The organism is Pseudomonas ficuserectae (assembly GCF_024584585.1).
Lineage (GTDB): Bacteria > Pseudomonadota > Gammaproteobacteria > Pseudomonadales > Pseudomonadaceae > Aquipseudomonas > Aquipseudomonas amygdali.
This window is the reverse complement of the sequence record NZ_CP085684.1, coordinates 1-57,671: the sequence shown is the minus strand read 5'-3', so window position 1 is coordinate 57,671 and position 57,671 is coordinate 1. Positions and strand designations below refer to the sequence as shown.

47 protein-coding genes, 1 tRNA gene and 3 pseudogenes (1 of these 51 running past the window's edge) are annotated in these 57,671 nt (G+C 57.7%); 20 read left to right on the top strand and 31 right to left on the bottom strand.

Annotation, left to right across the window (positions count from 1 at the left end; genetic code table 11):
* The 3 genes from gabT (LJU29_RS00250) to LJU29_RS00240 form a co-directional block, all read left to right on the top strand.
* Nucleotides 1-296: the final stretch of a 4-aminobutyrate--2-oxoglutarate transaminase gene (gabT, locus tag LJU29_RS00250; RefSeq protein ID WP_257111505.1), read on the top strand. The gene continues 1,009 nt to the left of window position 1, outside the view; only the last 296 of its 1,305 coding nucleotides appear in the window; the start codon falls outside the window, past its left edge; it ends in the stop codon at nucleotides 294-296.
* 81 nt (nucleotides 297-377) lie between these two features.
* Nucleotides 378-1,034, top strand: a complete 657-nt coding sequence (locus LJU29_RS00245) for an HAD family hydrolase (RefSeq protein WP_257112901.1) — start codon at nucleotides 378-380, stop codon at nucleotides 1,032-1,034.
* A gap of 47 nt (nucleotides 1,035-1,081) precedes the next feature.
* Nucleotides 1,082-1,570 carry an Lrp/AsnC family transcriptional regulator gene (locus LJU29_RS00240; protein ID WP_002555947.1) on the top strand — a complete coding sequence of 163 codons (489 nt, stop codon included), beginning with the start codon at nucleotides 1,082-1,084 and terminating at the stop codon, nucleotides 1,568-1,570.
* A 37-nt stretch (nucleotides 1,571-1,607) separates the two neighbouring features.
* On the opposite strand, the gene LJU29_RS00235 is transcribed toward LJU29_RS00240, so the two are convergent.
* Nucleotides 1,608-2,066, bottom strand: coding sequence for an REP-associated tyrosine transposase (locus tag LJU29_RS00235; protein ID WP_257111504.1), 459 nt, complete (start codon nucleotides 2,064-2,066; stop codon nucleotides 1,608-1,610).
* Nucleotides 2,067-2,575: 509 nt separating this feature from the next.
* On the opposite strand from LJU29_RS00235, the gene LJU29_RS00230 reads away from it, so the two are divergent.
* Nucleotides 2,576-4,072: a methyl-accepting chemotaxis protein gene (locus tag LJU29_RS00230; RefSeq protein ID WP_257111503.1), complete on the top strand. Its 1,497-nt coding sequence runs from the start codon at nucleotides 2,576-2,578 to the stop codon at nucleotides 4,070-4,072.
* Between the two features lie 15 nt (nucleotides 4,073-4,087).
* On the opposite strand, the gene LJU29_RS00225 is transcribed toward LJU29_RS00230, so the two are convergent.
* The 9 genes from LJU29_RS00225 to LJU29_RS00185 form a co-directional block, all read right to left on the bottom strand.
* Complete coding sequence (locus LJU29_RS00225) at nucleotides 4,088-5,671, bottom strand: ABC transporter ATP-binding protein (protein ID WP_257111502.1); 1,584 nt, start codon at nucleotides 5,669-5,671, stop codon at nucleotides 4,088-4,090.
* A 1-nt stretch (nucleotide 5,672) separates the two neighbouring features.
* Nucleotides 5,673-6,695, bottom strand: a complete 1,023-nt coding sequence (locus LJU29_RS00220) for an ABC transporter permease (RefSeq protein WP_004663151.1) — start codon at nucleotides 6,693-6,695, stop codon at nucleotides 5,673-5,675.
* Nucleotides 6,695-7,762: a microcin C ABC transporter permease YejB gene (locus LJU29_RS00215; RefSeq protein WP_257111501.1), complete on the bottom strand. Its 1,068-nt coding sequence runs from the start codon at nucleotides 7,760-7,762 to the stop codon at nucleotides 6,695-6,697. Before LJU29_RS00215 ends, LJU29_RS00220 begins: the two co-directional genes overlap by 1 nt.
* Nucleotide 7,763: 1 nt before the next feature.
* Nucleotides 7,764-9,647 (bottom strand): extracellular solute-binding protein, encoded by a 1,884-nt coding sequence (locus LJU29_RS00210; RefSeq protein WP_257111500.1) that lies wholly within the window; start codon nucleotides 9,645-9,647, stop codon nucleotides 7,764-7,766.
* A gap of 144 nt (nucleotides 9,648-9,791) precedes the next feature.
* The gene (locus LJU29_RS00205) at nucleotides 9,792-12,617 is read right to left on the bottom strand and encodes a TonB-dependent receptor (RefSeq protein ID WP_057453871.1); all 2,826 of its coding nucleotides are present in this window, start codon (nucleotides 12,615-12,617) and stop codon (nucleotides 9,792-9,794) included.
* Between the two features lie 100 nt (nucleotides 12,618-12,717).
* The gene (locus LJU29_RS00200) at nucleotides 12,718-13,119 is read right to left on the bottom strand and encodes an ExbD/TolR family protein (RefSeq protein ID WP_002555939.1); all 402 of its coding nucleotides are present in this window, start codon (nucleotides 13,117-13,119) and stop codon (nucleotides 12,718-12,720) included.
* The gene (locus LJU29_RS00195; RefSeq protein WP_005758987.1) at nucleotides 13,119-13,805 is read right to left on the bottom strand and encodes a MotA/TolQ/ExbB proton channel family protein; all 687 of its coding nucleotides are present in this window, start codon (nucleotides 13,803-13,805) and stop codon (nucleotides 13,119-13,121) included. Before LJU29_RS00195 ends, LJU29_RS00200 begins: the two co-directional genes overlap by 1 nt.
* Before the next feature lie 74 nt (nucleotides 13,806-13,879).
* Nucleotides 13,880-14,692, bottom strand: a complete 813-nt coding sequence (locus tag LJU29_RS00190) for an energy transducer TonB (RefSeq protein ID WP_011169869.1) — start codon at nucleotides 14,690-14,692, stop codon at nucleotides 13,880-13,882.
* A gap of 1,177 nt (nucleotides 14,693-15,869) precedes the next feature.
* Nucleotides 15,870-17,024, bottom strand: coding sequence for a cysteine desulfurase family protein (locus tag LJU29_RS00185; RefSeq protein WP_257111499.1), 1,155 nt, complete (start codon nucleotides 17,022-17,024; stop codon nucleotides 15,870-15,872).
* A gap of 434 nt (nucleotides 17,025-17,458) precedes the next feature.
* Here LJU29_RS00185 and LJU29_RS00180 point away from each other — a divergent pair, with 434 nt between their 5' ends.
* A complete protein-coding gene (locus tag LJU29_RS00180; protein ID WP_003435089.1) occupies nucleotides 17,459-17,929 on the top strand; it encodes an Lrp/AsnC family transcriptional regulator in 471 nt (156 codons plus the stop codon).
* A gap of 83 nt (nucleotides 17,930-18,012) precedes the next feature.
* Complete coding sequence (locus LJU29_RS00175; RefSeq protein WP_004659555.1) at nucleotides 18,013-18,267, top strand: hypothetical protein; 255 nt, start codon at nucleotides 18,013-18,015, stop codon at nucleotides 18,265-18,267.
* On the opposite strand, the gene LJU29_RS00170 is transcribed toward LJU29_RS00175, so the two are convergent.
* Nucleotides 18,264-18,752 (bottom strand): DUF4411 family protein, encoded by a 489-nt coding sequence (locus tag LJU29_RS00170; RefSeq protein WP_257112900.1) that lies wholly within the window; start codon nucleotides 18,750-18,752, stop codon nucleotides 18,264-18,266. The genes LJU29_RS00175 and LJU29_RS00170 overlap by 4 nt on opposite strands.
* A pseudogene (locus tag LJU29_RS00165) lies at nucleotides 18,752-19,174 on the bottom strand (ImmA/IrrE family metallo-endopeptidase); the annotation flags it as partial. The pseudogene LJU29_RS00165 and the gene LJU29_RS00170, both read right to left, overlap by 1 nt.
* Nucleotides 19,175-19,237: 63 nt before the next feature.
* Between LJU29_RS00165 and LJU29_RS00160 the strand changes: the two are divergent.
* A protein-coding gene (locus tag LJU29_RS00160; protein ID WP_122320854.1) for an IS3 family transposase occupies nucleotides 19,238-20,400 on the top strand; the annotation gives its coding sequence in 2 pieces (ribosomal slippage) (nucleotides 19,238-19,493 and nucleotides 19,493-20,400; 1,164 coding nt in all).
* A gap of 97 nt (nucleotides 20,401-20,497) precedes the next feature.
* Nucleotides 20,498-21,514 carry a hypothetical protein gene (locus LJU29_RS00155; protein ID WP_257111498.1) on the top strand — a complete coding sequence of 339 codons (1,017 nt, stop codon included), beginning with the start codon at nucleotides 20,498-20,500 and terminating at the stop codon, nucleotides 21,512-21,514.
* A gap of 342 nt (nucleotides 21,515-21,856) precedes the next feature.
* Here LJU29_RS00155 and drt3b read toward each other — a convergent pair whose 3' ends face one another.
* From drt3b to LJU29_RS00095, 12 genes and pseudogenes are all read right to left on the bottom strand, one after another.
* Nucleotides 21,857-23,830 (bottom strand): antiviral reverse transcriptase Drt3b, encoded by a 1,974-nt coding sequence (gene drt3b, locus LJU29_RS00150; protein WP_257111497.1) that lies wholly within the window; start codon nucleotides 23,828-23,830, stop codon nucleotides 21,857-21,859.
* Nucleotides 23,827-24,999, bottom strand: a complete 1,173-nt coding sequence (gene drt3a, locus LJU29_RS00145; protein ID WP_306459408.1) for an antiviral reverse transcriptase Drt3a — start codon at nucleotides 24,997-24,999, stop codon at nucleotides 23,827-23,829. Before drt3a ends, drt3b begins: the two co-directional genes overlap by 4 nt.
* 575 nt (nucleotides 25,000-25,574) lie before the next feature.
* Nucleotides 25,575-25,940, bottom strand: a complete 366-nt coding sequence (locus tag LJU29_RS00140) for a histone-like nucleoid-structuring protein, MvaT/MvaU family (protein ID WP_257112898.1) — start codon at nucleotides 25,938-25,940, stop codon at nucleotides 25,575-25,577.
* Nucleotides 25,941-26,208: 268 nt separating this feature from the next.
* Complete coding sequence (locus LJU29_RS00135; protein WP_257111495.1) at nucleotides 26,209-27,099, bottom strand: coiled-coil domain-containing protein; 891 nt, start codon at nucleotides 27,097-27,099, stop codon at nucleotides 26,209-26,211.
* A 92-nt stretch (nucleotides 27,100-27,191) separates the two neighbouring features.
* Entirely contained in the window at nucleotides 27,192-30,044 is a 2,853-nt protein-coding gene (locus tag LJU29_RS00130; RefSeq protein WP_257111494.1) for a DUF927 domain-containing protein, read from the bottom strand.
* Complete coding sequence (locus LJU29_RS00125; protein WP_257111493.1) at nucleotides 30,041-30,322, bottom strand: DUF3077 domain-containing protein; 282 nt, start codon at nucleotides 30,320-30,322, stop codon at nucleotides 30,041-30,043. Before LJU29_RS00125 ends, LJU29_RS00130 begins: the two co-directional genes overlap by 4 nt.
* A complete protein-coding gene (locus LJU29_RS00120; RefSeq protein ID WP_257111492.1) occupies nucleotides 30,319-30,600 on the bottom strand; it encodes a hypothetical protein in 282 nt (93 codons plus the stop codon). The genes LJU29_RS00125 and LJU29_RS00120 overlap by 4 nt, the downstream gene beginning before the upstream one ends.
* Nucleotides 30,601-31,209: 609 nt before the next feature.
* The gene (locus LJU29_RS00115; protein WP_257111491.1) at nucleotides 31,210-31,818 is read right to left on the bottom strand and encodes a hypothetical protein; all 609 of its coding nucleotides are present in this window, start codon (nucleotides 31,816-31,818) and stop codon (nucleotides 31,210-31,212) included.
* Nucleotides 31,815-32,081, bottom strand: coding sequence for a helix-turn-helix transcriptional regulator (locus tag LJU29_RS00110; RefSeq protein ID WP_096134086.1), 267 nt, complete (start codon nucleotides 32,079-32,081; stop codon nucleotides 31,815-31,817). The genes LJU29_RS00115 and LJU29_RS00110 overlap by 4 nt, the downstream gene beginning before the upstream one ends.
* Before the next feature lie 78 nt (nucleotides 32,082-32,159).
* Nucleotides 32,160-33,089: a hypothetical protein gene (locus LJU29_RS00105; protein ID WP_257111490.1), complete on the bottom strand. Its 930-nt coding sequence runs from the start codon at nucleotides 33,087-33,089 to the stop codon at nucleotides 32,160-32,162.
* Nucleotides 33,090-33,332: 243 nt separating this feature from the next.
* A pseudogene (locus LJU29_RS00100) lies at nucleotides 33,333-34,567 on the bottom strand (tyrosine-type recombinase/integrase).
* Between the two features lie 167 nt (nucleotides 34,568-34,734).
* A tRNA-Arg gene (locus tag LJU29_RS00095) sits at nucleotides 34,735-34,811 on the bottom strand.
* Between the two features lie 169 nt (nucleotides 34,812-34,980).
* On the opposite strand from LJU29_RS00095, the gene LJU29_RS00090 reads away from it, so the two are divergent.
* The 5 genes and pseudogenes from LJU29_RS00090 to LJU29_RS00075 all read left to right on the top strand — a co-directional run bounded on the left by LJU29_RS00090 (nucleotide 34,981) and on the right by LJU29_RS00075 (nucleotide 41,185).
* On the top strand, nucleotides 34,981-36,249 hold the full coding sequence (locus LJU29_RS00090; RefSeq protein WP_257112897.1) for an FAD-dependent monooxygenase: 1,269 nt from the start codon (nucleotides 34,981-34,983) through the stop codon (nucleotides 36,247-36,249).
* Nucleotides 36,250-36,294: 45 nt separating this feature from the next.
* Nucleotides 36,295-36,375, top strand: a pseudogene (locus tag LJU29_RS29495) (LysE family translocator); the annotation flags it as partial.
* Between the two features lie 328 nt (nucleotides 36,376-36,703).
* Nucleotides 36,704-38,146 carry an NADP-dependent succinate-semialdehyde dehydrogenase gene (gene gabD, locus LJU29_RS00085; protein WP_257111489.1) on the top strand — a complete coding sequence of 481 codons (1,443 nt, stop codon included), beginning with the start codon at nucleotides 36,704-36,706 and terminating at the stop codon, nucleotides 38,144-38,146.
* 207 nt (nucleotides 38,147-38,353) lie between these two features.
* Entirely contained in the window at nucleotides 38,354-39,634 is a 1,281-nt protein-coding gene (gabT, locus tag LJU29_RS00080) for a 4-aminobutyrate--2-oxoglutarate transaminase (protein WP_005732800.1), read from the top strand.
* Nucleotides 39,635-39,790: 156 nt separating this feature from the next.
* Nucleotides 39,791-41,185, top strand: coding sequence for a response regulator (locus LJU29_RS00075; protein ID WP_257111488.1), 1,395 nt, complete (start codon nucleotides 39,791-39,793; stop codon nucleotides 41,183-41,185).
* Nucleotides 41,186-41,455: 270 nt separating this feature from the next.
* Here LJU29_RS00075 and LJU29_RS00070 read toward each other — a convergent pair whose 3' ends face one another.
* Together LJU29_RS00070 and desA are read right to left on the bottom strand one after the other, a co-directional pair.
* Nucleotides 41,456-42,454 carry a GGDEF domain-containing protein gene (locus tag LJU29_RS00070; protein WP_257111487.1) on the bottom strand — a complete coding sequence of 333 codons (999 nt, stop codon included), beginning with the start codon at nucleotides 42,452-42,454 and terminating at the stop codon, nucleotides 41,456-41,458.
* Between the two features lie 129 nt (nucleotides 42,455-42,583).
* On the bottom strand, nucleotides 42,584-43,768 hold the full coding sequence (gene desA / locus LJU29_RS00065; RefSeq protein ID WP_004660010.1) for a delta-9 fatty acid desaturase DesA: 1,185 nt from the start codon (nucleotides 43,766-43,768) through the stop codon (nucleotides 42,584-42,586).
* 155 nt (nucleotides 43,769-43,923) lie between these two features.
* On the opposite strand from desA, the gene dibA reads away from it, so the two are divergent.
* From dibA to LJU29_RS00035, 6 genes are all read left to right on the top strand, one after another.
* Nucleotides 43,924-45,852 (top strand): phosphodiesterase DibA, encoded by a 1,929-nt coding sequence (dibA, locus tag LJU29_RS00060; RefSeq protein ID WP_257111486.1) that lies wholly within the window; start codon nucleotides 43,924-43,926, stop codon nucleotides 45,850-45,852.
* A 196-nt stretch (nucleotides 45,853-46,048) separates the two neighbouring features.
* Nucleotides 46,049-46,231, top strand: a complete 183-nt coding sequence (gene oscA / locus LJU29_RS00055; RefSeq protein ID WP_002551397.1) for a sulfur starvation response protein OscA — start codon at nucleotides 46,049-46,051, stop codon at nucleotides 46,229-46,231.
* Between the two features lie 150 nt (nucleotides 46,232-46,381).
* Nucleotides 46,382-47,392: a sulfate ABC transporter substrate-binding protein gene (locus tag LJU29_RS00050; RefSeq protein ID WP_002551396.1), complete on the top strand. Its 1,011-nt coding sequence runs from the start codon at nucleotides 46,382-46,384 to the stop codon at nucleotides 47,390-47,392.
* Between the two features lie 94 nt (nucleotides 47,393-47,486).
* Nucleotides 47,487-48,308, top strand: coding sequence for a sulfate ABC transporter permease subunit CysT (gene cysT, locus LJU29_RS00045; RefSeq protein ID WP_002551395.1), 822 nt, complete (start codon nucleotides 47,487-47,489; stop codon nucleotides 48,306-48,308).
* A gap of 13 nt (nucleotides 48,309-48,321) precedes the next feature.
* Nucleotides 48,322-49,194 (top strand): sulfate ABC transporter permease subunit CysW, encoded by an 873-nt coding sequence (gene cysW, locus LJU29_RS00040; RefSeq protein WP_004662918.1) that lies wholly within the window; start codon nucleotides 48,322-48,324, stop codon nucleotides 49,192-49,194.
* 2 nt (nucleotides 49,195-49,196) lie between these two features.
* Nucleotides 49,197-50,177, top strand: a complete 981-nt coding sequence (locus LJU29_RS00035) for a sulfate/molybdate ABC transporter ATP-binding protein (protein WP_002551393.1) — start codon at nucleotides 49,197-49,199, stop codon at nucleotides 50,175-50,177.
* Nucleotides 50,178-50,297: 120 nt separating this feature from the next.
* On the opposite strand, the gene LJU29_RS00030 is transcribed toward LJU29_RS00035, so the two are convergent.
* Genes LJU29_RS00030 through LJU29_RS00020 form a run of 3 tightly spaced genes read right to left on the bottom strand, consistent with a single transcriptional unit; the run spans nucleotide 50,298 to nucleotide 53,268 of the window.
* A complete protein-coding gene (locus tag LJU29_RS00030; RefSeq protein WP_257111484.1) occupies nucleotides 50,298-51,110 on the bottom strand; it encodes a sulfite exporter TauE/SafE family protein in 813 nt (270 codons plus the stop codon).
* On the bottom strand, nucleotides 51,103-52,356 hold the full coding sequence (locus tag LJU29_RS00025; protein ID WP_257111483.1) for an NAD(P)/FAD-dependent oxidoreductase: 1,254 nt from the start codon (nucleotides 52,354-52,356) through the stop codon (nucleotides 51,103-51,105). Before LJU29_RS00025 ends, LJU29_RS00030 begins: the two co-directional genes overlap by 8 nt.
* Nucleotides 52,357-52,383: 27 nt before the next feature.
* Nucleotides 52,384-53,268 (bottom strand): MBL fold metallo-hydrolase, encoded by an 885-nt coding sequence (locus tag LJU29_RS00020; RefSeq protein WP_257111482.1) that lies wholly within the window; start codon nucleotides 53,266-53,268, stop codon nucleotides 52,384-52,386.
* 266 nt (nucleotides 53,269-53,534) lie between these two features.
* Between LJU29_RS00020 and LJU29_RS00015 the strand changes: the two genes are divergently transcribed.
* A complete protein-coding gene (locus LJU29_RS00015) occupies nucleotides 53,535-54,857 on the top strand; it encodes a sigma-54 interaction domain-containing protein (protein WP_057454367.1) in 1,323 nt (440 codons plus the stop codon).
* Between the two features lie 181 nt (nucleotides 54,858-55,038).
* On the opposite strand, the gene LJU29_RS00010 is transcribed toward LJU29_RS00015, so the two are convergent.
* Both LJU29_RS00010 and rep read right to left on the bottom strand, forming a co-directional pair.
* The gene (locus LJU29_RS00010) at nucleotides 55,039-55,608 is read right to left on the bottom strand and encodes a xanthine phosphoribosyltransferase (RefSeq protein ID WP_002551388.1); all 570 of its coding nucleotides are present in this window, start codon (nucleotides 55,606-55,608) and stop codon (nucleotides 55,039-55,041) included.
* Nucleotides 55,609-55,661: 53 nt separating this feature from the next.
* Nucleotides 55,662-57,671 carry a DNA helicase Rep gene (rep, locus tag LJU29_RS00005; protein ID WP_005756366.1) on the bottom strand — a complete coding sequence of 670 codons (2,010 nt, stop codon included), beginning with the start codon at nucleotides 57,669-57,671 and terminating at the stop codon, nucleotides 55,662-55,664.

Genomic DNA, 57,671 nt, shown 5'->3' with positions numbered 1-57,671 from the left:
TGCGTGCCGGTCTGCTCAAGCTCAAGGACCGTTACACCTGCATCGGCGACGTGCGCGGCACCGGCTTCATGCTCGCCATGGAACTGGTCAAGAACGACGCCGCACGTAGCCCGGACGCTGATCTCAATCAGAAGATCATTGATCAGGCACGCATTGGCGGCCTGTTGGTGATCAAGTGTGGTGTGTACCGCAACGTGTTGCGTTTCCTCGCACCGCTGGTCACCACAGAGCAGCAGATCGATGAAGCACTGACCATTCTCGATGCCGCCTTGGCACGAGTATTGAAGTCCAGCTGAGCGTAGACGTGGTCGCGGTTGTCGCGAGACGCTGCGACCACCAGCGCTGGGGATCATTGTTGAATGGAGACGTTGCCTGCCATGGGGCTTATTGATTACCGCGCACTGCTGATCGATTGTGATGAGGTTCTGGTGGACCGTGATTCGGGTGTCTGGGGGGCGTTGCAGCCGTTGCTGGAAAACGGTCTGAACACACCGGATAAAGACTCGGTCCTGACCGAATTCGATGATGTTGTGCGCACGCTCTATCCGCGCTTCGACGAACTGGGTTTCAGCGGCCTGCTGTGCTTCGCGCACCGGCAACTGGCCGAGCGCCTTGGCATCAAGGCCAGTTGGGAAGAAGGTATGACCTTCGCCCGTTCCGTGCCGAACTGGACGCTGTTCGAGGATGCACCCGGCGCGATGCTCTACCTGCGCAAGTTCTATCGGCTGCTGGTGTACGCCGACCGGGACCTGCAGGATCGCGGCATCCTGTGCGAACGGCTGGGGCTTGAACCTGACAGCCTGCTGTCCCTGACCACTCACCCGCTGGACAATCCGGACTGGCTCGCCGGGATGGATCTGGAGCCACGTGAAACGCTTCTTGTGTCTCGCCCGCCCGCCTCGGCGCTTGGCACAGGTGGGCTGTGTCTGATCCGCCGCAGCCGCGAACAGCACCGTCAGCCATGCACTGCCGACCTGTGTATCAACAGCATGGCCGATCTCGTCGCTCAGCATCAGCTGTCTTTACGGCGCTGATTTTGCTAGAAGGTAGGCACCGTGAATGGCAATACAAGAGGTAGGTAATGGAAGGCTTGGTCAAACTGGATCGGATTGATATCAATATCCTGGTAGAACTCCAGAAAGACGGGCGCATGACCAACGTCAGCCTGGCCGACGCCGTCGGGCTTTCCGCAAGCCCTTGCCTGCAGCGCGTCAAACGTCTTGAGTCGGCAGGTTACATTTCCAGTTACAAGGCGCACCTTAATCTGGCAAAAATCACCGAATCGGTAACCGTGTTCACGGAAATCTCCCTCAGCGACCACAAGCGCGAAGACTTCGCCAAATTCGAAGCCAACATCCGTCACGTTGACGAAGTCCTGGAGTGCCACCTGATCAGCGGCGGCTACGACTACCTGGTGCGCTTCATGACCCGCAGCATTCAGCACTACCAGGAAGTGATCGAAGAGCTGCTGGACAAGAACATCGGCATCTCCAAGTATTTCAGCTACATCGTCATCAAATCCCCGGTCATGAAAGACGGCGTGCCACTGCGCAAACTGTTGCGCCATTGAAACGGCGTAAAGAAATTTCACGGCGTGGATGTGTGGTTCAAACCCATACCGCATCCCACAGTGGATAATCTCCTATCTTCTTGACCAGTCCTGCGCATAGCGGGTTTGCGACGATATAGCGAGCCAGACCGACCATGGCCTGTTCGTTGCGCACAGCCTGGTCGTGATACCCGGACTGCCATAAGGTGTCGGGATGTGCTCTGATTTTTCCGATGGCTATTGAACTGCGTGCTTTAAGTTGTTGAATCAACATGGGCAGATCATTCTTTTTGAGCTCAAAAAGCCAGTGAAAGTGGTCAGGCATTACGACCCAGGCAAGCGACTTGACCAGTTCCTGCTCTTCGCATCGTCTCAGCTCTCGAACCAGCAAACGCCCGAGACGAACATCGGCGAATACCGGTTCGCGTCCTCGTGTCACTGAAGTCACCATATATATCTGGCCTATTGCGGAATATCGGCCTGTACGTAAACGTTTTGACGCAGAGTACACGTGCATTCCCTTGCTCCTAAAATCACTTCACCGGTGAACTTTAGTGTGTGGCACGTGGAGCAGCTGAGTAATGCTTTACAGCATGTAATTTCAATGAGTCATTCGGTGTTTGATGATCAGCCTTCGTGGACAAGTCCACTCCCACAGGAGTGCATGGGTGCATGGTCACAGGATTACAGGAGTGCATGGTCACAGGGTCACAGGGTTACAGGAGTGCAGGAGTCCAGGAGTGCATGAGTGCATGAGTGCATGAGTGCATGGTCACAGAATCACAGGAGTGCAGGACCAGGATCACCGATTGATGTGGTGGGAGCGGACTTGTCCGCGAAGAGGTCCGGCCTGCTAACAACGGACGCCCGCTCCATCATCGCGCCTCAACACCGGGTAAATAATCTATTTCTGAATTTATGGCACAAGGCCACCACCCAGACAGCACGTTGGCCGGGGTTTTGTTCGTGCATATCTGAAAACCGACGGGGCCCCCTGTCGCCATGGATTTCAAAAGGATGTGTTCGATGCCCGTAGCCCCTCGTTTCCTGGACCATTACCGCAAGGCCGACCGGATCATGCTGGGCCTGATCTGGCTGTTGTTCATCTACGCGCTCGGGTTGGCGTTCTGGTTTGATACGTTCACCCAGGCAGTCGTGGTCGGTGGCGGCACTGCGCTGGTGCTGACCGGGCTGTATCGTGCCATCGGCGGCACCCGATTGATGCGCTGCTGTGTGGGTGTAGGCCTGATGGTCATGGCCGCGCTGCATATCAATCAGGCGCACGGGCTGATCGAAATACATTTCGGCATCTTCGTCTTCCTCGCCGTGCTGACCTTCTACCGCGACTGGCTGCCGATTCTGGTCGCTGCCGTCACCATTGCCATCCACCATGTCGGTTTCCACGCCCTGCAGCATGCGGGCTTCCCGGTTTACGTCATGCACCACGGCGGCGGCTGGAGCATGGTGATGGTGCATGCGGTGTACGTCGTTGTAGAGAGCGCGATTCTGGTCTATCTGGCCGTGCAGAATCAGGCTGAAGCGGTCGAGAATCATGACATGCTCGATCGAATGCTGGCCGCCACCAATCAGTTTTCGCCCAATAGCCAGGCCAGCGAGCACTCGGCCAAACGCGTGCCGCTGGCGCAACGTTTCGAGCAGTTTCTGGCGCAGATCACCAGCCTTGTCGACGGAGTAGTGCGCGACACACGCGGGCTTGGCGAACTGGGTCATGACCTTGCCAAGGCCAGCGGTACGCTGGAAACCGGGGCGCAGCATCAACTCAGCGAGATCGCCCGCATGACCGGCGCGATGCAGCGCATGGGTGATGCCATGAACGATATCTCCAGCCATGTTGCGCAAGCCGTGCAGCGTGCCGGTGATACAAGCGATCAGGTGGCTCACGGACGCGACAGCGTCGACCGTGCGCAGAGCGAAATCACTCAGCTTGCCGCGCGCATCAACACCACCGATGAAACCGTGCAGGCACTCGCCAACCAGTCAGAGCAGATCGGCAAGGTGCTGGACGTGATCGGCAGTATTGCCGAGCAGACCAACCTGCTGGCGCTGAACGCAGCGATTGAAGCTGCACGAGCCGGAGAGCAGGGCCGGGGCTTTGCAGTGGTGGCCGACGAGGTGCGCAATCTGGCGCAACGCACAGCGTCGTCGACCAAGGAAATCCAGACCATCATCGAGGACCTGCAAAGGGGCAGCCGTCAGGCCGCTACAGCCATGAACGACAGCCTGCAAGGCGTCGGGCGTTGTGTGGAAAACAGCCAGCGCGCGTCGGAATCCCTGCGCGCAGTCGGTGAAGGTATCGGGCATATCACCCAGCTTAACGGCCTGATTGCCACGACCACTGAACAGCAGTCCACCGCCAGCCGGGAAATCGCCGATCAATTACGTTCGGTGCAGACCATCGCCGAGCACACCGCCGCAAATATCGGTGTGCTGGCGACCAGCAGCCAGAGCCTTTCGCCGCTGGCCATACGCCTGGAGGCACTGGGCCAGAGCTTTCACGCGTAACGTTTAAGGCCAGGCTCAGGCAAACACCAGCCCGGAAGAACGCAGCAGTTCCTGAGTATAGGCCTGCTGCGGCGCGGCGAAGATTTCGCGAGACGGGCCTTGTTCGACTACCTTGCCGTCCTTGATCACAATCAGGTCATGCGCCAGAGCGTGAACCACCGCCAGGTCATGGCTGATGAACAGGTACGTCAGGCCATGACGGATTTGCAGGTCACGCAGCAGGGCGACGATCTGTTTCTGCACCGTACGGTCGAGCGCTGACGTCGGCTCATCGAGCAGGATCAGATCCGGCTCAAGCACCAGCGCCCGGGCGATGGAAATGCGCTGGCGTTGCCCGCCGGAAAACTCGTGCGGGTAACGATGCCGGGTTGCCGGGTCTAGCCCGACTTCCTGCAACACGCGGATCACCGTCTGCTCACGCTCTTTCGGCGTGCCGATATTGTGCGTCACCAACCCCTCGGCGATGATCTGCTCCACGGTCATGCGCGGGCTGAGGCTGCCGAACGGGTCCTGAAACACCACCTGCAACTGACGACGCAACGGGCGCATCAGGTGCTGACTGTGCAGGCTCAGCTCCTTGGTGCCGAAACGGATGCTGCCCTCTGAATCGACAAGACGCAAAATCGCCTGGCCCAGGGTTGATTTGCCCGAGCCGGACTCGCCGACAATCCCGAGTGTCTTGCCCTTGAGCAGCTCGAAACTCACCCCATCCACCGCCTTCACATACTGCGGCTCGCGCTTGAACCAGGCTTTGCCCAGCGGAAACCAGACTTTCAGGTCCTGCACCGACAACAGCGTGTTGCTGTGCGTGGACGGCACCGGCTCGCCGTCTGGTTCGGCGTTGATCAGCAAGCGGCTGTAAGGATGCTGCGGATTGTCGAACAGCGTCTGGCAATCGGCCTGCTCGACGATTTCGCCCTCACGCATCACGCAGACCCGCTGAGCGATGCGCCGCACCAGATTGAGGTCGTGGCTGATCAGCAACAACGACATGTTGAGCCGCTGCTGCAAGGATTTGAGCAACTCCAGAATCTTCACCTGCACGGTCACGTCCAGCGCGGTGGTCGGCTCGTCGGCGATCAGCAAGTCGGGCTCGTTAGCCAGTGCCATAGCAATCATGATGCGCTGGCGCTGCCCACCCGACAGTTGATGCGGATACGCCTTGAGACGTGACCGCGGGTCACGAATGCCGACCAGTTCCAGCAACTCCAGCGTGCGGCTCAGCGCGGCCTTGCCTTTGAGGCCCTTGTGAGTGACGAGAATTTCGCCGATCTGCTTTTCGACCGTGTGCAGCGGGTTCAGCGAGCTCATGGGCTCCTGAAAAATCATCGCCACACGGTTGCCACGCAGGCTGCGCAATTGCTTGTCGCTGGCGTGGACCAGATCAAGGCCGTCATAGCGAATCGAGCCCTGGGTGCTGACCGTTTTCGCCGGCAACAGACGCAGAATCGAATGCGCAGTGACCGACTTGCCAGAGCCGGATTCGCCGACCAGCGCCAGGCATTCTCCACGGCGGATGTCGAGGCTGACGCCATGCACCACTTCATGGCCGTTGAAGGCGACCCGCAGGTCGCGAATTTCAATCAGGTTGTCTTGCATGTCAGCTCCGAGGATCAAACGCGTCGCGGCAGGCTTCGCCGATGAACACCAACAGAGAAAGGATCAGCGCCAGCGCGACGAACGCGGTCAGCCCCAGCCAGGGCGCTTGCAGGTTGCGCTTGGCCTCGCCGATCAGTTCGCCCAGCGAAGCGCTGCCAGCGGGCATGCCGAAGCCGAGAAAATCCAGCGCGGTGAGCGTGGCGATGGCGCCAGTGATGATGAACGGCAGGTACGTCAGGGTGCTGGTCATCGCGTTGGGCAGGATGTGTCGCCACATCAACGCGGCATCGGTCAGGCCCAGTGCGCGGGCGGCTTTCACGTATTCAAGATTACGCCCGCGCAAAAACTCGGCACGCACCACGTCCACCAGCGACAGCCAGGAGAACAGCGCCATGATGCCCAGCAACCACCAGAAACTCGGTGACACAAAGCCGGACAGAATGATCAGCAGATACAGCACCGGCAAACCCGACCATATTTCCTGAATGCGCTGGCCGATCAGGTCGGTCATGCCGCCGTAGTAACCTTGAATCGCCCCGGCGCAGACACCGATCACCGTGCTGATCGCGGTCAGCAGCAGCGCGAACAGGATGGAAATCCGCGCGCCGAACAGCACACGTGCCAGCACGTCACGGGCCTGCTCGTCAGTGCCCAGCCAGTTAGTGCCGTCGGGCGGGCTGGGCGAGGGCGCATCCAGGTCGTAGTTGATGGTGTCGTAGCTGAACGGGATCGGTGCGAACAGCATCCAGCCGTCTTTGGCGGCGATCAGCTTGCGCACGTAGTCGCTTGAATAGTCCGGTTCGAAGGGCAGTTCGCCGCCGAAATCTGTTTCCATGTAGGTGCGCAACACCGGGTAATACATCTGCCCGTCGTAGCTGACCAGCAGCGGCTTGTCGTTGGCGATCAGCTCGCCGCACAGGCAGACCAGCATCAGGCCGATGAAGATCCACAGCGACCACCAGCCACGCCGGTTGGCCTTGAACAGGTCGAAGCGGCGCCGGGTCTGGGGAGAGAACTCAAACATCAGGTGCTCCTCGCGGAAAAGTCGATGCGTGGGTCGACCAGCGTGTAACACAGGTCGCCGATCAGCTTGATCAGCAGGCCGAACAGCGTGAACAGGAACAGCGTGCCGAACACGATGGGGTAGTCCCGCGAGACCGCCGCCTCGTAACTCATGCGCCCCAGCCCATCGAGGCCGAAGATGGTTTCGATCAGCAGCGAGCCGGCGAAAAACACTTCGATCAACGCCTGCGGAATGCCCGCGATGACCAGCAGCATGGCGTTGCGAAACACATGGCCGTACAGCACGCGATGCTCGGTCAGGCCCTTGGCGCGGGCCGTGACCACATACTGGCGGCTGATTTCGTTGAGGAAGCTGTTCTTGGTGAGGATGGTCAGCGTGGCGAACCCGCCGATTACCAGCGAGCTGACCGGCAACACCAGGTGCCACAGATAGTCTTTCACCTTGCCCCAGGTGCTCAGGCTGTCGAAGTTCTCCGAGAACAAACCCTGCGCCGGAAACCAGCTCAGGTAGCTGCCTCCGGCGAACACCACAATCAGCAGAATGGCGAACAGAAACGCGGGCGTGGCGTAGCCGATGATCACCAGCGTGCTGCTCCAGACGTCAAACGCACTGCCATGCCGCACCGCTTTGCGAATGCCGAGCGGGATGGAAATCAGGTAGGTGATCAGCGTCGCCCAAAGCCCGAGGGACAGCGACACCGGGAGCTTTTGTGCAATCAGTTCGGTGACCGGCGCGCCGCGGAAGAAGCTGGTGCCGAAGTCCAGCTGTGCGTAATTCTTGAGCATCAGCCAGAGTCGTTCGTGCATCGGTTTGTCGAAACCGTAATGCTCCTTGATCTGCTCGATCAGCGCCGGGTCGAGCCCACGGGTGCTGCGGCTGGCGGTGCCGCTTGCGGCTACTTCGCCACCGCCGCCACCAACACCATTGGGGCTGAAACCCTGAATGCGCGCGATGGCCTGCTCGACCGGGCCACCCGGGGCGGCCTGCACGATCAAGAAGTTGACAATCAAAATGGCCAGCAGCGTGGGAATGATCAGCAGCAGGCGTCGAATCACATAAGCCAGCATTTCAATACTCCTTGGCAGCGGCGGGCTTGCCGGTCAATGCAGCAGCCTGAGCGTTGGTCAGCGGGGTCGGGCTGATCTGCCACCAGGTTTCCAGACCAACGTCATAGGTCGGTGCCACATCAGGCATGCCGAAACGGTTGGCGAACACCAGTGGCGTGCCCTTGGAGTAGTAGTTGGGAATCATGTAGTAGCCCCATTGCAGGACCCGGTCCAGCGCCCGCGCGTAGAGCACCATATCGTTACGCGTATTGGCGCTCACCAGCCCGTCGATCAGCGTGTCCACCGCAGGATTGCGCAGCACCATGGCGTTGGAGCTGCCCACTTCGGTGGCGCTTTGCGAGCCGTACAGGTTGTACAGCTCACGGCCAGGGGAAATGATCGGATTACCGTTTTTCGGCAGGTTGACCACGATCATGTCGTAGTCCCGCGCATTGAGCCGGTTGATGTACTGCGCCGAATCGATGCGCAGGAAATCCAGGGTGATGCCGATCTGCGCCAGCGTGCGCTTGAAGGGCAGAATCAGGCGATCGAAACCACCCTGACCATCGAGAAAGCTGAACACCATCGGCTCGCCAGCGGCGTTCACCAGCTTGTTGTTCTTCGGGTGCCAGCCCGCCTCGGCGAGCAGCTTGAGGGCCTGCAACTGTTTGTCACGGATATAACCGCTGCCGTCGGTTTTCGGCGGCTGATACACCGTGGTGAACACCTCGTCCGGCACCTGACCGCGCAAGGGTCCGAGAATCTTCAGCTCGGCCGGGGTCGGCAGCTCGGTGGCGGCCATGTCGCTCTTTGGAAAGTAGCTTTGTTCGCGCACGTAGAAATTGCGCATGACTCGACGGTTGATCCAGTCGAAATCCCACAGCAATGACAGCGCCTCGCGCACGCGGCGGTCCTTGAAGATCGGGTTGTCCAGATTGAACACAAAACCTTGCGCGGCGACCGGGCGTTGCCGGGCGAGAATGCGCTTTTGCAGACGCCCATCGTCAATCGCCGGGCCGCTGTAGCCGACCACAAAGCCGGAAGATGAGAACTCGCGGTTGTAGTCGAACATCCCGGCCTGCAGCAGCTGGCGAGCGATTTCGGTGTCGCCGTAGTAGTTCACGGTGAGCGTGTCGAAGTTATACAGACCACGGCTGACCGGCAGGTCCTTGCCCCACCAGTCCTTGACCCTTTCAAAGACCACGCTGCGCCCGGCATCGACCTTGGCGACCCGGTAGGGCCCGTTGCCCAGCGGTGGCTCGAAACCGCCGCCGTTGGCGAAGTCGCGGGTCTTCCACCAGTGCTCGGGCAGAATGTGCAGGCTGGCAATATCCAGCGCCAGCATGCGGTTGAGGTTGTTCTTGAAGTCGAAGCGAATCTGTAGCGGCCCCTCGATGGTCACCTGTTTGACGTCGGCGAACATGGGGCGATAGCTGAAGCTGGCCTTGGTGGTCATCAGCTCGAAGGTGTAGCGCACGTCTTCTGCGGTGACGGGCTTGCCGTCCTCGAAGCGCGCCTTGGGGTTGAGGAAAAAACGAATCCACAGACCGTTCGGGTCCATCTCCATCTTTTCCGCGATCAATCCATAAACGGTGTACGGCTCATCCAGCGAGCGATAGGCCAATGGTGAGTAAACCCAGGTATCGACCTGCACCACATTGATACCCTGATCGACATAAGGGTTGAGGTAGTTGAACTGGCCGATTTCTTCCGCCGAACGGGTCAGTGAACCGCCTTTGGGGGCGTTCGGGTTGACGTAGTCAAAGTGCTGGAAGCCAGCCGGGTATTTCGGTGCCTCGCCATAGACGGTCAAGGCGTGAGTCGGGGCGGCCTGAGCGACCTGCCAGCAACTGCACAGCGCAACACCCAGAATCAGGCGCCGCAGAAAACGGGTATGACGCAACATGATGGGGCTTTCCTCGTACGCACTGAATGACGATGAGTCGCGAAAAAGCCCCCGGCCGGGGAAGGTGGATGAAACCTGGGCCGGAGGGGGCGAGCTCGCAATCTGACGTGGCCCAAGGAGCGTGTATGGGCCACGTCGTCACACTCAGAAGTGGTAAGTCGCGCGTGCGAACAGGGTGCGGCCCAGCGGGTCAGCGTAACGAGGGTCATAGCCGGACTGGAAGTTGTAGGCCTGGTTGGAGAACGGCGGGTTGCGGTCGAACATGTTGCGCACACCCGCGTCGATATCCAGCACCTTGTCGAAGGTATGACCCACCGACATGTCCCACAGCGCATACGACGCGACGCGCGCATTGGTGGTGCGGTCGTAGTCGTTGTAGCCGCTGGTGAAGCGGTTGGTGATGGAAGCGCGGGTATCGCCCAGTGCCCAGGTGCCGGTCAGAACGTGTTTCCAGCGCGAGATCACGCCGTCGCCCTGGAAGTCGCCGACCTTGTCGGTGTACGGGCCGTCGATGATGTTCTGGAAGTCATAACGGGTCACATAGGTGCCGGTCATGCCCAGACCGAACTGACCATAAGGTGTGTTCGGAAAGCGATAGTCGAGCGTTACGTCGACGCCGCTGGTCTTGACGATACCCAGGTTGGCGTTGCCGGTAACGATATTTGCAATCGAACCATCAGCAGCGCGCACGTAGCGGTCGGCGTAGGTGTTCGGATCATCAAACACAGTCGACTCGGGGAACGCCTGGATCTGGTTGGAAATGTGAATCCACCAGAAATCCAGGCCCATGGAAAGGTTGTTGACCGGCTGATAGACGAAGCCCAGCGTCATGTTGCGGGCTTTTTCCGGGGCCAGCTCGGTGTTGCCTCCACCATTGTTGAGGAACTGCTGCTGGCAATCACGACCGGCGTTACCACCCGGCTGAACGACGCCACCGGCACACAGAACCGGGTCGTTGTAATAGCCCTGAGTGAAAGTGGTACTGCGCGGGGCATACAGCTCGTAAAGCGACGGCGCGCGGAAACCTTCGCTGTAGGCACCACGGACCACCAGTTGCTTGAACGGCTGGTAGCGGAACGAGTATTTCGGATTGGTGGTGCTGCCGAAGTCGCTGTATTTGTCATGACGAACGGCGGCGGTCAGTTCAAGGCTGTCCAGCACGGGGACATTCAGTTCGGCGTATTGCGCCTTGACGCTCCTGTCACCTTCGACGCTACCGGCGGCATCTGCGCCCAGGCTGCTGATGTCGTTGACGTAGGCTTCGTACTGCTGATGCATTTTCTCTTTGCGATATTCGCCGCCCAACGCCAGACCCGCAGGGCCTGCACCGAACCAGTCACCGATTTCCCGGCTGATGCGCGCATCGAGCCCGGCCACCCGGCCCACAGCGCTGGAGTACTGGCCGTGATATTCGCTGGCATCGATCAGCGCCTGACCGGCAGCGGTTTGCGGGCCGAACGGGTTAAGGGTGCCATTGGCCAGGCCGTTGAGCATTGCAGCGTCACTGACATACCCGTTGGTGAGCGATGACAGGACTTTGTTCTGGTTGTAAGAAGCACCTACGTTGTAGTCCCAGCCGCCCACCAGGCCGTCGAAGTTCAGCAGAAAACGCTGGCTGGTGTTCTGGTCGCTGGACCCGCGTGGCCCGGCCGCCGTTTCTCGCCAGGCTGTGCTGATCGGTTGGGTCGGGTCGAGAGTAAAGTCGGTCGGTGCCGGAGTGATGCCGTTGCCGGGATAAAAAGGCGACGATGAGTCCAGAGACAGGCCGGTGAGAGGCGCTGGCCCGATATCGGTATGGTTGTTGTTACGGGCCCAGAAGTATTCGAGGCTGACGTTATGATCGTCTGCCAGCTTGCCGGTGGCCTTGCCAAAAAACGAGGTCTTTTCGGTTTGCGGGATCAGGTCGATGTATTCACGGGTGCTGAACCGGCAGATGCCGTTGCTGGCGATCAGGTTAGGGCCGCCGCAGTTTCTGCCCAGCGGGTTGGCAGAGTTGTCACCCTGGAAGTAATTGCCGGGATAGGCCGTACCGGAGGTCTGATTGAGCCCGCGTCCTGGCACGTAATCTCTGGCAAACGAGCGGTCGTTGGCGTCCAGGTTTTGCTGCTTGTTGTAGTTGAAGACACCCATGACGTTGAAGCGGTCTTGCTCCAGATCACCAAAGCCCCAACTGGCGCTCATGTCCTTGGTGGCACCGCCGCCGCTGGCGGTCGGGGTTTCTCCACCCAGGGTCAGGCTGCCGTCGGTCAGGGATTTTTTGGTGATGAAGTTGATCACACCGCCAATGGCGTCAGTGCCGTATAGCGCCGAGGCGCCGTCACGCAATACTTCCACACGGTCGATGGCGGCAAAAGGGATCATGTTCAGGTCGATGGCGCTGCCGTTAGGCGTGCCCACACCCGACAGTGCGTTATTGGCCAGACGGCGGCCGTTGAGCAGCACCAGCGTCTTGTTGGCGCCGATGCCGCGCATATCGGCAAACGAGGCACCTCCTGTTCCTGCACCGACCGAGCCTGCACTGTTGTTGATCGACTGGCTGCCGGTGATGCGCTGGACCATTTCCTGGGTGGTGGTCACGCCCTGTTTCTTCAGGTCGTCAGCGCGCAGGATGGTAATTGGCACTGCGGTTTCGGCATCGACCCGGCGGATCGCCGAACCGGTCACTTCTACACGTTGCAACTGGGTCGTGGCAGGCACAACCGCTGCGCTGGTGGTCACGGCCGAGCCGCTTGTGTCCGCGTCGACGGCGTCTGCCGCCTGAGCACCGCTCATGCCCATGGCCAATGCACAAAGCAGGGCACGTGGATGACGCCGGACCGCGAGGGCCAGTGGTTTGAGGGTGCAACCGGGAAGATTCATCAGCATGGTTAGTTCCGACTTGGTCCAGACGTTATTGAAATGGCCTTGTGAGCCCTCTGTTCCCGACGCGGTTGTGCCGAGCGGGAGTTCCACTTCTTCTTTTTCCAGCAAGCCGCTCCCCTCCAGAGGCTTTTCAGCCCACGGACAACCGCATTTACGGGGGGTCGGGTCAGACGGCTTCGCGCGGCGAAGCCGTCAAATCACCTGAGGGTCATTTCGCCGTCATGACGGATATCTTCGTAATGCCCGAACGCTCGATGGACGCCATGGCCTTGGCCACCTGGCCATAATTCACGGCGGTATCGGCCTGCAACTGGACGCGGATTTCCGGGTCCTTGGCCTTTTCGTCCTGCAGGCTTTTTTCCAGCAGTTCCGGGGCGATTTCCGATTTGGCGAGGTAGAACTTGCCGTCCTGATCAACGCTGACCACCACCGGGTTTTTCTTCTCGGCAGGGGCGACCGCATCAGTCTTGGGCAGGTTGACCTTGATCGCGTTGGTCATCAGCGGCGTGGTGACGATGAACACCACCAGCAGTACGAGCATCACATCCACCAACGGCGTGACGTTCATTTCGCTGAGTACTTCATCGCTGTCCTGAGTGGAGAAAGACATTAGCTGGCCTCCCGAACGGCATGGCCATTTTTGTTGGCGATGGGCTGACGGGTGACCGCGAAGGCGCTGCGCTGGGCAAGGGCGTCGAAGTCGTGGGCGAAGTCATCCATGTCGGCCACGGCGAGCTTGAGGCGGCGCAGGAAGAAGTTGTAGATCAGTACTGCTGGCACGGCTACGGCGATACCCACACCGGTGGCGACCAGCGCATGGCCGATAGGGCCGGCGACCGCTTCCAGGCTGGCCGAGCCGGTCACGCCGATGCTTTGCAGTGCTTCCATGATCCCCCAGACCGTACCGAATAGGCCGATGAACGGCGCGGTGCTACCGATACTGGCGAGAATTGCCTGACCACTTTCCAGTGCGCGGCGCTCTTTTTGTATCTGCTGGCGCAGGTTGCGCTCCAGGCGGTCCGAACGGTTGATGGTGTGCGCCAGTTGTTGCGTAGTACGCGGCGACTCATCGACCGCCATGGCTTCGAAGCCGCTGTTGGCGATACGCGCCAGCGCTCCAGGATATTGTGCAGAGTGCTCGGCGGCGGTCAGCAGGTCCGGCGCGCTCCAGAACGCCTTGGTGAACTGTTTGTTCTGCGATTTCTGACGCACGTACTGCGCCGACTTGATCAGCAACAGTGCCCAACTCAATACGGAAAACAGAATCAATGCCCAGAGCACGGCCGGGACAATCATGGAAGAGAGCGATGCGTTCATGGTTTAAACCTCACCAGCTTTAATAATTGAAGTGTCGGTTGTCAGGTGCCGGATCATTCCGGCAACTTGAAGTCGATGGTCTGCGTCGCGAAGCCTTCTATCGGCGTGTCACCCCGTTTGGCCGGAATGAACTTCCAGTTGCGCACGGCCTCAACGGCGGCTTCGTCCAATACCGGTTTGCCGCTGGATTTGGTCACCTCGACAGCGCCAGCGCGGCCGTTTGGCAGCACCTTGATGCGCAGAATCACGCGACCTTCCCAACTGCGGCGCAAGGCCAGCCCCGGGTATTCCGGCGGCGGGTTGCCCAGGCTGGCGAGCCCGGATACGGCAGCGCTTTCCTTGACCGGAGCCGGTGGCGCGGCAGGTGCCGGAGGTGCGGGCGCAGGTGCTGGCGGCGCAGGCGGGCTGGGCGCGGCAGCAGGCGTTGGCGCAGGTGGCGTCGGCTTTTTCACCGGCTCGACTTTCTTGACCGGCTTGGGCTTCTCGACCTTTGGCTTCTCCACCGGTTTTGGCGGCGGCTCTACCGCGTCCGGGTCCTCGACCGGTTGTTCCGGCTCGGGTGGTGGCGGCGGAGGTGGCGGCTCGGGCGGCGGCGGTTCCGGGGCGGGAGGTGTCGGGCTGGTCAGCTCAATAGTCATTTCCGGAACTTGTGGTGCAACTTCCGGCAGGTCTGGCTGGGCAGTTTGCATGTACCACCAGATCACACCATGGATAAGTACTGACGCAGCAATCAACACCATTACTTGTGGCTTGTTAAGGCCACCCGGTCGTGACGTATTGGCGCTGAAAGGAATGCCCTGCCACGCCGTCGAAGTGTCATCGGGCGAGGGAGAGGGAACCGCTTTCATTATCACCGCATCATTCATTAACGCTCCCTCGGGTAGTTAAAGGGCAATAAAAATCCGTTCGAATATTTTTGTGAATATTCGACTGAGGGCGGCCTGCACACTGTTTATATGCAGCGCACCGCGGTACCTGCGCACGGCAGGCTTAAACAGGGAAAAGCGGTTTACATCAGGGCGCTGGCATTGCTGATCCTTGCTTCTTATCGTCATGTACGGGGACGTACAGCGATGTTCCTGAATGCTTACATTGCAACCGCTGTGCCAGAAAGCCCACGCAGGGACCGTTGATTCAGAGCGGGTGTCGCATTCATGTAACTATTTATCGAATCCCGATTTCATGGACTTCGAAGGCATTCGAATGAAGGACTCCTTAAACAAAACAGCAGACAAATTCGTACCCTCTGCTGTGCCAGACGCGTTCGAAACTCGTGACCTGCTAGTCACTTTCCTGAATGCACCAATACTGTGTAACGAGGATCAAGTTGGTGCGCTAGTTACTCAAGAACTCATAAAGGACTGCTCCATGTGGGTCCGTGTTTATATGATCAGTAACCGTTGAAGAAACAAAAGCCATCGCACGAATGACGGCCAAATGAAACCACCTCAAATAAAGTGTCGGACAATCTTTATATGTGGGTTGCCCGTTAATTAAAAACAGGGGGTTTATCCTTATTGCGCGCACAGTTCTGCAAGGCCCTGATTAATCGTCAGAACATTCAAGGGCACACGCAAAATGACTTACGTCCAGACGTGCAGAGCCGTCGAAAAACAACATGCAGATCTGGATAACGCGAAGGCGACCGGGCAGGCACCGTTCAAGGCAGGCAATGCCTCAGGGGTAAGCAGCCAGCGTAACGGTGGTCTGACACAAGACTGATAGAGCACGGCTAGATTCCTTTCCTGGCGAGGAGAAAGACTTGTGGTCTGCCCTCCTGCACTGTTTGGGGACGCTCTGGCGTCCGTTAACTGCACTTTGGTGCGTGTAGGCACCCCTTGAATGCAGCGTGCACCAACGGTTTATGGCACGACCGTTCCACTTGAAAGAACTGTGCCAATTTGTGTCTTTTTGTATCTGGAGGGGTACATTTTATTTAGCGGCACGCTGCAAGTGGCGAGCTACAAGGCAGCAGCTTTGGCGGGAAGGGAAGAAATGGCAGCAAGCCGCCCGCTGAAAGGGCGGCTTGAGAGGCGTTGCAAATTACCAGAACGCAGCAGGTGCGCTGAGCGCCTTGCTGAATACCTCAATGGCACGCTCGACGTCTGCCTGCGTGGTGTAGCGGCCAAGGCTGACACGCACGCTGGCCAGAGCCTTGGCTGAATCCATCCCCAGAGCGAGCAGCACATGCGAGGGTGCATTGCTGGCCGAGTTGCATGCGGAGGTAGAAGACAACGCCAGGCTGTGGGATAGCTGCGAGCTGGTGAAGCCCCTGCGGGTGATGCACAGGTTCAGGGTGTGCGGGATGCGTTGTTGCGGACAGCCGTTGAGCTGCACATCCGGCAGGCTCAGCAGGCCTTCGCGCAGGTGGCGACTCAGCTCTTCGATACGGCGGTTTTCAGTGTCGGCCTGGCTGATCGCCAACGCAAAGGCCGTCCCCATGCCGACGATCTGATGGGTGGCCAAGGTGCCCGAACGAAAGCCGCCTTCATGTCCGCCGCCGTGGATCTGCGCTTTCAGCAACGAATGCGCGCGTGGGCCCACGTACAGCGCGCCAATACCCTTGGGGCCGTAGGCCTTGTGTGCCGAGAACGACATCAGGTCGACGGCCAGACTCGCCAGATCGACCTTCACCTTGCCGACTCCCTGCGCAGCGTCCACATGAAACAGCGCGCCGTGCTCGCGCACCAAGGCGCCAATGCTGGCGATATCGGTCAGCGTGCCCAGCTCGTTGTTCACCTGCATCAGTGATACCAGCAGCGTGTCTTCGCGCAGGGCAGCCTGAACCGCCTGCGGCTGGATCAGGCCCTGGGCGTCCGGTTTCAGCCAGGTGACGGGAAAGCCCTGACGCTCCAGCGTGCTGACGGTATCGAGCACTGCTTTGTGCTCCAGAACACTGGTAATGATGTGCCGACGCTGCGCGCTGTTGTCATGGGCGATGCCCTTGATCGCCAGGTTGTTGGACTCCGTGGCACCGGAGGTCCAGACGATAGTGTCGGCAGGCGCACCCACCGCATCGGCCACCTGCGCGCGTGCCTGTTCAACGGCCTGCCGCGCCACCTGCCCATAACCGTGCCCGCTGGATGCCGGATTACCGAAATGACCTTCGCGCCCCATGCAGGCAACCATAGCTTCGATGACCTGTTCATCAACAGGCGTGGTGGCGGCGTAATCCAGATAGAGCGCAGAAGTGGTCATGGGCAATTCGCTTTGTAATCGAGTCAAAATCAAGGGCTGGCATTACCAGACCGACTGCTTGAAAGATTACTGATCCGCACGAGAAATTTTTTTGATATTTGCACGTATACCAGCAGCCAAAGCGAAAAATTATTCGCTTTAGCTTGGATTTTTACGATTAAAAATTCTAGGATGCTGCTTCAGGCGCAGAATCGCAGTCATACACCATCGTTCCTCACGCTCCGCGTGGGAATGCAGTTCTGGACGCTCCGCGTCCAATCCGGGGATGCAAGGGGCTGCAAGGGGCTGCACCGTTGGGTGACGCAGAGCGTCACGAAATGCATGCCAACGCGGAGCATTGGCACGATAGTCATGCTGTGTGAGGCGCAGAATTGGAGTCAGACACCCATCGTTCCTCACGATCAGTGTAGAGCGACTAACGCAGGAAACCGCTAATGGACAAATTCGACCGGGCAATTCTCGACATCCTGCAAACCGACTGCACCCGCGCGGTGGCGGACATCGCCGAGCGCATCGGCCTGGGCAGCACCGCGTGCTGGCGACGCATCCAGAAGCTGGAAGAGGCCGGCATCATCGACCGCCGGGTTGCCCTGCTCAATCCGCAACGTCTGAACGTGTCGGTCAGCGTCTTTGCAGCCATCCGCACCAACCAGCACAACGCCGCCTGGCTCGAACAGTTTCACGCCGCCGTCGGCGAGCTGCCTGAAGTAGTCGAGTGCTACCGCATGGCAGGCGACACCGACTACATGCTGCGCATCGTCGTAGCCGACATCGCAGGGTACGACGCGGTGTACAAACAACTGATCAGCATCCCCGGGATCAGCGACGTAAGCTCCAGCTTCGCCATGGAGCAGATCAAATTCACCACCGGCCTGCCCTTGCAATACGCATCGTTTGGCGGCTGAGCACCGCCACGCTCATCGATTGAATCGAACCCTCAGCCCAATGCCACGTCCACTTTCTTTGGCAAACGAAAAAGGTGGCTGACATGACAACCGATCACATACTCACAAACAGCGTGCCCAAAGAAGACCCCGCCAGCCCGGAACTCGGCCAATACGACCGCGAAGCCGACCCGGTACTCGCCATGAACTCAAACAAGCCCGGCGTCGGTTCTGCCAAAGGCGATGAAGTGAAGAAGCGTACGGAAAATGACGAGGCCTACGAAGACGATGAGCCGGAAGTCTATTCGGATGACCCGGATATCGTGGCAGATGAAGGTGGTGGTGTTTCGCCGGGTTAAGGAAGTACAAACCTAGCGTTGAGGTGGTGTAACAGCTCAAACGTGTTCATGTAAGGGACGTTGAGCTGCTCACACAGGTTGGGGATGATGAACTTTCGCTTTGCGTCCAGATTACGCACCTCATGCGTAACTACGGTTGCTCCGGATGTCAGGGCCTTGGCGATCAGCCATGGATCGGCCCCATTAAGAAACTCCTCCATTGCTCCAGTCTTCATGCCTTGCGCTTGTGCTACCAACGTAGCGACTTTCACAAATTCGGCCTGAGTCTTTTCATCCGAAATGCTTTGGAAAAAAGTCGAATTATTTTTTGCCCAGTCAGCCAGCTCATCATGGCCTTTGGTAAGTTCGTCTTTAACAGGACCGATACTGGCCAAGAAAAATGTCTGGTTTTGAAGCAGCAACCATTGCCAATAAGCCGGACAAATCGTCATACCGTAATAGCGATTCTTGGCTTCAATCAGGGTGTTGGAGTCCATCAGAAACATCACCGGGCCAGTGTCTCCGCCAGCGTTCTTAACTTGGCTGGCTGTACACCGAGAAGACTACCTGCCTCACGCAACAGCATCCGCCCACTCAGGGTTTCGGTCAGTACAGCCTTACTCAGCCGCGTACTGTTTTTGGCCGTTGCATTGCGGTAGTAATCCCCGGCACCGCCTTTCTCTTCCCGGAATGCCTTTAGGACCTTCTGGTAATAGAGGCCGTACTGCTCTTGCGTAACGTAGCCCAGGTCCATCGCGCGTCGACCAATAACAAGCTTGCTGACATGAAACCTCGTAGCGAGAGAGGCCAGATTACTTTCCCATTCAATACCAGCGTTCCATACAGCTCGAAAAAGCTCTTCGGGTACAAGAAACTCACCCGCCACGGCGTTGCAGAATCGCTCTTCCTCTCGACCATTCGCAGTACCTGTAGTGGTCTAATGGTTCCGGACACTCATTTAGGCGAGAATATCGCCAGATAGAGGTGTCTGATGACCAAACAACGCCGTACCTTTTCCGTTGAATTCAAACGCGAGGCCGCAGGCCTCGTGCTCGATCAAGGCTATAGCCATATCGAAGCCTCCCGCTCGCTTGGGGTGGTCGAATCTGCGCTGCGTCGCTGGGTCAACCAGCTTCAACAAGAGCGCAACGGTGTCACTCCACAGAGCAAAGCCCTCACGCCCGAGCAGCAAAAAATCCAGGAGCTCGAAGCCCGGATCGCCCGTCTTGAGCGGGAGAAATCCATTTTAAAAAAGGCCACCGCGCTCTTGATGTCGGAAGAGCACGAGCGCATGCGCTGATTGATCAGCTCAGTGTCCATGAGCCAATCGAATTGCTGTGCGAAGTGTTCGAGGTACCTCGCTCGTGCTACTACAACCATTGCCTGCGGCGTCGGTCTCCAGACGCCGAGCGGGTTCGTTTACTTAGCCGAGTCAATGAGCTGTTCGGGCAAAGTCGAGGCGCTGCCGGCAGCCGCAGTATCGTGTCGATGATGCAGGCGGATGGCGAGCAAATCGGTCGGTTCAAGGTGCGTAGCTTGATGCGGGAGCTGGGATTAATCAGCAAGCAACCAGGCTCGCATGCTTATAAAAAAGCAACAGTGGAGCGGCCTGACATTCCGAACATTTTGAATCGGGAGTTCGATGTACCCGCGCCCAATCAGGTCTGGTGTGGCGACATCACCTACATCTGGGCGCAAGGAAAATGGCATTACCTGGCGGTGGTTATGGATCTTTACGCGCGTCGGGTGGTGGGCTGGGCGTTTTCGAACAAACCGGATACGGACTTGGTGATCAAGGCGCTGGACATGGCTTATGAGCAACGCGGCAAGCCTCAGGGCCTGCTGTTTCATTCCGACCAGGGCGTCCAATACGGGAGCCGACAGTTTCGCCAGCGGCTTTGGCGATACCGCATACGCCAGAGCATGAGCCGCCGGGGTAATTGCTACGACAACTCGCCGATGGAGCGTGTGTTCCGCAGCTTGAAAACTGAGTGGATACCGACCGTGGGCTACATGACGGTCCAAGAGGCTCAGCGGGATATCAGTCATTACCTGATGCATCGTTACAACTGGATTCGGCCACACCAGTTCAATGATGGAATGGCGCCCGCTCAGTACGAGAAAAACCTTAACGTCGTGTCCGGGATCAGTTGACCACTACAAAGCGTTGCCTAGACGATTCGAGTTTTGGGGCAGCCTCGGACAGTACGCCCAGAAGTTTGTATGCAACCCCAGCGTTCGCGACCGGTATATGCCCTACATTGGGCATAATGATCTGGACTGGACAGATCCAGACGTAGCACTACCGCTTATCCAAAATCTTGCACAAGGCGCTCCGTTTTTAGGAGGACAGATACGTTGTAGCGATGCGTTCAAAGCTGGTACCGCTATCGGGACACTCATCATAGCTTTAAGAAATGCAGCGGCCAGCGAAGCTGCGGCGTTGAAACTAGAACCGTTCGTTTGCTGGTCTCTATACGAAGCGCTTCGCTACGCGATTGAAATGCAGCAGATCAGTGTCGGAACTTATGATATTGAGGAACCCATTCCTACCCTTACGAATAATCCTCAGCAAAGGCTGCAGGCTGCGGAGGCGATGAGGTTCTGGATTTTCTCCCACCTCCTCGGGGATGACCATCCTTTCCATCAGCATTGTTTTGAACTCGGATGCAGTGGACCATTTCTGTTTGGTGACTTGGCACTACGATTTGGCTACCAGCTTCCCAAAGAGCCCCGAGGACACATGCTTCGTGGGCTGCGTGAAATCATGAAGCAAGCGATCCCGAAGGTTGCGGCCAGCGTGGCGTACCAAGTCCGCAGTGAAGCGTACAAGGCGTTTGCTGACTACCTATGCCCCTATCTTGATATTGGGTCTTGTCATGACGAAACGTCGGTGGGGAGCGCAATCGATGCGATGCCTGATGATGAGCTGATTGCTCAGTTTCCCAAGCAGATTTTAAAAGGTATCGACAGCATTATTCCCATGGTTTTTCACCAGGCAAAAGCGGTTGCGGTCTCTGGAGTCGACTGGGATTGGCTCAAGGCAGGGATTCGAGCTTTGTACGATGCTGGTAACTACCACGGAGCCGTCATCCGTCAACTGGATGGGACCATTGGGACTGGATGCGTCGAAATAGGCATGACCGGTTTCCTAGCCCCCATTTCAGACCCAAACGAGGAAGTGTACTTTTATGACAATCTCGCAGGGCACGCTTTCATGGCGAAAATTACGTGGCAGAAGTTGATTGAAACAGTTACTTCCGATTAACGTGTTGATCCCTTTTGAGCCGAGCAGCGACCCGCGCATTTCAACAGACGACGGGCGGGATCGGGCCATCAGCGGTCGTTCGCGTTTGATCGCAATGGGGCGAAATCCACCGCTTCTGAGGAATGATCACCCTAGATTATGCGCCGTTGGCTCCCATCTGGGCACGGCTTGGTAGAGGGACAAGCGCAAAGTAAGAAACACGATGGGTGTAGTGTGTGCGGTTGCCCGCCGTCCCTGAGAAAGCGAACGAGGCCTAATCTATCCGATGCGAGCACCCAATGTCATAGGCAGCCACCTTGCGGTGTAAAGCCCACCGTGTTTCTTGGTGACTAGGCTAACGAATCAATAGCCGCTCAGCAATTCTTTTTTCTCCAAAATAGTTAGTAAATCAAAGCTATGCCAATTTACAAACCAAATATTGTTATCAAAGTACTCCATCAGCGCTTTTGTTTTTACCTTACCAGGCTTTGCACCTATAACAGATTCATACAACTGCGAAGCAGTTGCTGAACGGAATTCGCGATCAACATAAGGGCAGGTTAATATATCCATTAAAAGATGAAACTTGTGCGAGTTTATTCGTGCATCATCAATTCGATTTAAATGTTGACGAATGCTCAGTGTCACTTTTTCTCGAGCTTCTCGATAAGAAGGTTCATTTCCGATGTAGTAAAGGAGGGTAATCACTTCAAAATAACTAAGTGGTTCGATGCTATCAAGCTTAGCTATACCCTGAAGCGCCTCCTTTGGCAAAAGGTATCGAGGGCCTAGCTCTTTGCAGAGTACCAAAACGTTCATTGCTTCGAGAAGACTGACATTAGAGTTTTTTGACAATATGCCTAAATAACCGCTGCTGGAGAAAAATTCTTTGCATAAGTGGTAGATCGTAGTTTTAATACTGTCAATCTCGGTAGGCATATGTTTTTCATAAAACGTACATGCTAATTTTACTGCTATACAAAGTTTTATTGAAGATTTGTGGCTTGGGTTTATGCTATAAAAATGGAAAATGGTTCGGATGGAGAAGTTGAAGAAATGAGAGAATCCTATTAACTGACTATCTACTCCGGTGGCTCGATTAATGTTTTCATCTGTAGCGCTGATTATTCGATTACTCAACCATCCGACTACGTAAGCGCTTACTAACTGATAAGCCTCTGAATCAGCACTGCAGGCAGCTTTGACATCATCAATGAAGTGTAGAGTTAGCGTTTTTTGGTTTGGTAATTCTCTTGGTGAGCCGTAGTTCTCTCCTGAAAAAAGAGACTCTCTTAAATTAATTAATCTACGTTGTACAGCTCTCAATGACTTGGTTTTCGATGTGATGAACGGGCGTTCTGCTCTTAATGATTTCGCTTCATTAATATTCAGCTTGTATGACTTACATTCAGCCTCGACCACCTGCATGATTTGGTTCGAAATCAAGTCTGAATTGGTGAATATGAAAAAATCATCTACGTACCGTCTCATGGAGTAATCTACGTCGATTTTTAGGCCGGAGACTTGAAGGCTTTTTTCTACTCGTTCGTCTATCTCCTGAAAAATTACCTCTGCAAATATCCTGCTAACTTCAGGTCCGATCGGGATTCCTGCAGTTTCATTATAGTTAGAGCAGCGCATTACCTGGTCAAAAAGATCGCCAAAAACACCATCAATTCCAATGTGCCGCTTGGTGTACTCTTTTGTTTTAAGCGCCCATGCGATTGAGTGCGTGTAAATACTATCAAAACATTTAGAAATGTCCATTGAACAGAATTGCGAATACTGTTTTTCTAGTCTGAGGTAGTCAAAAGACTCAAAAAATTTATGTAAGCGGGTATTCTCTCCATAGGCGAAGTACGTCGTTAGGTGTCTATCATTAAGTTCGTTTTCAACTGAGCTTGTTGTGTCGGAACGATATTTTTTTATATTTTCTTGTGGGTTCTTTATGTAGTATTTAGTGGTGATTTTTTGAGGTGCCCGTAGACTGAATTTGCTTTTTTTACAACATAGTAAAATCTGGTCGTCAAATTTTTTGTATAATTCAACAAAGTGAAGCTGAGAGCGCGGGTGTATCAGAGAAAGAGTTCGGGGTGAGTCAAGGTCTTTTCGAGTATTGTAAATATATGGGATGGAAAATTTCAGAGCTTTTTCGTCTGTGAGGAGATGTTTGAGTATTCTTTGAATATCCTCAGATCGCTCCTCAAGTTTCTGGACTTGTTTGCAAAAACCAAAATTGTCAAATATTACGGGCGTCTCATATGGACAGGTCTCAGTTAATAATATACGACGATAGTCCTGCTTGTGAACCCTCTGAGTCTGCCGCTCACTGGTCATAGCCACACCTTTTTAATAATTTCGAAGCTTTCGTACGAAAAAGAGTGAAATCGTCTATTCTTGAATCCAGAACTGAAGCTATAGCCGATTAGCCCTTTACGTTGGCGTAACGTTAATGCACCTTGTATTCGTAAAGATAGCGGAAATTCATTCGAAAACATTAACCCTCTAAAAAAGCTGTCTAGCTTAATAAGCGCACAGTCATCATCAGTGTTTTTGTGAATGTAGCTATAGTAAATACCTGTCTTAATGGTGATTTTTGTGCCGGGATCACTTATCTCGTAGTTGCCGGTAATTGCTCTCAGTCGATTCTTGAGAAGCTTAAAGTCGCTAGGGTTCTTTTTGCTTGCGACATAGTTTGTGAAAGATTTAATTATTCTATCTTGCAGCTTCTTGATTTTATTATCAGATATATCAACTAGCACATCACGCCGAGGGGCGCCTAATACAATATCTCTTGTAGTATTGTTAGATATTCGTATTTTGTATCCCAAGTAGCTAAGTGTAAAGTGTTTGTGTGTCGGTGCGTTTTTTTTCGTTGAGTTATGAATCGCTGGTATAGGTAAGAAGGAGCGTTTCTCTCCATCATGCAGGCAAAGTTCTTCAGGCAAAGTTTCCGTCACAAGGTCATCAAAGGAGTGTTGGCCGCATCTTTCTGATGTGATTAATAAAATATCGTCCACAAAACGAGCAAAGAAAAAAACATCATTATTATGGCGCATTGCTTGGTCAAAGCTTAACAGTCTCAGCTCCGATAAAGCACCACTGACAGCAAGGCCACGAGGCAGACCCGAAACCTCGTGAATATCAAGTATACAAAATAATCTTCGGATTAGCAGTATTGTTTGCCATGTACAAACTCCATCTTCGATTAGATGATCTAACAGCAGTTTTCGGTCTATGCTTTCGTAGAAGTTTTGGATGTCATATCTGTATACATTGAATGCTAAGCATTCTTTCATTATCGAAACAGCATTACTTACAAGGAATTGCCTATGAGACTGGGTTGCGGGATAGGCGGCTCTGATATTCTTTGCCAAAAGCCTAGCGATAACGGTATCCGAAATATCGCCAAAGCCATAGCCTGATTTTTTACCCAGGCAGAACTTTTTCAAGCCAGAAGAAAACGCTAAACCGTTAGCTATTCGCTGAGACGAGTCTTCGCCAATTTTTTTCGCACGGAGGAGTCATGCAAGACTGCACTTTTGCACTTATCCAAAAAATTGATACGGCGACGTAGATTGGTAGGCGTATAAGGTTGTTCATTCATCGCTAACTTCCTTGTGGCTGTACTCGTAGAGAAGACTGAAGTTGACAGCAGGGGGCGAAATGTGGTGCCAACGATATCAGAGGTGATTTGTAAATGCCATTATCCAGATTGTACGTGCACCAGTTAGCGTTCACATCGATGAGCAGATAGGCAGGACGTCGTTGCTTGTAGTTAGTCGATAATGACGCGGCCGTTGTAGTGGCTGATTGGTAGACCTCACAACCGTTGGAATGGGGATTGGTTGGCTACCAGCGTCGTTAACTGAGTTGCATCAGCTTCCCAGCGCCTGCGAAGAGTTGAGCTACGATCTAAATGGCAGTTTTTTTGCCGAAAGCGGCCTTCCAGTTGTGCTACAAAAATTGACGACTGTGCGGGTCGTTTGTAACTCTGACTTGGAGCTGTCTCGTGCGCCGATGGGCATTAGCCCCGCAGCAAAAAGGGCCCTACTGGGCCCTTTTTCAGATAAAGCTGGTTTTACTTCTTCAGCCATCCCTCGACGGCATTTGCACCGTATTCTGCTTTCCAGGCTTTCAACGCCTTGTGATTCCCGCCTTTGGTCTCGATCACCTCACCTGTATTCGGGTTTTTGTAAACTTTCAGGTCGCGTGGCTTGCGTGTGCCTGCAGGTTTTTCGGCGCTTGTGCTTCGGGCCGGGGCCTTTGGGTCGAGTAGGTTGACGATGTGCTTTAGGCTGAAGCCGTAATGTTCAAGCAGCTTGCGCAGCTTAGTTTCGAACTCGATTTCTTTCTTGAGCCTCTCATCGCCCTTCATGGTTTCCAGCGCCTGGAGCTGCTCGGCGAGGTGTTTTTCCAACTGGCGGTACTCTGCAAGTTTGGACATCATTTTTCCCTGTTTTTGATTGCGTGTGGTTATTCAGATTGAATGCGTCGTTCGCAAGTTCGGCCTATCTCCGGCGTGTCAGTTGGCCCTCTATGTGGGCCAGTTCCGCTTTGATTGCCTTGTGGTCAGCGCCTGGATCTGAATGGTTCTGGCCGGGGCCGCGTTGATGGTTTTCAACAGGGTCTCCAAATGAGCTTTCCGGGTTTTGATCGTGTCAGACCAACTCGGGGCGTTCTGGGGTCGCTTGGTCATTGTCATTACTCTGTCGTTACGCCAGGTGGCTCGTCTGTTCAGCCTGCAGACGTGTAGAGGTCTCGTTGAGTTGAAGCAGGTCCTGTGCGCCGTAGTTGCGCGCTCGGTCGGATAATTCATGCCACGTCCAGTTCCCGACGGTTTCGCCTTCCTGCGGAACCGCCAGTTTCAACAGGCTCACCTGATCAAGTCCGAGCAGGTTGTAATTCGCCCAGAGCCTTCCACCGACTTCAAACAATGCCTTAGCGGCCTCGTTCCATTTCTCTTCAAGCACCGTCTGAGAGAGCCACAGGGCGTCGCGTTCGATGCCCTTGTGCTTTTCCTGTGCTTCGACGATGTATTGATCTACGGTGGTCAGCTCCTGCTTGAGCGCGGATATGATCAGGCCTTGCCGACGATCATGCTCGGCGGCGGTTGCCAGGTTTTTTGCGGCTTTTTGTGCATCGGCATTGGCGGTCTTTTCGGCTTCGGTGTCGCCCCATGCGACAGCCTGTGCATACGCAGTAGCCGCGTCCGTTTCCGCCTGCCGGGCTTTGGCCATGTCCTCTACGGCCTGGTGTTGAATCTGTTCCAGGCGACTGCTGAGGCTCTGACGTTTTTCATTCAGCTCCTGCTCATCGGCTTTCCAGGTGTTCATGGCCTCGATGCAACCCGCCATCAGGGACTGGCTGTTGATGAGGGTCTCGCGGCGATTGATCTTCCGATCCAACAGGTCAGCTTCATGCTTGCGCGCATCGAAACGCGTTTTCAGCTCGTTGTACTTATCGCGCAGTTCGCGTTCCTGGGCAGGCCCAATGGACTGCTCATTTTCCAGCGCGGCTTCAAACGGCAGCAGCTGGGTATGCAGTTGATCAGCCTCTTTCAGCAGTTGATCGCGGCGGTCTTTCAGTTCTTGGATTTCGTTCATGTGTCTGGTCTCTGTTCAATTCGATTGGGGGTGGTTGAGCGGCTGGCGAGGCCGGGAATCAGCCGGCGCTACCTCGATCAGCAGGGATGCACTCAGGCAGCCCGAGCCTCGCTTTCAGCCAGTCCCGGAATCGTCTTCACGACGTAACAGCGTTGCGTGCCCAAGCCGGGTAGTCGGACCAGAGTCGATGCTTTGCCGTCGTTCCCAGGCTCAATGACGCCGCGCTGCAGCAGCTCCTTGTTCACTGCATTGATGTTCATGCCCCGGAAGATCTCCGAGCGCCAGGACTCGGGCAGCACGTAATACGTATTGGTGGTGTGCAGGGCGTCGCCCAGACCGTGTTCATCGATCTTTGCCGCTGCCGATTCCCAGCGGGTAAATCGGCTCTCGCCGAACCGCTCGATGACTTGGCGCAGTCGCGACACGATTGCGTCACCCTCGAAGTTACCGACGCCGCCACGCTCGTTCATCCATGCGTTAAGGCACACCCGAGCAGCGGTGGTGGCGGTGCCATCGGGCCAGCCTGTTATTCCCATCGCGGTGGCCAGTTCACCCGCTGCGGCGGCGAGGCCAAAGCGAGCGGCGGCACGGTGAGCTTGTCCGCTGGCCGACGCGGGTAACGATTTGGCGATAAAGCCTTCCAGCGTGCGGCGCAGGATGGCGGACCAAGCGTGGCGTTTGTCGGGCTCACACAGCGCTGTGAGAAAGGCGGTGAGCGGTGTGCCGTAGTATTTCGCGACCCGCGCTTTGAGTGCGTCGGATAGTGCTGCTGCGTCATCGAAACCGTTCAAGGTGTCGAACATGCCCAAGCCTTTGCTGGCATCGGCTGGAACGGCGAGCATGCGTACTTCCATGCCCGCTTTCAGTTCCTTATTCGCTTCGGCCATATGTTGGGCCAACGTCTTCTCGCCGGTGGAGAGGAACAGCAAACGCCACTCCTGTACCTGCCGACCCGCCTGGCCTCGATCATTAGCCCGTGCCTTGCCGGTGCCGTTGCCGAGCATGTACACCGTCTCGCCGATGATGCGCGGATCGCACATGCCGATTTCGTCCAGTACCAGAAGCCCGTCCGAGTGTGCGGCGGCGATGGATTCCAGTGCGTTGTCGGTCGAGCGCCACGAACGCACCAGGCGCGGTCCGCCGTAGATCGATGCGGCGACCTGCAGGTGCGTTGTCTTGCCGCCCGAGCTGTCACCGTACAAGTGAAAGCCGCCTGACTCATGACCCAGCATGTGCAGCAGCGGGCCAGCGAGGGCCACGCCGACCACAAACGCCAGACGATGGTTGCCCACGCACAACGCGCCGATCTGTTCTTGCCATTGTTCAAGCGTGCCCGCTTCGCTGATTGGCGGAAGCTGAGAACCGGCCTCGTAGAAGTGCAGGTGTTCGCTGTGTGCGCCGACCTGTTGTTCCGGTAGGAGAAAGGCGCTGTCGTGCCAGCCCAAGCGAGTGACCAGTCGCGCCCGCTGCGCGCTGTCAAAACCGCCGAGGTAACTCTGCAGGTCGTTGCGTGCATTACGTCCCGAACGGCTTCCTGCAAGGCGCAGGCCCATGTCCACCAATGGACCGAGTACGTCCTTACCGAAATCGCCGGTCATGGTGCGCGCCGGTATGTTCCAGCGCTTCTTGGCCCCGTCGGGGTCGTCGAACTCCACGAGTAGGCCCCAGTTATGGCCTTTGTCATCGCGGGTCCGGGCGAGGATCTCCAGAGGCGAACATACCGGACGCGCCTCGCCGTCGTCGCCTGCATAAAACACACCCTCGGGAGTGAGGCGAAAGCCGCCGGGCATCAGGTCGTTTTTCGGTTTCGCAGGGCGCTTGGCCGCTGGTTTCGTCTTCGCTTTCGGTTTGGGTTCTGGCTGCTCTGTTGTCGGTGTTTCCTCTACCAGGCCAAACAGTACGCCACTGCTCTCCAGCTCGGCGAAATGGGCAGCTGTCCAGCCTTTGGCAGCCGCATCGGCGGCATCATCGCCGTTGTCCCACTGACCACCTTTGGCGAAAGCAGCGCGTTCGTTTTTCATCGTGGGTTTGCGCTTGAACACATCCAACGCAATGAGCCTCACTGGGCCTGCGCCGATCTCGCGCAGCTTGTGGGCAACCGCGTCCATGCAGGCTGTGCCGCTGTCGTCGTTGTCTGGCCACAACAGCACGTTGCGGCCTTTGAGCGGTGTCAGGTCTGCTTTATGCCAAGAGTTGGAGCCGTTCGGCCAGCAGGTGGCCACGTAGTTCGGCATCAAATCCGCCGCTGCGTCTGCGGCCTTTTCGCCCTCGCACAAGACCACCGCCGCATCGGCACGTAGCGCCAGTTCATCCAGGCGCAAAAGCGGTCGGGGCTCGGGCGGTCCTTGCCAGCGCCATTGAGTCGTTTCACCATCGCTGCGTTTGCACCAGGTCAGCGGCGCAAAGACTTTTTTCGGTTTGTCGTCCTCATCGGGGCCGAGGTCGAAACGGTACAGCGCCATGAGCGGTTGACCCTGATCATCGCGATAAACCCAAACCTTGGACGGTGTGCCGTGCTGCCGGTGTTTAACCGGGCATTTGTTCATCACCTCGGCCGGGATCGGCTGAATGGCGGTCCACTCAGGGGCTTTGCTTTTGGCCGGTGCGGGTCTTGCGGGCGCGGAGTCAGCAGTTACGCCAAGCAGATCCGCCAGTTTGTTACAGGCCTCGACGTCGGAGCCGCCGTCGATGTAGCGGACCAGGTCGATCAAATCGCCGCCCTTGTCGCCGGTCGCGAAGTCAGACCAGGTGCCTTTGCTGATACTGATTTTCAGAGAGCCCGCACGCTTGTCCGCTCGGGTGGGGTTGGGTGCGGTGTACTCTTTGCCGCCGTCCACTCGCTTTCCGTTCGGGAGCCAGTGCGCCAGGACCTTGTCGATGTTGCGCAGCGCAGCAGATTTCACTTGTGCGAACGAAGGGCGCTTTTTCGTGCTGGAGGCGCTCATGGGCGATCCTCCGTTGGAAACTGCAGGCTGGTGGTCACGTCGTCGATGATGGCCTTGACCATATCGCCCAGGTAATGGGCAGCCCATGCAGCGCTGCTGTCGTCGTTCATGCCCGCTTGAAGCGTCAGTTTGTTGATGAAGTCCGTCAGCACGGAGGCGTGTTCTAAGGCCTCTTCGCAGGAAACGCCCGCATTGACGCTAAACAGCGGTTGGTTTCGGGCGTTGTATTTGGCAAAGGCGGTGTGCCCGGTGGTGTTGCCTTGGAAGGATGCGCTCACAGGCCACCTCCTTGCGCAGGACCGCGGCCTAGATCGTCCGCATGAAGCGCCAGAATGCGTATCAAACCCAGCGTGCCGCGCACGTCCCAGAGGGCGGCGGCGATGACGTGGTTGGCCAGGCTCGGCCCGTCGTTTTCAAACTGGTCTTCAAGCAGCAACAGCACCGAGCTGGCCCGGTCGACGGCGCAGGTGATGGCGTCGATGGGAATACCGGCATCGGCTGTTGGATTAACACAGAGCAGGTCTTCGGGCAGGGAAAAACTCAGGGCGTTGCTCATTGGGCACCCCCTGCGTTTTCGAGGGCGCGAGCTTTGGTCATGTGAGCGTTGTAGCGGGCAAGGCGTGTAGCGAGGCTGGAATTGGCGTGTAAAGCGGCGAGAGCCATTGCACGTTGGGCAGCGGCGCGATTTTTGAACGGATTGAGGCTGGGCATCTGGCAAAACTCCTATTGTTGAGGAGCTGCCACACTTCGTCGCCAAACGAATTAGGGTGGCAGCTGTGCGCAGGTTGGCGAACCGGGACAATAGGAACCCGGCAGACCCGAAGGTCTCCCACGCACAGCCGCCATAAAACGGGGATGCGGGCACAAAAAAAGCGCCTGCAATCGTAATGGGGGCGCCTGTGCGCCTACTGTAGATCGGGTCGCCAAACCCGGTCGCTGATTTTGCAGCGACGGCCGGAGAATAACGTCCGTTTTTGGGATGTGCAACTGTTTGAGCGACTTGCACTCGCGCTCGATGCGAAATACATTTGACGTGCATGTAGATTTACCTCACGCCTCCGGTTGCCCCCGGAGGCGTTTTCGTTTGTGCGTGCGCCGAACCTGCGACGTGATAGCCCGGCGTTCTGGCTCCAGATCGTGGCGAGCAGCTTGGAGCGGGGAGGGCTCAAGCAGCCTTCGCTTCGGTATCAAATAGCGGGGCGGGGACTTCGCCTTTCAGCCAGGCGAGAATTTTTCGATCTTCGTTACATCGACGGCGATGCATGACCGTCAGGTAGTCCCGACGCTCGCTAATGCTCTGCTCGATGTAAGTCGCCCGGTCTTCTTGCAGGCGCATTTCGCTGTGTAGCTTTTCGCTGTTGCCCTGTTCGGTGGCGAGATCGGTGGCCACGTAGTCCTGCCAAAACTTCGACTCATTGGCGAAGCCGCCAGACTGGTCGACCAGCCAGTAAGTCACCCAGTCATTGAGGCCGACCGTTCGCAATGCCTTACGGCGACCTTCCTTCATCGCGAAATGGCCAGTCCCATGCACGCTGGCGAACTCGCGGCGGATCGCATGCTTGCGAATCCACTCAGGGACATTCCAAGGGTTGGGTCTGAGAGGAAGAGCCAAGCCGTCTGCATTGAAAAAGATCGCTTCTTGGTCCAAGCCATTCCAGCTGATACCCGCAATGGTGCGACTCTTCCAGTTGAGCTCGTCCGGCCTGTAAAGCTGGAACCCGATGCTGTAGGAGTCGATGAAAGGCCCGTCGCCTTTGGGTATGCGATTGTTCATGCGGCCACCTGATCGCGAGCAGCGATGCGCGCTCGTGTCCATGCCTGAACCTCCCCCAAGACCCATGCAACGGGCGCACCTCGGGCGTTGCTGTTGCTCAGTTTTACCGGGAGCGGAAAGCCGCTGTCTTGTTGCTGCATCAGCTTGTAAATCGTGGGGCGGGCGAGGCCGACTATCGCAATGACTTCGCTGATGCGAATGAGCGTGGTGGCGGGATCACGAGCTGGTTGCGCGGTGTTAATTGCTTGTAGAGGGGATGACATAGCCGTGCCTATATGGTGAGAGACAGGCACAGACTAGGGAGGCGGAAAAAAGCAAACACGGTTTGCTTTTAAGAAAATTTACCGAGGTAAGTAGCCACAGGTGACCAGGTATTTCTTGATGGTGGGCTCAGACGCTATCCCTTGTTCGACCAACGCTCGTTTTAGTGTTCGCTCTGAAATAGCCGGGTTGCCCAGAATGAGACGGTCGGCGGCTTTGCAAATGCGCTTGCGCAGGTCCGCTGCGTTCTGCTGCTTTACCGAGTCCGGGTGGCTGTTGGCCCTACCAGCCGCCGCGCCTCTTTGCGAAGCTTGGACGGAAAACGCGTTGGTCAGCGCCTTATTCAGCGCTTTCCTTAAAAAGTTGGCTACATTGAAATTGCCCTTCGCTACGTCGACCTCTTCAACCTGCTTGAAGATGCTCGCAAGCATGAGCGCCTTGTCGGCCTCACCCATGAAGGTGCGAAAGGATTCTCGAGCGTCAATCTCCACCCCCGGATGCTTTAGCCGCTCCTTACCCACCAGTGCGCAATACCTATCAGGATCTGTCGCTTGCATTTGGGCGATGAGATCGACATCCAGCTCGAAGACGTAGAGTTCCGTTTCAAAGAGCCAATTAGCGAGTACCTGGACAGCTTGAACGCTCTGCACCAGAGCGTAAGTTGCTACGAGTTGCGAGTCAGCATCGTTGTGGTCAACTCCAAGAAATCCTCTCATGACACTCGGCAGCGAACCGGAATCTCTATAGCTGGCCTGGTCCTCAATCTCATCGCGCAGTCGGAACATGGTGGCCACTACCGATCCTGCTCGATCAGGGTAGCTGCCATCCTCAAGCCAGAATGACGTGGCGTAATTGGCCACATCTAGAGCTTCTTTGAAATGCTCACGAAATTGCGGATACAGCGCTAACTCATGCACAGCCTGTTCGATGCCGTCCAGTTCCTCAAGCAAATTGCTGACATCGCATCCAGCAATTTCAAGGCAACCAACCGGCATATTCTCATTGTCCATCGACCGCCCCTTGGCCCCGGCTTGTGTCACATTTACAGCGGTTCGGCAGTACTACAGTTCGGGCCAGCAGCGGAGTAGCTGGGGCAGTGTTGTTACACGATTCGGCCTCGTAACACGTCACACTGTGTCGCCCATGTCGTCGTGTAACTTGAATTAATTCATTTATAATCAATGACTTATAGTTGTTCGCTACACCTGTAACACGAGTAACACCGCTTTTGGAGGGGGTATGGATTTGAAATCTCATAGGGCCTTTCCAAATTGGCCGTGGACAACATTGGCAGATGCGAGCTCGTCAAGATGATCGGCATACCACTGCATCATGACTTTACGTTGAGGTAAATAAACCGCTTTGTTGTACACCCCTGCGATTCCTTCCTTCACATGGGAAAGCTGCGCTTCAATATGATTTTCATCAAAACCCTGCTCGTTAAGGATCGTGCTTGCGATATGACGGAAGCCATGACCTGTTTGGCGTCCGCCATAACCGAGTCTCCGCAAGGCCATCAGAAAAACGGTATTGCTGCGGGGTATGGTCCTATCTTTCCTGCCGGGAAACAGCAGTGGGTATGCTCCTGTAAGCGAGCGCAACTCAGTGATGGCTTCGACAGCTTGGCGGGATAGGGGAACCACGTGTTCACGCCGACGCTTCATGCGTTCGGCGGGGATCGTCCAGAGCTTTTTATTGAGATCAATCTCTGACCAGCGTGCTTCTCGAATTTCACTCGGGCGTGCGGCCAACAACGCAAGCAAGCGGAGCCCCAAACGAACGTCCTTTGCATGAGGGTAAGAATTGATCGCACGGAGCAGTGCGGGTAGCTCTTCTACTGACACGTGCGCGTAGTTTTCGGCGCTACGGGTCTGAAGGAATTTGTTGAGACCTTCGAGAGGATTGTGGATGGCTCGCCCGGTTACGCGAGCCAAGTCATAGATCTCTTTGCAAGTGGCCCGAACTCTACCATTTGGTCAATGATCCCTTTCTGCTCCATGCTGCGCAGGAACTCCATCCATTCAAGAGGCAGTATCTCGGTATAAACCCGCTTCCCGAATATTGGAAACGCATGCAGCTCCAAAGCTCCAATGATTCTCCGGGCGGTGCCTGCTTCCCAGCTCGACCGTCTGGAATCAAACCACTCCCGTGCTAGCGCTTCGAAAGTGTTATTGGCTGCCTCCAGGTCAGCAGCTCTCCTCGCCTGTTTGCTGGCTAGCGGATTTTTTCCATTGGATGAGTCTTCGCGCAGTTGTGCAGCCTTCTGTCTGGCTAGAGAGCCGCTGACTTCGGGATAGCCGCCTAGCCCTAGCCAAGACCATTTTCCGTCTGGTTTCTTGTAGCGCAATTCCCAAGACTTCTGGCCATTTGCTTTGACTCGAAAGTACAAGCCGTTGCCATCTTGCTCCCGATAGGTTGCATTCTCTGGTTCCAGCCCGGAGAGGGTTGTGTCGGCTAGCGGGCGACGTTTGATGTCACTACGTTTCACGGCTTGTATGCCTCCTGTTCAAGGAATTGCAAAGCATACACGTGGGCATACACGGCGTGAAGGTATAGGGGTGGATCGCTGTGGATAGCCAGAGACAACAAAGCCCGCTCAGGGCGGGCTTCTTGGGGAGATTTGTAGACTGTGTGAGGCAGGTCTAGATTGCTATATGGTGCACCAGGCGGGATTCGAACCCACGACCCCTGCCTTCGGAGGGCAGTACTCTATCCAGCTGAGCTACTGGTGCGACGCGGGCGCCATGATACTCACATGGGTACGGGGCGTCCAGTTACAGGCGGCCTGCAACGCAAATCATCCAGCGCCCCCCGGCAGACGGACGCGAGTAAGCCTTTCATCACCCCACACCCACTGCCACCCACAAAGGAACAGCCCACCGCTACCGGCACAACCACCAGCTGGTGCATGATGCTTCCCATACCACTCAGCCAGATCGTTCTCACCGAGGGCCTCTTATCAATCAGTTCAAAAGCATCGAGCGCAGCCCGTGCCGCGTTCTTATTACCGGGGCCAGTATCGCGGGCTGTGCCGCGGCCTGGTGGCTGGCGCAGCGTGACTGTGATGTCACGGTTGTCGAGCAGGCGCCTGCCTTTCGTGATGGCGGGCAGAATGTGGATGTGCGGGGCGCGGCCCGGCAGGTTCTGCGTTTGATGGGGCTTGAGCAGGCGGTAAAGGAGCTCAATACCGGCGAGACCGGGCTTGCGTGGGTCGATGAGGACAACCGCACGGCGGCGCAAATTGATCTGTCCGGTCTGGAGGTCGATGGTCCGACGGCTGAGCTTGAGGTGTTGCGCGGGGATCTTGCGCGCCTGCTTTATGAGGCGTCGTCTGCTGATGCGTTCTATCGCTTTGGTGATCGTATTGTGTCGGTCGAGCATGATGCTGAGGGCGTATCTGTCACGTTCGAGAGCGGTGGCGAGGAGCGTTTTGATCTGTTGATCATTGCTGAAGGTGTCGGTTCGCGCACGCGGGAGCTGGTGTTCCCCGGCGAGAATCAGCCGCGCCGTATGGATCTGACCAGCGCGTTCTTCACTGTGCCCCGCGCGCCGACTGATAGCCAGACGGCGCGTTGGTATAACGCGGTGGGCGGGCGCAGTGCGGGCGTTCGTCCGGATAATCGAGGTACGACGCGTGCGTTCTTTAATGTGCATGGCCGAAGCCACCTGACGGTCGGCAACAGTGTTGCCGAGCAGAAGGCGTTTCTCCGGGCGTCGTTTGCAGGCGCGGGATGGGAGGTGCCTCGCCTGCTGGAGGGGATGGAGGCGGCGGAGGATTTCTGGTTCGATGATTTGCGCCAGGTGAAGATGGATCGCTGGTCGAATGGCCCTGTGGTGTTGCTGGGCGATGCGGCCTGGTGTGTCACGCCACTGGGTGGGGTCGGTGCTTCGCTGGCGCTGATTGGTGCGTATGTGTTGGCGGGCGAACTCACCAGAACCGACACCATTGCAGGGGCCCTTGCTGCGTACGAATATGTGCTGCGGCCTGTGGTGAAAAAGTCGCAGAATGTGCCGAAGCTGGTGCCGCGTCTGGTTCATCCTCGCAGTCGCACGGGGGTGAAGGTCCTTCGCGCCGTGCAGCGTTTGGTGGCAACACCCTTCATCAGCAAGCGTGCTGCCAAGGCGCTGACCCCGGCGATTCAGTCCTTCACGCTTCCGGATTATCGATAGCGCTACAGGCGTGCGTTAAAAGCTGCGCCGGGCCCTGCGGTGGTCATGGCGCTGTCGAACTCGATCAGCCACGGCCCGGCCAGGACGATGATCGGGTCGTTCGGCAATGCCTTGAGGTTGATCGTGACCTTCGCCGGTTGCTCCGTGGTCGCTCACGGCTTTTATGCGCTGCCTGATCACACTGCGGCTGCCTTGCGGTCAGGTTCGGCGCTGATCAGAAAACCACCCACCTCCGTACGCCCGTTCTTTTTTTCGAACGGGCTATTGTCCTTTCCCCCCGCAATGCCTAGGATTCGTTTGAGATTTCAAACGCTCTTGTTCGGTCTTCCTGCTTTCATGCGTTGCGCAGCGCTGGAACCCGATGGAATGTTTTCTTGGCGATGGCTTCCAAATAGGGTGCATCGATATCAATTGTTCGCATCGCCTCTCGGGCGGTGCTGTTTAGGAGGCCGACATGCAGCTCAAAGATTCCACACTGTTCCGCCAGCAAGCCTACATCAACGGCCAGTGGCTGGATGCGGACGGTGGTCAGTCGATCAAGGTCAACAACCCTGCCAACAACGAAATCCTCGGCACTGTGCCGAAAATGGGCGCAGCCGAGACGCGTCGGGCGATTGAGGCGGCTGACAAGGCGCTGCCGGCCTGGCGTGCGCTGACCGCCAAAGAGCGCGGCAACAAGCTGCGCCGCTGGTTCGAGCTGATGATCGAGAACCAGGACGACCTGGGCCTGTTGATGACCCTGGAGCAGGGCAAGCCGCTGGCCGAGGCCAAGGGCGAGATCACCTACGCCGCGTCGTTTATCGAGTGGTTCGCTGAAGAAGCCAAGCGCGTCTATGGCGATGTGATCCCCGGTCACCAGCCAGACAAGCGTCTGATCGTGCTCAAGCAACCGATTGGTGTGACGGCGGCGATCACCCCGTGGAACTTCCCGGCGGCAATGATCACCCGCAAGGCCGGTCCGGCGCTGGCGGCGGGCTGCACCATGGTGCTCAAGCCTGCGTCGCAAACGCCGTTCTCGGCACTGGCCCTGGCTGAACTGGCCGAGCGTGCGGGTATCCCGGCTGGTGTGTTCAGCGTGGTGACCGGCAGCGCAGGCGATATCGGTGCCGAGCTGACCGGCAACCCGATCGTGCGCAAACTGTCCTTCACCGGCTCGACCGACATTGGTCGCCAGCTGATGGCCGAGTGCGCCAAGGACATCAAGAAGGTTTCCCTGGAACTGGGCGGTAACGCGCCTTTCATCGTGTTCGACGATGCCGACCTCGATAAGGCAGTCGAAGGCGCGATGATCTCCAAGTACCGCAACAACGGCCAGACCTGCGTGTGCGCCAACCGCATTTACGTGCAGGACGCGGTGTATGACGCGTTCTCCGAGAAGCTCAAGGCGGCGGTCGGCAAGCTGAAGATCGGTAACGGCCTGGAAGAAGGCGTCACCACCGGCCCGTTGATCGACGACAAGGCCGTGGCCAAGGTCAAGGAACACATCGCCGACGCGGTCAGCAAAGGCGCAACCGTGCTGACTGGCGGCAACAGCTTGGAAGGCTCGTTCTTCGAACCGACTATTCTGGTCAACGTATCGAAAGATGCAGCCGTGGCCAGGGAAGAAACCTTTGGTCCGCTGGCCCCGCTGTTCCGCTTCAAGGACGAGGCTGAAGTGATTGCGATGGCCAACGACACCGAGTTCGGTCTGGCGTCGTACTTCTATGCGCAGAACATGAGCCGCGTGTTCCGTGTTGCCGAGGCGCTGGAATATGGCATGGTGGGTATCAATACCGGCCTGATCTCCAACGAACTGGCACCGTTTGGTGGTATCAAGTCGTCCGGCCTGGGCCGTGAAGGCTCCAAGTACGGCATCGAAGATTATCTGGAAATCAAATACCTCTGCCTGTCGGTCTGACTGACCCGGTTTGATTGACTCGGTCTGACTGACGTTGAGGTATTGCAGCCGATGATGCGCGAGAGCGACGTGTCATCGGCTTTTGTTGCACCGTAGTTTCCTGGTGGCCTGAAGGCTGCAGCAGTCGATCATCGTATGCTGCCGCAGTTGATCCGGTCCGCTTGATCCTTGACCCACGCCGACCGATGAGCGGCGAATGAGGAATACATGAGCAAGACTAACGAATCCCTGATGCAACGCCGCCATGCAGCCGTCCCGCGTGGCGTTGGTCAAATCCACCCGATCTTCGCAGCTTCGGCGAAGAACGCGACCGTTACCGACGTGGAAGGTCGTGAATTCATCGACTTCGCGGGCGGCATTGCCGTTCTGAATACCGGTCACCTGCACCCGAAGATTATCGCTGCGGTGCAAGAGCAGCTGACCAAGCTGAGCCATACCTGCTTCCAGGTGCTGGCCTACGAGCCTTACGTCGAGCTGTGCGAGAAAATCAACGCCAAAGTGCCGGGTGATTTCGACAAGAAAACCCTACTGGTCACCACCGGTTCCGAAGCGGTTGAAAACGCCGTGAAGATCGCGCGTGCTGCCACTGGCCGTGCGGGCGTGATCGCCTTCACCGGCGCTTACCATGGTCGCACCATGATGACCCTGGGCCTGACCGGCAAGGTTGTGCCTTACTCGGCGGGCATGGGCCTGATGCCGGGCGGTATCTTCCGCGCTCTGTACCCTTGCGAGCTGCATGGCGTGAGCGTTGACGATTCCATCGCCAGCATCGAGCGCATCTTCAAGAACGACGCCGAACCCAAGGACATCGCTGCGATCATCATCGAACCCGTTCAGGGCGAAGGTGGTTTCTACGTGGCACCGAAGGCGTTCATGCTGCGTCTGCGCGAGCTGTGCGACAAGCACGGCATTCTGCTGATCGCTGACGAAGTGCAGACCGGCGCTGGCCGTACCGGCACGTTCTTCGCGATGGAACAGATGGGCGTTGCGGCCGACCTGACCACCTTCGCCAAGTCCATCGCCGGTGGCTTCCCGCTGGCGGGCGTGTGCGGCAAGGCTGAATACATGGATGCCATCGCACCGGGCGGTCTGGGCGGCACTTATGCCGGTAGCCCGGTTGCTTGCGCTGCGGCGCTGGCGGTTTTGGATATCTTCGAAGAAGAGCACCTGCTGGACCGTTGCAAGGCAGTTGGCGAGCGTCTGGTGACTGCGCTCAAGGGCATTCAGGCCAAGTACCCGGTCATCGGCGAAGTGCGTGCGCTGGGCGCGATGATTGCCGTCGAGCTGTTCGAAGATGGCGATTCGCACAAGCCTAACGCCGCAGCAGTGGCGCAGGTAGTTGCCAAGGCGCGTGACAAGGGTCTGATCCTGCTGTCCTGCGGTACTTACGGCAACGTGTTGCGCGTACTTGTACCGTTGACCGCTGAAGACGAATTGCTGACCCGTGGGCTGGCTATTCTGGAAGAATGCTTCGCTGAAATAGCGTAAAAAGTGTGAAGTCGTAAATTGATTAATTTATGACCAAACAGACAAAAAAAGCCCGTTTCGACGGGTTTTTTTTGGTCTAGAGCAGGGTATTTCGCTCTTTTTGCTATATCCGGACGAAGGCTTTCGCTAAGGTGAACGCATCGATGTCGGAGAGTCATGATGACTGCTGTAGATTTGCCCGCGGTACCTCGCGTATTGATTGCTGAGTCTGATCCGTGGGTTCGCGAAACACTCAGCGATCTGGTGTTGGGTGTGCGAGCGGACGTCGACCTGGAAATGTGTACCGATGGCAAGCAGGCCGTCGAATGGATGAAGAAACAACTGCCTGACCTGATCATCGCCGCACGCGAGCTGCCGGGGATCGACGGGTTGAGCCTGTTGCGTGGCGTACGCAACCTGCGTCGTCAGCCCGCCATCCCTTTCATTCTGATCAGCAATCGCAACGACAGCGCCAGCGTGCGTGAGGTCTTGCCACTGGCGCCGACTGCCTATCTGACCAAACCCCTGAATACCGAAGGGCTACGCCAGCGCCTGGAAAGCCTGCTGCTGGAACGTCAGGCCCCGGTTGCAGGCGCAGTGCCCGCGCTGACGCCGGGTTTGACGCTGACCAAGTTTCTCGACAAGCGCCGTGACGTGGCTGACGGCGCGCCGCTGTTCGTCGATGTCGCGACGGCGATAAAACTCAGCCAGACCGCCAACGGCATCGACGCTGCCTTGCTGGAGCAGGAGCTGCGCAACGATCCGCACATCACTGCCGTGTTGATCGCCGCCGCCAACAGTGCCACGCAACATTTGGGCAAGCCGGTGCAGACCATGGGCGGGGCGCTGGCCATTCTCGGGCCGGTGCAGGGCGCAAATATCGCATCAGGCCTGGCCAAGAAACGTATGGCCGTGCTGACCAGCGACGCGTTGCTGGCCCAGGCCAGTGAGCTTTGGACCATGTCGCAGCGCACGGCTGATTACGCGCGCATTCTGGGCGGCATGCTGGAGCTGGATGTAGAGCGTTGCTTCTGTGCCGGTCTGCTGCAGTCGCTGGGCGATCTTGCTGTGCTGGGTTGTTTGCAGGAGTGGCTGCTGGCCGGTGGCGAGTTGAATGAAGACGTGATCAAGCAATCGCTGGAGCAGTATTCCGCTGCCTTCGGTTCCGCTCTGCGCACCCGCTGGCGTTTGCCGCTGGAACTGCGTGAGCTGATCGCTGCGGTGTATCAGTACAACACCGGCATCTTTACTCGCGAAGTGTTGGCAATGAACCTGGCGGGGCAGATGGCACGTCTGGGCGAGGAAGAGAGTGTCAACACGCTGATCAAGACCAAGTCGGCCAAACTGTTGAAGCTGAGCGTCGGTGACTTGCAGCGTTTGCGCAAGAAACTGACCGGCGTGACTGACCCTAGCCTGTTGAAACCCTTGCCAACCGAACCTGAGGTGGCTGCCGAGACGGTGGAGGGGGAGGACGAGCCTGATTTGCTGGACCTGACACCTGAACCACCTGCCGAAGAGGCTGCTGTAATCGAGGACCCGGCCAGCGCCATTCAGGGCCCGCTCGAGAAGTAGAACCTGACTGAGGCCTTCGCGAGCAAGACGGATCGCCGCCCCGGTCGCGCCCACAGGGTGTGATGCCGTGTGCGCACTTGCTCGCGAAGGCTATATTCCAAACGCAGCCAATGCATTGACTGTACCGCCCTCTTCGCGGACAAGTCCGCTCCTACAGGGCACCGCAGACTCCCACAGGACTTGATGCCGTGAGTTTGTGGGAGCGACCGGGCGGCGATCCGCCTTGCTCGCGAAGGGGCCAGTCGTGCTTTCTACAGTCGAGAAGGCATGTCAGACCAGCACGATCTGATTCTTGCCCTGGCGCTTGGCCTGATACATGGCGGCGTCGGCGCGGCCGTAGAGGGTTTCCAGGCTTGAGTCTTCCGGGCCCAGATTAGTCAGGCCCTGGCTGGCGGTGATACTGAAGGTGGTGCCGCCTGACTGGAAGTTCTGGCGCTGGATCTCGCGTTGCAGGCGCTCGGCGATCTGCATGGCCATGTCCGGCGCGCAGCCGGGGAAGACCGCGGCGAACTCTTCACCACCGATACGCCCGAACAGGTCACCACGCCTCAATGCCGAACGACCGCTTTCGGCGATGCGTTGCAGCACGGTATCGCCTTCCTGATGGCCGTAGGTGTCGTTGACCAGCTTGAAGTCATCGATATCCAGCAGCAGAAAGGCCAGCGGCGTGCCGTTGAGGCGAGCCAGTTCGAACTCGCGCTGGGCGCATTCGAAAAAGTGCCGACGGTTGCTGCTCTGGGTCAGCACGTCGGTGGTTGCCAGGCGTTGCAGCTCATCCTCGAGGTGTTTCTTGTCGGTGATGTCTTCGGCGATGCCCACCACGATCAGGCGCTGGCTGGCGTCGGCGCGATGGCTGACGAAGCATTTGTCGCTGAGCCAGCGTACTTCACCGTCCGCACGGATGATTCGGTACTCGCGGTCCTCGATCGAGCCTTTCTCGATCACCTCGTTGAGGCTGCGCTCGGCGTAGTTCAGGTCATCCGGGTAGATACTGTCGCGCCACTCGCTGTAATCGGCCAGCAGCAAGCCCGCCGAGCGGCCGAAGATACGCTCGTACGCCGGGCTGACGTAAATCATGTGCTGGGTTTCCCAGTCAAACGCCCACAGAACAGCATTCACACTCACCAACAATGAGCTGAACAGTTGTTCACGCTCGCTCAGGCGGGCAACTTCTGCCTGGGCGTGCATCAGGGCTAACAGGGTTTCTGCGGCTGTGGGCATATCAGTGATCGGCGTGCCGGGTAGGGAGGTAGGAGGCTGCTTTTCCATAAGATCCATCTCAAGCGTTACGGCCAGTGCCGTGCCCTATCCCGTTTGGCGGGAAAGTTGATGAGATAGATTGGCAGGGGATAAGTTCCGGGACCGGCGCACCTGCGGGAGGCGCGCCGATCAACGGTATCAGGCGTGGGCGGGGCGTAGCGAGTAGGTTTTCAGCTGGTCGGCGAACTCACGCAGCGAGTGAATACCACTGGCTTCGGCCTCGTGAATCCACTCTTTGATGGCTGAAAGCATGTCATGGCCATTGCTGCTGGTCTTGACCCAGATCTGCTGCAACGCCAGACGCTTTTCGTAGATCACTTTCAGCGCATGGCTGTGTTCCAGCATGGTCTGAATGCGCAAATGATGCTTGTCATCGAGCAGACTGGTCTCACGTGACAGCAGCCGTTTGGCGCGACTGAACTGATGACGCACCGATTCGTCGGCCTTGGCCAGTTCCTGGGCAACCAGCGGCGCGATGACCAGCTTGCGATACTGCGCCATGATCTGGAAACGGTTGTTTAGGATCGCCATGGCGGTGTCCATGTCCATGTGGCCCTTGCCTTCGACCCGATGGGCGATGGGCGCAACCCGCTGGACCTTGGCCAGCCCCAGGAAACTGAACAGCTTGATCCACGCCCAGCCCATGTCGAATTCCCAGGGCTTGACCGAAAGCTTGGCCGAGTTGGGATAGGTGTGGTGGTTGTTGTGCAGCTCTTCACCGCCGATCACGATGCCCCACGGCACCAGATTGGTGGCCGCGTCACGGCATTCGAAGTTGCGATAGCCGACGGCATGGCCCAGACCGTTGACCACGCCAGCAGCCCAGAAGGGAATCCACATCATCTGGACGGCCCACACGGTGATACCGAGCGCACCGAACAGTGCCACGTCGATGACTGCCATCAGGGCGATACCCAGCAGCTTGTAGCGCGAATACAGGTTGCGCTCGATCCAGTCTTCCGGGCAGTTCTTGCCGTAAATACGCAGGGTGTCCTGGTTCTGCGCTTCTTCGCGGTACAGCTCGGCGCCTTTGCGCAGTACGGTGGACAGGCCTTTGACGACCGGGCTGTGCGGGTCGTCGACGGTTTCGCATTTCGCGTGGTGTTTGCGGTGGATGGCTGTCCACTCGCGGGTGTTCTGGGCAGTGGTCAGCCACAGCCAGAAACGGAAGAAGTGTTTCAGCCCCGCATTGAGCTCAAGCGAGCGGTGGGCTGAGTAGCGGTGCAGATAGACCGTGACGCCGACAATAGTCACATGGGTCATCGCCAGCGTGACTGCTATTACCTGCCAGACGGAAAGGTCGAGCAAACCGTTGTACCACATAGGCTGTTTGGCCCTCGTAAAGATACTCATGAAGAAAAAAGTTACGCGTGCATTATCACTGACATCCCACAGAAAACCAGTCACCCTTTCAGATAAGAGTCGCAGGATGTTTCTTGCTTTATAATTCCGGCTTTATCTGAGGTTCTTCGTTTCCGATGTCAGATTACTCCCTTGGCGCGCTGCGAACGGCCGTCCTGTATGGGCTGCTGTCCATTTTGTGGTTTGTGACGTGCGACCTGTTGCTGCCCTTTTTCATAAAAGAACCTGCTCGATTGGCGTTCTGGCAACTGATGGCCGGTTACAGCTGGGTGTTGCTCAGCGCGGTCATGATCTTCATCGCACGTGACAGATTGAGAAGCCTGATCGGCGGCGATGCGCTTTTTCAGCGCCAGCAAGCCGATTACGACCGGCTGCGGCTGGCGGAAGCGGTGTTCGACAGCACTCGCGAAGGGGTGCTGGTCAGCGATGCGCAGGGCCACATCGTTCACGTCAACCGCGCTTTCGTCGATATCACTGGTTATCAGGCCGAAGAAGTACTGGGCCTCAACCCCAGCAAGTTCAAGTCCGGCCGACACGGCCCGGAGTTCTACAAACAGATGTATCACTCGATCATCAGCGAGGGCCAGTGGAGCGGCGAGATCTGGAATCGGCGTAAAAGCGGCGAGATCTACCCGCAATGGCAGACCATTCGCAGCGTTATGGGTGATGACGGCCAACCCAGGCACTTTGTAGCGGTGTTCTCCGACATAACAGCTATCAAACGCTCCGAGCAGGAGCTGGCCCAGTTGATCCACTTCGATGGGCTGACCGATTTGCCCAATCGCCTGCTGCTGACTGATCGCATCAGCCAGGCGCTGACTTCGGCGCGCGCCAGCAAACGCGGCTGCGCACTGTTGCTGATCGACCTGGACCACTTCAAGAACATCAATGACAGCCTTGGCCACAACGTGGGCGACGATGTGCTCAGGGCCGTCGCCGAGCGTCTCAAAAGCGTGTCCGGCAATGAAATGACTCTGGCGCGTCCGGGCGGCGACGAGTTCGCCCTGTTGATCAAGAATTGCTCGCAGCTGGTTCAGGCTGCCGCGCTGGCACAGCAGGTGATCGATGCGCTCAAGGCACCGTTCGCGATTGCCGCGCATCAGCTGTTTGTCACTGCCAGCATTGGCATCAGCCTGTTCCCCGGCGATGCGCTGACCGCCGAGCAACTGTTGCGCAATGCAGACTCGGCGCTGTTCAAGGCCAAGGGCGACGGTCGTGAGTGTTATGCGTTGTACACCGAGGAATTGACTGCCCACGCCCAACAGCGCGTGCAACTGGCCTATGAGCTGCGTCAGGCCGTCGAACTGGAACAACTGCGGGTCTTCTATCAGCCGGTTCATGACCTTGTCACCCGCCGTATTCGCGGTGTCGAGGCGCTGGTGCGCTGGCAGCACCCCGAGCGCGGGATGGTTTCGCCGGGGGAATTCATTCCGATTGCCGAGCAAAGCGGGCTGATCGCCGATATTGATGCCTGGGTCTTGAAAACCGCCTGTCTGCAGATGAAGGCCTGGCTGGCGGAAGGCGTGCCGGTCGAGTTCGTCGCGGTAAACGTCTCCAGCCGCCTGTTCAATCATGGCGACCTCGACCGTCGGGTAGCACAGGCACTGCAGGAGACCGGGCTTGAGCCTGCCTTTCTGGAGCTGGAAGTGACTGAAAGCGCAGTCATGGAAGACCCCGAACAGGCCATCGAACAATTGCATCGCCTGCGCGAACTGGGCCTGAGCCTGGCCATCGATGACTTCGGTACGGGTTATTCTTCGCTGCTGCGGCTCAAGCGCATGCCGGTTCAGAAGCTGAAGATCGACCAGGGTTTTGTGGCTGGACTGCCGGGCGACGATAAAGACATCGCGATTGTCAGAGCGGTCATCGCGCTGGCGGGCAGCCTGGGCATGCGGGTGCTGGCTGAAGGCATCGAGCATGCGAATCAGGCTGCGTTCCTGCTGGGCAACGGTTGCCAGTTGGGCCAGGGCTACTGGTTTGCCCGGCCAATGGTCGCGCAGGCTATCGACTGGACGCATGCACCGGTCTTCGAGCAGCCCGGCTGAAGCCGCCAGAGCAAGGCTTGCCAGGGTGTGCAACGCATCCTGGCAAAATCTCTAACCGTTAAATCTCTTTTGGTTATATCTGCATTCTTAAATAGTCTTTTTAAGAATATCCGCACCTCACTATTATTGCCTCACCGCCATACGCCATCGCCCCCAGTCGCGACGGCCGGCTTCTCATCTTTCAAGGAATAAGACAATGAGCGCATCTCTACGTAGTGTTGACGGTCAGGACGAAGCAGCAATTCTGCGTGAGATTCAGAGTGCGTTGCGTGACCTGCGTTTTGGCGCCGTCGAAATCACTGTGCATAACGCGCAAGTGGTGCAGATCGAGCGCAAGGAAAAGTTTCGTTTGCAGAACCCCGCCGCCAAGCAGAGCTGAAGCGGCATTACCCGACTGGTCAACCGGAGGGCTTCATCCTGACTCCTGATACCTCCCCCGAAAAAAGCAGCGCGCCCGTACGGATGCCGTTCTGACGTGCCAAGAAGAAATTAAAAAAGCCAACACACCGCATTTCCAGGAGCTTCATCTATGTCCATTCGCCGTTTTGCTCTGGCCGCTCTCGCCAGTGCTGTTTTCGCAGGTTCGGCTGTTGCCAAGGATTACGAACTGCTCAACGTGTCTTACGATCCGACCCGCGAGCTGTATCAGGATTACAACGCAGAATTCGTCAACTTCTGGAAAAAATCCCATCCAGACGACAAGGTCGAGATCAAGCAGTCCCACGGTGGTTCGGGCAAGCAGGCCCGTGGCGTGATCGACGGTCTGCGTGCTGACGTGGTGACCCTGGCACTGGCCGGTGACATCGACGAAATCGCTAAGCTGGGCAAGACCCTGCCTGAAAACTGGCAGACCCGACTGCCGGATGCGAGCACGCCTTACACCTCGACCATCGTGTTTCTGGTGCGCAAGGGCAACCCCAAAGGCATCAAGGACTGGGGCGACCTGATCAAGAAAGACGTCTCGGTGATCACGCCGAACCCGAAAACCTCAGGTGGTGCACGCTGGAACTTCCTGGCGGCCTGGGCCTACGGCCTGAAGGCGGGCGGCGGCGACGAAGCCAAAGCCAAGGAATATGTGCAGACGCTGTTCAAGCACGTGCCGATTCTGGACACCGGTGCGCGTGGTTCGACCATCACCTTCGTCAACAACGGTCAGGGTGACGTGCTGCTGGCGTGGGAAAACGAAGCATTCCTGGCGCTGAAAGAAGACGGTGGCAAAGACAAGTTCGACATCGTCGTGCCGTCGCTGTCGATTCTCGCCGAACCCCCGGTAGCCGTAGTCGACAAGAACGCCGAGAAGAAAGGCAACACTGAAATCGCGACTGAATACCTGAAGCACCTGTACAGCAAGGAAGGTCAGGAAATTGCGGCGAAAAACTTCTATCGTCCACGTGATGCCGAAGTAGCCGCCAAGTACGAGAAGCAATTCCCGAAACTTGATCTGGTGACTATCGACAAAGACTTTGGCGGCTGGAAAACTGCGCAGCCGAAGTTTTTCAATGACGGCGGCGTTTTCGACCAGATTTACCAAGCGCAATAAACCGAATCAGGATGCCGCGCGAGTGGCATTGCAGGTTGGGTCAAGCAGCCCGGATTAACGTCCGGGCTTCGTGCAAGTGAAACCAGGGACTTTTATGTCGCGTCGTATCTCCCCCGTCATACCCGGCTTCGGGCTGACGCTGGGCTACACCTTGGTGTACCTCAGTCTGATTGTGCTAATACCGCTGGCCGCCATGTTCGTGCATGCCGCGCAGCTGACCTGGGATCAGTTCTGGACCATCATCACGGCACCACGCGTGATCGCGGCACTCAAGCTGAGTTTCGGCACCGCTTTCTACGCGGCCCTCATCAATGGCGTGATCGGCACGCTGCTGGCCTGGGTGCTGGTGCGTTACACCTTCCCCGGTCGCAAGATCATCGATGCAATGATCGATCTGCCGTTCGCCCTGCCGACTGCTGTGGCCGGTATCGCCCTGACGGCGCTGTACGCGCCCAATGGCTGGGTCGGGCAGTTCGCCGCAGACCTGGGCTTCAAGATCGCCTATACGCCGTTGGGTATTACCCTGGCGCTGACGTTCGTCACCCTGCCATTCGTGGTGCGCACCGTGCAGCCTGTGCTGGCCGACATCCCCAAGGAAGTCGAAGAAGCCGCTGCCTGCCTGGGCGCGCGTCCGCTGCAGGTGTTTCGCCACATCCTCGTTCCGGCCTTGTTGCCTGCCTGGCTGACCGGCTTCGCTCTGGCGTTTGCCAGAGGCGTGGGCGAGTACGGTTCGGTGATTTTCATTGCCGGCAACATGCCGATGAAAACCGAGATCCTGCCGCTGCTGATCATGGTCAAGCTCGACCAGTACGACTACACCGGCGCGACCGCTATCGGCGTGATGATGCTGGTGGTTTCCTTCATTCTGCTGCTGCTGATCAACCTGCTGCAGCGGCGTATTGAAACCCCATCCTGAGGAGGCGCAGAACATGTCTTATTCATCTGTTTCAGCCGCCGCCTCTGCCAACGCCGCCCGTCGTGGCAGCGCGGTGTCGCGACGTATTCTGATCGGCCTGTGCTGGCTGGTGTTCTTTCTGTTTCTGGGCCTGCCGCTGTTCATCGTGGTGTCTCAGGGGCTGAAAAACGGTCTGGGCGCGTTCTTTACAGCAATCCTTGAACCGGATGCCTTGTCAGCGCTGAAGCTGACGGTCATTGCGGTACTGATCTCGGTGCCGCTCAATCTGGTATTCGGCGTCAGCGCCGCATGGTGCGTGAGTAAATACTCGTTCCGCGGCAAGAGCATTCTGGTCACGCTGATCGATTTGCCGTTCTCGGTATCGCCGGTCATTGCCGGTCTTGTCTACGTATTGATGTTCGGTGCGCAGGGCCTGTTCGGGCCGTGGTTACAGGACCACGATATCCAGATCGTCTTTGCCCTGCCGGGCATCGTGCTGGCGACCATTTTCGTCACTGTGCCGTTCGTTGCGCGCGAACTGATCCCGCTGATGCAGGAGCAGGGTACTCAAGAAGAAGAGGCGGCGCGGCTGCTGGGTGCCAACGGCTGGCAGATGTTCTGGCACGTCACGGTGCCGAACATCAAATGGGGCCTGATCTACGGCGTGGTGCTGTGTACTGCGCGGGCGATGGGTGAGTTTGGCGCGGTGTCGGTGGTTTCCGGCCACATTCGTGGCGTCACCAACACCCTGCCGTTGCACGTCGAAATTCTCTACAACGAGTACAACCACGTTGCAGCCTTTGCCGTGGCGAGCCTGTTGCTGATCCTGGCGCTGTTCATCCTGCTGCTCAAGCAGTGGAGCGAATCCCGCATTAACCGTCTGCGCCATAACGCGGCGGAGGAATAATCATGTCGATCGAAGTCCGTAACGTCAGCAAGAATTTCAACGCCTTCAAGGCCCTGAACAACATCAGTCTGGACATCCAGAGTGGCGAGCTGGTGGCTTTGCTCGGCCCGTCAGGCTGCGGCAAGACCACCCTGTTGCGCATTATTGCCGGCCTGGAAACCCCGGATGACGGCAGTATCGTGTTCCATGGCGAAGATGTTTCCGGCCATGACGTGCGTGATCGCAACGTCGGGTTCGTGTTTCAGCACTACGCGCTGTTCCGCCACATGACGGTGTTCGACAACGTCGCGTTCGGCCTGCGCATGAAGCCCAAGCGTGAGCGTCCGAACGAAACGCGCATCGCGGAAAAGGTCCACGAACTGCTGAACATGGTGCAACTGGACTGGCTGGCCGATCGTTATCCGGAGCAGTTGTCCGGTGGTCAGCGTCAGCGTATCGCCTTGGCCCGAGCCTTGGCGGTCGAGCCCAAAGTGTTGCTGCTGGACGAGCCATTCGGCGCACTGGACGCCAAGGTCCGCAAGGAACTGCGTCGCTGGCTGGCGCGCCTGCACGAAGACATTAACCTGACCTCGGTATTCGTGACCCACGATCAGGAAGAGGCCATGGAAGTGGCTGATCGCATCGTGGTGATGAACAAGGGTGTGATCGAACAGATCGGCTCGCCGGGCGAGGTCTACGAGAACCCGTCCAACGACTTCGTCTACCACTTCCTGGGTGACTCCAACCGCCTGAGCCTGGGCGAGGAAGGGCACCTGTTGTTCCGTCCGCATGAAGTGTCGTTGTCGCGTCAGGAAATCGAAGACCACCACGCCGCTGAAGTCCGCGACATCCGCCCGCTGGGCGCGACAACACGGGTCACGCTGAAAGTGGAAGGGCAGAGCGAACTGATCGAGGCCGAAGTGGTGAAAGACCACGACAGCCTGGTAGGCCTGGCCAAGGGCGAAACACTGTTCTTCAAACCGAAGGTCTGGCAAAAGCTTTAAGCCCAACCCCCCGACTATCGTTCCCATGCTCCTCATTGGCACGATAGTGATCTCGAGACTTTCATCGTTCCCATGCTCCGCGTGGGAATGCCTTTCCGGACGCTCTGCGTCCTCGGGCGGTTAGCGCACTGACAACGCGAGCATGAACGCGGCAACAATGCCGCACAGCGCGAACAGCTGTTGCAGGCGTGGGCCGGCAAGGTAGCGGGCGACTTGTCTCCCGATGATCAGACCAATGACTGCACCCAGCGCGAACGGCGCGCCGACGGCCCAATGCATCACCCCGCTCAGTGAGGCGGTGATGACGCTGCCCGTCGAGACCAGCGCAATCACCGCCAGTGACGTCGCCACAACGCTTTTCATGCCCAGATCGCTGTAGCGGGTCAGCGCCGGAATGATCACGAAACCGCCGCCCACACCTAATAGCCCGGACAATAACCCTGAACCCACGCCCGTCAGCGTCAAAGCGCGCAGGCACGGCATGGTCCAGCGCAAACGGCCTTGCAGCGGGTTGAGCACGCAGGGCAGCATTTCTGCGCGCGGCGGCGGTTGGCCGTGGCGCAATTCGCGGCTGGCCCTGATGAACATGCGCGTGCAGGCGTACAGCAGCACGACCGAAAAGACCAATGCCAGCGGTGTATTGGGCAGCCGATGGGCGAGCCACAGGCCAAGAGGTGCCATCAGCACACCAATGGATGCGATATACCCGGCAGCGCGATAGCGGACGATACCCTGACGCAGCCCCAGCACCGCGCCGATTCCCGCCGCCAGCCCGACGGCCAGCAGGCCGACAGGTGCCGCTTCGACAATCGACAGGCCAAGACCAAAAACCAGCAGCGGGACCGCGAGAATGCCACCGCCCGCGCCTGTCAGCGCCAGTACCACGCCAATCATCGCCCCCAGGCCAACGCCCAGCAGTTGATGCTCATCCATGCCTGGCGTCAGCCTTTTCCGGTTTGGCCAGCCATTCACGTCCCTTGAGCATGCCATGCCAGTAAAGTACGGGCAGCACGCGTTCTTTCAGCCACCAGGCCAGCCGGGTCGGTTGGCGGCCATCCAGCAGCCAACGCGGGAAGCTCGGCGCAACCTTGCCGCCATAGGTGAATTCAGCCAATACGATCCGGCCTTTCTCGACGGTCAGCGGGCATGAGCCGTAACCGTCATAGGCGGCAGACTCACTCAGACGACCCAGCGCGACCAGCACATTATTGGCCACCACCGGTGCCTGCTTGCGGGCGGCTGCGGCGGTTTTGGCGTTGCTGGTATTGGTGGCATCGCCGAGACCATGAACATTGGCGAACTGTCGGTGCCGGAGCGTGGCAGGGTCCACGTCCACCCAGCCTGCGGCATCGGCCAGCGGGCTGCTGCGAATGAAGTCGGGGGCAATCTGCGGTGGCACCACGTGCAGCATTTCAAAGCTGTGCTCGACGGTTTCGCTGCTGCCATCGGCCTGCGTGCAAACAAACGTAGCACGCTTGCCCGGCCCGTCGACGGCCACCAGCCGATTGCTGAACTTGAGGTCGATGGCGTAGCGCTCGATGTACTTCATCAGCGCCGGTACATAGTCCGCCACACCAAACAGCACGCCACCGGCGTTGAAGAACTGCGTATTGATCTGCGCCAGACGGCCGGTTTTCAGCCAGTGGTCACAAGACAGGTACATGGCCTTCTGTGGCGCACCGGCGCATTTGATCGGCATGGGCGGTTGAGTAAACAGCGCGCGCCCTTGCTTCAAGCCCTGCACCAGCTTCCAGGTATAGGGTGCCAGGTCATAGCGATAGTTGGAGGTCACGCCGTTGGCACCCAGCGTCTCGACCAACCCGTCGATGGCCGCCCAGTCCAGCTTCAGGCCGGGGCAGACCACCAGTTGCTGATAGCCAAGCGTGCGCCCGTCGGCGAGCGTCAGGGTATTGTGCTGCGGTTCGAAGGTCGCCACCGCAGCCTTGATCCACTGCACACCTTTGGGAATCAGCGACGCCATGCTGCGTGCCGTCGACTGCGGTGTGAAGATACCCGCGCCGACCATGGTCCAGCCCGGCTGGTAATAGTGGGTATCGGCAGGGTCGACCAGGGTGATCTGCAGGGCAGCATCACGGGCGAGCAGGCTTGCGGCGGTGGCGATACCAGCAGCACCACCACCAACGATCAGGATCTGACAGGTAGTTATCGAAGCATTCATCACAGAGTTTCCCAAGGCGGGCAGCAGTCAAAAGGCATTGAGCGGGATCTTCAGGTAGACGACGCCGTTGTCTTCCGGCTCGGGAAAGTGCCCGCAGCGCATGTTGACCTGCACCGAAGGCAGCATCAGCACAGGCATATCCAGCGTCACGTCACGGGCTTCACGCATGCTGACGAACGCATCTTCATCTACGCCGTCATGAACATGGATGTTGCTGGCGCGCTGTTCGGCGACGGTGCTCATGTATTTCAGCTCACGACCGTTGGGCAGGTAGTCGTGGCACATGAACAGCAGGGTGTCAGGCGTCAACGCCAGCAGTTTGTGAATGGAGCGGTACAGCGTGCGCGCATCAGCCCCGGGAAAGTCGCAACGCGCGGTGCCGTAATCGGGCATGAACAACGTGTCGCCCACAAACGCGATGGTGTTGTCGTCGACCTGCATCAGGTAACTCATGCACGCCGGTGTATGCCCGGGCGTATGCATGGCCTTGACCTGAAGTGTTCCAAGGGCAAACGAGGCGTTATCTTCCAGCAGCACATCGAACTGGCTGCCATTGCGGGCAAAGTCAGACGGCGCATTGAACAGCGCGCCAAAGGTTTCCTGCACGGCGGTGATATGGCTGCCGATGACGATTTGTCCGCCAAGCTGCTGTTTCAGATACGGCGCAGCCGTGAGGTGATCAGCATGCACATGGGTTTCGAAAATCCACTGCACCGAAGCCCCCAGCGCCTGTACCCGGCCGATCATCCGGTCGGCAGACTCGGTCCGGGTGCGGCCCGACTTGGGGTCGTAATCGAGCACGCTGTCGATCAGCGCGCACTGCTTGCTGTCCAGGTCCATCACCAGGTAGCTGATGGTCCAGGTATGACTGTCGAAGAGTGCTTCGACATAAAGTTTTTCACCGATGATCATGTGCAATTCCCATGGCTGTAAATCGCCTCGAGGCCCGTTGGGTCAGGCCGGACGGTTGGCAGTCGTTGCTATGACATCTCAATAACCATGCCAACGGCCGGAAACCCCATTGAGCATAGTAAATACAAGGCGTTGAGGGATTCTGCGGAAAACCCGCGTGATGCTTGCCAAGGCGCTGACTGCCACATTCTGGCAGTCGCTTGGCAGACGGTGGCATAAGCTGGCAGCGAGATGGGTTAAGCTGCGGCCAATCCACAGGAGCAAGCATGACCCTCATCGCCACCGATTTTCCCGGCAGTCGCATGCAGTCGCTGGTGTCATACCTCGAACATGACCTGCGACCGACCATCGTTCTGGACACCGACTACAACATCATCGCGGCCAACACCGCCTATCAGCGTCAGTTCGGCGTTGAAGGCACGCCACATGTGGGCGAGAAGTGTTATCGGGTGTCGCATCAGTTCGCGGTGCCGTGCGATCAGGCCGGTGAACATTGCCCGATGCGCAAGGCCCACGACACGCGGCTTCCGGAGCGTTTGCTGCATATTCACCATACGCCTCGCGGCCCTGAGCATGTGGATGTGGAGCTGCGGCCGATTCTCGATGACGGGGGTGAAGTCATCGCCTACGTCGAGCGACTGAGCTCGGTGGCCGTGGCGTCGGTCCAGCCGCAGCAGCATGTGCTGGTCGGTCGTTCAGCGGCGTTCAAGGAAGTTCTGGGTGCCTTGCAACGCGCTGCACCCGCGCAAATTCCGGTGCTGCTGCAGGGCGAGTCGGGTACTGGCAAGGAATTGTTCGCTCGCGCACTGCACGCCAGCAGCGCCAGGTCCGCCGGGCCGCTGGTGGTGGTCGATTGCACCGGGCTTACCGAAACCCTGCTGGAGAGCGAGCTGTTCGGCTATGAAAAGGGCGCGTTCACCGGCGCGTTGCAGCGCAAGACCGGTCTGGCCGAAGCCGCTCATGGCGGCACATTGTTCCTTGATGAAATCGGCGAGGTGCCGCTGGCCATGCAGGTCAAGCTGTTGCGGCTGATCGAATCAGGCAGCTTCCGCCCGGTGGGCAGCCTGCGAACGGTGCATTCGGATTTTCGGCTGGTGGTGGCCACACACAAACCGCTCAAGGAGATGGTCACCAACGGCAGTTTTCGCCAGGATTTGTTCTACCGCATCAGCGCCTTCCCGATCCGTCTGCCCGCCCTGCGCGAACGCAGCGAGGACTTGCCGTTGCTGATCGACAGCCTGCTGCAACGCATCGCGCCAGGTGCTGCTCCGCGTGTCGACGCCGAGGCCATGAAGCTGCTGAGTCTGTACAGCTACCCCGGCAACATCCGCGAGCTGCGCAACATACTTGAGCGCGCCCGCCTGTTTACCGATGACGGCATTATTCGCGTACAGGATTTACCCGCTGAAGTGCGCGGTCAGGGCGAAGAAGCGGGTGGCGTGACTTACCGCCAGCAGGACGACGGCCTGGAGAAACTCGCCCATGCACTGCGAGTGTTCAACGGCTCGCGCAGTGAGCTGGCCAGAGAGCTGGGGCTGAGCGAACGCACCCTGTATCGACGTTTGCGTGCCCTCGGCATTCCGCGCTGAAGCACGCACACGGCGACGCAGAGCGTCGAGAACTGCATTCCCACGCTGGAGCGTGCGGAACGATCATCGCAACTATCGTGCGGCGCTCCCCACTGGAGCGTGTGGAACGATAACCGCAACTATCGTGCGGCGCTCCGCGTCGCATGCCTTTCCGGACGCTCTGCGTCCTCCCTTGAGCGCGTTACTTGAACGTCACAACCCCACCGGCCAGGGATTCAACCCGCGCCAGCGATTCCACTCTATAGCCCTGTGCATCCAGTTCGGCACGGCCGCCCTGGAAGGACTTCTCGATCACGATCCCCAGCCCGGCCACGGTCGCACCAGCCTGTTTGATGATCGAGATCAGCGCCTGCGAGGCTTTGCCGTTGGCGAGGAAGTCATCGATGATCAGCACGTGATCGTCGCTGCTCAAATGACGCGGCGAGATCGCCACGGTGCTCTCCACCTGCTTGGTGAATGAGTACACGGTCGCCGACAGCAGGTTTTCGGTCAGGGTCAGGGACTGGTGCTTGCGGGCGAAAATCACCGGCACGCCCATGTTCAGACCCGCCATGACGGCCGGCGCAATGCCGGAAGCTTCGATGGTCACGATTTTGGTCACGCCAGCGTCGGCGAACAGACGGGCGAATTCGTCACCGATTTCCTTCATCAAGGCCGGATCGATCTGATGGTTGAGAAACGCATCGACTTTCAGCACCTGATCGGACAATACGATGCCTTCTTCGCGAATCTTCTTGTGCAGTGCTTCCACTTCAATTCCTAGACTGCGCCATTGCGCAATAAATGATCAATTTCGTTTGTCGACTAGCGTTTCAGCATGGCGCGAATATCGGCAAGCGCGGTATTGCCGCGAACCGCTTTGACTTCCGTCGGAGTGTCGTCATTGCCTTCCCAGGCCAGATCATCCGGGGGCAGCTCATCCAGAAAGCGGCTTGGCGCGCAGTCGATGATTTCACCGTACTGCTTGCGCTTGGCGGCGAACGTGAAGGCCAGAGTCTGCCGCGCGCGCGTAATGCCGACATAGGCAAGACGGCGTTCTTCTTCGATGGTGTCGGCTTCGATGCTGGAGCGGTGCGGCAGGATCTCTTCTTCCATGCCCATGATGAACACGTAAGGAAACTCCAGACCCTTGGAGGCGTGCAAGGTCATCATCTGCACGCCTTCGGCACCATCTTCCTCTTCCTGCTGACGTTCAAGCATGTCGCGCAGGACCAGCTTGCCGATGGCTTCCTCGATGGTCATACCGCCTTCTTCGTCCTTTTCCAGCGTGTTTTTCAACGCCTCGATCAGGAACCAGACGTTACTCATCCGGTAATCAGCGGCCTTTTCGCTGGAGCTGTTCTGCCGCAGCCAGTTCTCGTAATCGATGTCCATGACCATGCTGCGTAGCGCGGCAATGGGGTCGTTCTGCGCGCATTGCTGGCGCACGCCGTCCATCCAGCGCTTGAAGCGCTGCAAGCGGTCGGTGTAACGGCTGTCCAGGTGCTCGCCCAGACCGATTTCTTCGGTGGCGGCGTACATCGAGACCTTGCGTTCGGTGGCGTAGTTACCGAGTTTTTCCAGCGTGGTCGAGCCGATTTCTCGACGCGGCACGTTGATGACCCGCAGGAAGGCGTTGTCGTCGTCCGGGTTCACCAGCAAACGAAAATACGCCATCAGGTCTTTCACCTCCTGGCGACCGAAGAAACTGTTGCCGCCGGAGAGTCGATACGGCACCTGGTGGTGCTGCAATTTGAGTTCGATCAGCTTGGCCTGGTAGTTGCCGCGATACAGGATGGCGAAGTCGCTGTAGGGCCGGTCGGTGCGCAGGTGCAAGGTGAGGATTTCCATCGCCACACGCTCGGCTTCGGCATCTTCGTTACGGCAACGGATGACACGGATTTCGTCGCCGTGGCCCATCTCGGACCACAGTTGTTTTTCGAAGGCGTGCGGGTTGTTGGAGATCAGCACGTTGGCGCAGCGCAGGATGCGGCTGGTGGAACGGTAGTTCTGCTCCAGCATGACGACTTTCAACGACGGGTAGTCGTCCTTGAGCAGCATCAGGTTTTCCGGTCGCGCACCACGCCAGGCGTAGATCGACTGGTCGTCGTCGCCCACCACGGTGAACTGGTGGCGCGAACCGATCAGCAGTTTAACCAGCAGGTACTGGCTGGCGTTGGTGTCCTGATATTCGTCCACCAGCAGGTAGCGCACCTTATTCTGCCATTTCTCCAGAATGTCGGCGTGTTCCTGGAACAGCTTGACCGGCAACAGAATCAGATCGTCGAAGTCCACCGCGTTATACGCCTTAAGCGTGCGCTGGTAGTGGGTGTAGACGATGGCGGCGGTCTGTTCCTTGGGGTTGCGGGCGTTTTCCAGCGCGTCGGCAGGCAGTATGAGCTCGTTTTTCCACGAACCGATCATGTTCTTGATTTCGTCGACACCGTCGTCGCCCGAATACTCTTTCTGCATGATGTCGGTCATCAGGGCCTTGACGTCGGTCTCGTCGAAGATCGAGAAGCCCGGTTTGTAGCCCAGCCGCGTGTGTTCCTTGCGGATGATGTTCAGACCCAGGTTGTGGAAGGTCGAGACCGTCAGGCCGCGTCCTTCGCCGCCTCGGAGTAGCGTACCGACGCGCTCCTTCATCTCGCGCGCGGCCTTGTTGGTAAAGGTCATGGCGACAATGTACTGGGCGCGGATGCCGCAGTTCTGGATCAGGTGCGCAATCTTGCGGGTGATCACACTGGTCTTGCCGGAACCGGCACCGGCGAGCACCAAAAGAGGGCCGCCGACGTAGTTCACGGCTTCCTGCTGCCGGGGATTGAGTCGGGACAT

Coding starts and splice junctions, on each gene's coding strand:
- LJU29_RS00245 (WP_257112901.1), top strand. CDS start 378: ATGGGGCTTATTGATTACCGCGCACTGCTGATCGATTGTGATGAGGTT.
- LJU29_RS00240 (WP_002555947.1), top strand. CDS start 1,082: ATGGAAGGCTTGGTCAAACTGGATCGGATTGATATCAATATCCTGGTA.
- LJU29_RS00235 (WP_257111504.1), bottom strand. CDS start 2,066: ATGCACGTGTACTCTGCGTCAAAACGTTTACGTACAGGCCGATATTCC.
- LJU29_RS00230 (WP_257111503.1), top strand. CDS start 2,576: ATGCCCGTAGCCCCTCGTTTCCTGGACCATTACCGCAAGGCCGACCGG.
- LJU29_RS00225 (WP_257111502.1), bottom strand. CDS start 5,671: ATGCAAGACAACCTGATTGAAATTCGCGACCTGCGGGTCGCCTTCAAC.
- LJU29_RS00220 (WP_004663151.1), bottom strand. CDS start 6,695: ATGTTTGAGTTCTCTCCCCAGACCCGGCGCCGCTTCGACCTGTTCAAG.
- LJU29_RS00215 (WP_257111501.1), bottom strand. CDS start 7,762: ATGCTGGCTTATGTGATTCGACGCCTGCTGCTGATCATTCCCACGCTG.
- LJU29_RS00210 (WP_257111500.1), bottom strand. CDS start 9,647: ATGTTGCGTCATACCCGTTTTCTGCGGCGCCTGATTCTGGGTGTTGCG.
- LJU29_RS00200 (WP_002555939.1), bottom strand. CDS start 13,119: ATGTCTTTCTCCACTCAGGACAGCGATGAAGTACTCAGCGAAATGAAC.
- LJU29_RS00195 (WP_005758987.1), bottom strand. CDS start 13,805: ATGATTGTCCCGGCCGTGCTCTGGGCATTGATTCTGTTTTCCGTATTG.
- LJU29_RS00190 (WP_011169869.1), bottom strand. CDS start 14,692: ATGAATGATGCGGTGATAATGAAAGCGGTTCCCTCTCCCTCGCCCGAT.
- LJU29_RS00185 (WP_257111499.1), bottom strand. CDS start 17,024: ATGACCACTTCTGCGCTCTATCTGGATTACGCCGCCACCACGCCTGTT.
- LJU29_RS00180 (WP_003435089.1), top strand. CDS start 17,459: ATGGACAAATTCGACCGGGCAATTCTCGACATCCTGCAAACCGACTGC.
- LJU29_RS00175 (WP_004659555.1), top strand. CDS start 18,013: ATGACAACCGATCACATACTCACAAACAGCGTGCCCAAAGAAGACCCC.
- LJU29_RS00170 (WP_257112900.1), bottom strand. CDS start 18,752: ATGTTTCTGATGGACTCCAACACCCTGATTGAAGCCAAGAATCGCTAT.
- LJU29_RS00155 (WP_257111498.1), top strand. CDS start 20,498: ATGCCCTACATTGGGCATAATGATCTGGACTGGACAGATCCAGACGTA.
- drt3b (WP_257111497.1), bottom strand. CDS start 23,830: ATGACCAGTGAGCGGCAGACTCAGAGGGTTCACAAGCAGGACTATCGT.
- LJU29_RS00140 (WP_257112898.1), bottom strand. CDS start 25,940: ATGTCCAAACTTGCAGAGTACCGCCAGTTGGAAAAACACCTCGCCGAG.
- LJU29_RS00135 (WP_257111495.1), bottom strand. CDS start 27,099: ATGAACGAAATCCAAGAACTGAAAGACCGCCGCGATCAACTGCTGAAA.
- LJU29_RS00130 (WP_257111494.1), bottom strand. CDS start 30,044: ATGAGCGCCTCCAGCACGAAAAAGCGCCCTTCGTTCGCACAAGTGAAA.
- LJU29_RS00120 (WP_257111492.1), bottom strand. CDS start 30,600: ATGAGCAACGCCCTGAGTTTTTCCCTGCCCGAAGACCTGCTCTGTGTT.
- LJU29_RS00115 (WP_257111491.1), bottom strand. CDS start 31,818: ATGAACAATCGCATACCCAAAGGCGACGGGCCTTTCATCGACTCCTAC.
- LJU29_RS00110 (WP_096134086.1), bottom strand. CDS start 32,081: ATGTCATCCCCTCTACAAGCAATTAACACCGCGCAACCAGCTCGTGAT.
- LJU29_RS00105 (WP_257111490.1), bottom strand. CDS start 33,089: ATGGACAATGAGAATATGCCGGTTGGTTGCCTTGAAATTGCTGGATGC.
- gabD (WP_257111489.1), top strand. CDS start 36,704: ATGCAGCTCAAAGATTCCACACTGTTCCGCCAGCAAGCCTACATCAAC.
- gabT (WP_005732800.1), top strand. CDS start 38,354: ATGAGCAAGACTAACGAATCCCTGATGCAACGCCGCCATGCAGCCGTC.
- LJU29_RS00075 (WP_257111488.1), top strand. CDS start 39,791: ATGATGACTGCTGTAGATTTGCCCGCGGTACCTCGCGTATTGATTGCT.
- LJU29_RS00070 (WP_257111487.1), bottom strand. CDS start 42,454: ATGGAAAAGCAGCCTCCTACCTCCCTACCCGGCACGCCGATCACTGAT.
- desA (WP_004660010.1), bottom strand. CDS start 43,768: ATGTGGTACAACGGTTTGCTCGACCTTTCCGTCTGGCAGGTAATAGCA.
- dibA (WP_257111486.1), top strand. CDS start 43,924: ATGTCAGATTACTCCCTTGGCGCGCTGCGAACGGCCGTCCTGTATGGG.
- oscA (WP_002551397.1), top strand. CDS start 46,049: ATGAGCGCATCTCTACGTAGTGTTGACGGTCAGGACGAAGCAGCAATT.
- LJU29_RS00050 (WP_002551396.1), top strand. CDS start 46,382: ATGTCCATTCGCCGTTTTGCTCTGGCCGCTCTCGCCAGTGCTGTTTTC.
- cysT (WP_002551395.1), top strand. CDS start 47,487: ATGTCGCGTCGTATCTCCCCCGTCATACCCGGCTTCGGGCTGACGCTG.
- cysW (WP_004662918.1), top strand. CDS start 48,322: ATGTCTTATTCATCTGTTTCAGCCGCCGCCTCTGCCAACGCCGCCCGT.
- LJU29_RS00035 (WP_002551393.1), top strand. CDS start 49,197: ATGTCGATCGAAGTCCGTAACGTCAGCAAGAATTTCAACGCCTTCAAG.
- LJU29_RS00030 (WP_257111484.1), bottom strand. CDS start 51,110: ATGGATGAGCATCAACTGCTGGGCGTTGGCCTGGGGGCGATGATTGGC.
- LJU29_RS00025 (WP_257111483.1), bottom strand. CDS start 52,356: ATGAATGCTTCGATAACTACCTGTCAGATCCTGATCGTTGGTGGTGGT.
- LJU29_RS00020 (WP_257111482.1), bottom strand. CDS start 53,268: ATGATCATCGGTGAAAAACTTTATGTCGAAGCACTCTTCGACAGTCAT.
- LJU29_RS00015 (WP_057454367.1), top strand. CDS start 53,535: ATGACCCTCATCGCCACCGATTTTCCCGGCAGTCGCATGCAGTCGCTG.
- rep (WP_005756366.1), bottom strand. CDS start 57,671: ATGTCCCGACTCAATCCCCGGCAGCAGGAAGCCGTGAACTACGTCGGC.